Raw genomic sequence first — 45,477 nt, 5'->3', positions numbered from 1 at the left:
TGACTTGCAAAGCAAGGCAGAGTAGATGATGAACAGTACTAGCTGACCACAGGGAGGGGAGTCACCCGACACGAATCACTACGACCGGCTAATCAAGCGAGGCATCAAGACCAATCTTGGTCTTTATCAAAAGGCACCAAACAACCAAAAAGGAGCAATCGAAATGAAAATGAAAGAAACACTCCAATTAGGAAAAACTGAATTTCCGATGCGAGGCAATTTACCAAATCGGGAAGTAGAATGGCAAAAAGATTGGGAAGAACAACAAATCTATCAACGCAGACAAGCATTAAATGAAGGCAAACCGACATTCGTCTTACATGATGGCCCTCCGTATGCAAACGGCAATATCCATATTGGCCACTCTTTGAACAAAATCAGCAAAGACATCATTGTACGTTCAAAATCAATGTCTGGTTTCCGTTCACCTTATGTACCCGGTTGGGATACCCATGGACTGCCGATTGAACAAGTATTGACCAATAAAGGTATCAAGCGGAAAGAAATGAGCTTGGCTGAATACCGTAAAAAATGTGAAGAATATGCATTGACACAAGTAGATACCCAACGAGAAGATTTCAAACGATTAGGTGTTTCTGGTGATTGGGATCATCCATACATTACACTGACGCCGGATTATGAAGCTGCTGAAATTCGCGTGTTTGGTAAAATGGCTGAAAAAGGCTATATCTACAAAGGCTTAAAACCAATTTATTGGTCTCCATCAAGTGAGTCCTCTTTGGCTGAAGCTGAAATTGAATACAAAGATGTCAAATCTGCATCGATTTATGTCGCTTTCCCAGTGGCAGACGGCAAAGAGTTATTAGATACAGACACTTCTTTTGTGATTTGGACAACAACGCCTTGGACGTTACCAGCAAACTTGGGTATTTCTGTCAATCCCCAATTTGCCTATGTGCAGATCTTGGCTGATGGCCGCAAATTTGTAGTAGCAAAAGATTTATTAGATACAGTCAAGGAAGCGATTGGTTGGGAAACAGTTGAAGTCTTGCAAGAATTCTCTGGTGACCAATTAGAAAACATGACGGCGCAACATCCATTTTATGACCGGACTTCTTTGTTGATGCTTGGCGATCATGTGACATTAGATGCGGGTACTGGTTTGGTTCATACAGCGCCTGGACATGGTGAAGATGACTATATCGTCAGCAAGAAATATGGTTTAGATGTATTATCGCCAGTAGATAGTCGGGGGATGTATACCGATGAAGCACCTGGTTTTGAAGGTGTCTTTTATGACAAAGCCAATCCAATGATTACTGCATTGTTAGAAGAAAAAGGGGCATTGCTCAAGTTAGACTTCTTTACCCATAGTTATCCCCATGACTGGCGTACCAAAAAACCAGTGATTTATCGGGCAACACCACAGTGGTTTGCATCCATCGATAAATTCCGTCAAAATATCTTGGACGAAATCGAAAAAGTGGATTGGATCATTCCATGGGGCAAAACCCGGTTATTCAATATGATTCGCGACCGCGGTGATTGGGTGATCTCTCGACAACGTGCTTGGGGTGTGCCACTACCAATCTTTTATGCGGAAAACGGCGAAGCCATCATTACGCCAGAAACGATTGAACATGTAGCCAACTTGTTTGCTGAACATGGATCAACCATTTGGTTCGAAAAAGAAGCAGAAGAATTATTGCCAGCTGGCTTTACCCACCCAGGTTCACCAAATGGCAAGTTTTCTAAAGAAACGGATATCATGGATGTTTGGTTCGATTCTGGTTCTTCCCATGAAGCTGTCTTGCGTCAACGCCCTGAATTGACTTTCCCTGCGGATATGTATTTGGAAGGTTCAGACCAATACCGCGGCTGGTTCAACTCAAGTATCACTACGAGTGTGGCGATCAATGAAGTTGCACCTTATAAAGCTGTTCTCTCACAAGGTTTTACCTTAGATGGTGAAGGCCGCAAAATGAGTAAATCTCTCGGCAACACGATTGCCCCTGAGAAAGTCATCAAGCAAATGGGTGCGGATATTCTGCGTTTGTGGGTCAGCAGTGTAGACTATGAATCAGACGTTCGGGTATCAATGGATATTTTGAATCAAGTATCTGAAGTTTATCGGAAAATTCGTAATACCATGCGTTTCTTATTGGCGAATACAACTGATTTTGACCCAGCCAAAGATACTGTCGCTTTTGAAGACTTACGTTCAGTCGATCAATATATGATGGTTCGCTTGCACCAAACAATCAAAACGATTCGTGAAGAAGGCTATGATAAATACAATTTCTTGCATATCTATCGCACAGTGATCAACTTCTTAACCGTTGATATGTCTTCTTTCTATTTAGATTTTGCTAAAGATGTCGTTTATATCGAAGGTCAAAATGATTTCCAACGTCGCGCGATGCAAACAGTGTTCTACCAAACCGCAGTTGCATTGACTAAGTTGTTGACACCAATCATTCCGCATACAGCAGAAGAAATTTGGTCACACTTGAAAGAAGATGATGACTACGTACAATTGGCTGAACTTCCTGGTTATCAAACATTTGCCAATCAAGATGAATTGTTGGATCAATGGGCGGCCTTCTTAGATTTCCGTGATAACGTATTAAAAGCATTAGAAGAAGCCCGTAATGCCAAACTGATTGGTAAATCTTTTGAAGCGAAAGTGACGATCTACCCAACAGAACCAGTGGCAACATTATTGAAGGCGATCGATTCAGATATCCCTCAATTGTTGATCATCTCACCTGATTTCTTTGAAATTGCAGCAGTAGGTACAGCAGCACCAGCAGAAGCATACGTCTTTGAAGATGTGTCGATCCTCGTTGAAAAAGCAGATGGTGAAGTCTGTGAACGTTGCCGTCAAATGCGCAAAGATGTTGGCAGCCACGAACACTTACCAACGATTTGCGGACATTGTGCAGAAATCGTTGAAGAAAACTATCCAGAAGCTGTTGCTGAAGGATTCGAAAAATAAGCAACTCAATCTTCCATGAAACAGGTAATCATTCCTTTTGATTGCCTGTTTTTTTGCTTTTGGTGACTAAAATAGGTAGAATACCTTACAAACATACTATTGTTTGTGCGATTTTTTTACATATAAATGGTAGTTTTGTCTGGTGTTGTAGCTGAAAACGATTCTCATTTAAAATTTATAAATAACGAAAATAATGTTGTATAATATAAAAACCTTAATCATCATATTATCTATAAAGGTTTTTGATGGATAGATAAATGATAAAATAAAGAAATTGAAAATGTAGTTTGCTTTTATAATTCTACTGAGTAACCGATCGTTTCAAAAATTTAGATCAACTACAAGTAATTAAGTTGGAAAATTCAGAAAATTCAAAGAAAGTGTGATTCGATGAATGAAGGAAAATTAACTATAAACACAACACCGTCAATGTATGATCCTCAATTTGAAAAGGATGCCTGCGGGATGGGGTTTATTGCCCAAAAGGACGGTCTCTATTCTAGAGAATTGATTCAAAATGCTTTGACGATGTTAGAACGAATGAATCATCGGGGCGGTACTGGTGCTGAACCAGATACGGGTGACGGTGCTGGGATTTTGATGGCTATGCCAGATCCTTTCTTCCGAATTGAAGCCCAAGCTGCCAGCATCGAATTGCCAGAAAAAGGACAGTACGCAGTGGGGATGTTGTTTTTGCCTTCTGAAAAAGTACGGGCTTTTCAAGTCCAAGAGGCGATGATCAAAGATATCCAAAGTTGGGGCTTCCAAGTCATTTGGCAACGGGATGTTCCTTATGACTATTACCAATGTGGACCCGGTGCGCAAAAGGTGATGCCGTCCTTTCTGCAACTCTTTATCGAAAAACCAGTAGATGTTGAAGTTGGCCGCCCATTTGAAGATCAGTTGTATCGGTTACGTCGTAAATTAGAGAAGACTTATCCTAGCGATGCTTGTTCGATCTGTAGTCTATCAAGCAAAACGATTGTCTATAAAGGGATGCTCCATGCGTATCAAGTGGGTTTGTTTTTCAAAGATCTGCAACGACCTGAGATGACGTCAAGCATTGCCTTGACCCACTCACGGTTTTCTACCAATACGTTTCCTAGCTGGAATCGTGCACAGCCATTTCGGTTTTTGGCCCATAATGGGGAAATCAATACATTACGTGGGGCAGAAAATTGGATGCATGGTCATCAAATAGAAGTCTATGATGAGGAAAATTCTGATTCAGCCAAGTTAGAGAATTGTATGGAATACTTGTATCGACAAGGCAGGGATATCCCGCAGGCCTTATTGATGATGGTACCAGAAGCGTGGTCGAATGAAGCAGGTTTGTCACCTGAACTCACAGCCTTCAACGAGTACAATGCAAGTTTCATGGCACCTTGGGATGGACCTGCTGCGCTATGTTTTACCGATGGTGATATGGTGGGTGCCGCACTTGATCGAAATGGATTGCGACCCTCACGTTATTCGATCACAAAATCAGGCTTTGTCATCGTTGCCTCTGAGTCAGGTGTAGTTGACTTACCGGCTGCAGAAGTGATCGAAAAGGGTGTCTTAGGCCCAGCCAATATGTTCTTAGTAGATACCGTCCATGGGACAATATTACGCAACCAAGAAATCAAAGAACATTATGCCAAAGCGTATCCGTATCGAGACTGGCTGCAGGATCACTTATTGACACCGAATGATTTGGTTGTTGATCAAGAAGTTGTGGAAGAACAGACAACAGCAGACATGCAGCAACTTTGGAAATTGAATGGTTACACAGATGAAATCATCCGAACCTTGATTATGCCAATGGCTGAAAATGGTGAAGAACCTGTTATCTCAATGGGCTTTGATTCACCACTGGCTATCCTCAGCGAAAAGCCGCAATCATTGTTTACCTACTTCAAACAACAATTTGCGCAAGTCACGAATCCGCCAATCGATGCAATCAGAGAACAACTTGTGATTGGGACCGAATTGTTTCTAGGGCGAGATGGAGATATCGCAAAAGATAGTCAAATCAATTGCAACAAACTGAAAATCAGCAGTCCGGTGTTGACGACAACTGATTATACGAAAATCAAGCATTTGGACCAAGCTGGTCAAAAGACCATGATCCAATCCATCCTCTATCAAGTTGAAAACGATCAAAGCGGAGGGTTGCAAGCGGCGTTAGAAACGCTATTTAAGGAAACAGAAGTCAAAATCGATCAAGGGGCCACGATCATTGTATTAAGTGATCGAGGTGATACACCGGACATGAAACCACAAAAAGGCAAGATGGCGATACCTATCTTATTGGCCGTCTCAGGGCTGCACAATTATTTGGTGAAAAAGGGCAAACGGTCAATGGCTTCAATCATTGTTGACACGGCTGAGGTCTGCGAGGTCCATCATTATGCCATGTTGATTGGCTACGGTGCCAGCGGGATTCATCCATATGGTGCCTACCAAACATTGGTTCATGTAGCGTTGTCAGATAAGGTTGAAAAGTATCGGAAAGCCTGTGAGAAAGGGATCATCAAAATCATGTCGCGGATGGGGATCTCAACGATCGCTGGTTATCATGGTGCCCAGCTCTTTGAAGCGGTAGGTATTTCTGAAACAGTCGTCAGCGACTATTTCACCGGAACAGCGACGAGAATCGGCGGCTTATCTTTGCAACAGATCGAAGAGGAATATCTCAACCGTTATCAAGCAGCTTATGGCAGCAAGCAAACGGATTATCTTGAATCCGGGGGAAGTTTTCAATACAAAGCAGATGGCGAGCATCATTTGTTCAATCCAAAGACAATCTATGGATTTCAAAAAGCGGTTCGCACAGGTGACTACGGTTTATATAAAGCTTATGCAGCCGAGATGGACCAAGATGCACTCGCACATCCCACGACATTGCGTGCGATGTGGACCTTTGAAAAGAACCGCCCGAGCATCCCATTAGCAGAAGTAGAACCCGTAGAAACGATCGTCAAACGATTCAAAGTAGGGGCCATGTCTTATGGGTCTTTAAGTGAAGAAGCCCATCGCTGTATCGCTGAAGGGATGAATGCCATCGGCGCAAAATCAAATAGTGGAGAAGGTGGCGAAAACCGCAATCGGTTCAAGCCAGTAGACGGCATCAATTATAATAGCCGAATCAAACAAGTGGCTTCTGGCCGTTTTGGTGTGAATGCGGAATACTTGATGAGTGCAGATGAATTGCAGATCAAAATGGCGCAAGGGGCCAAACCGGGTGAAGGCGGTCAGTTGCCTGGAAACAAAGTTTTTCCATGGGTGGCAGAGATTCGCGGTTCAACCCCTGGGGTACGATTGATTTCACCACCGCCCCATCATGATATTTATTCAATCGAAGATTTGGCACAGCTGATTTATGATTTGAAGGCCATTAATCCATATGCCCGAATCAATGTCAAATTGGTTTCTAGTACCGGGGTGGGCACGATTGCGACCGGTGTCGTTAAAGCGGGTGCGGATGTCGTTGTGATCTCAGGGTATGATGGCGGAACAGGCGCCTCACCACGGAACTCTATTCGTGATGCCGGTTTACCTTGGGAAATGGGGATTGCTGAGGCACATCAGACGTTAGCCATGAACAATTTACGGCAACGAATGACCTTAGAAACGGATGGCAAATTAATGACCGGCCGCGATATTGCGATCGCTGCATTATTAGGAGCAGAAGAGTATAGTTTTGCTTCCTTGGCATTGGTGGCGATTGGTTGTGTGATGATGCGGGTCTGCAGTTTGAATACCTGTCCTGTGGGTATTGCTACACAAAATCCAGCGTTACGGAAATTCTTTGCCGGAAAACCTGAACACATCATCAATACGATGCACTTTTTGGCGGAAGATTTGCGGGAAACGATGGCGGAACTTGGTTTTCGAACGATTGATGAAATGGTTGGTCACGCAGAAGTATTGGCACCGCGCTTTGTTGCAAAAGGCAAAGCCAAATCGTTAGATTTCTCTAGAATGATTGGCCAATCGATACCAATCGAACGCAAAGTGACAGATCCATTCCTAGAAAAACGCCAATGGCCTGAATTAGATTCCTTTGCACAGGCGGCGATTGAACAAAATGAGCCAATATCAGTCAGCCAATCAATCAACAATGTTCAACGTTCGGTTGGGGCTCGACTAGGTGGTTGGATCGCTGAGCGCTTTGGGAATGATCAGGTAGCACCAGGGTTATTGCGGTATACCTATCAGGGCATTGCAGGTCAAAGTTTTGGCGCATTTGCGACGCAAGGGATTGAGTTGAAATTGATCGGTGAAGCCAATGATTATGTTGCCAAAGGACTAAGTGGTGCCCGATTGATTATCGTACCACCAGAAGATGCTGCCTATGACGTCGAGCATTCACCAATCGTTGGGAATGTTGCTTGCTTTGGTGCCAATAAAGGAGAAGGCTACTTCCGTGGTACAGCCGGTGAGCGCTTTTGTGTCCGTAATAGTGGCGCGAGAGTGGTTGTCGAAGGAGTTGGTGATCATGGCTGTGAATATATGACTGGCGGTGTCGTGGTTATTCTTGGCAAAACAGGACGTAATTTTGGCGCTGGTATGTCAGGTGGGGTCGTGTATGTCTATGATCCAAATCATGAATTTGCCGCAAAGTGCAACATGGAAATGGTCGATTTGTATCAAGTGGATGAAAGCGGCAATGATCAGCAATTGAAGGAAATGATCGAACAGCACTTTGCTTACACAGACTCTTTAAAAGCGGCTGAAATTTTACAAGATTGGCCACGAGCGAAACAAGATTTTGTGAAAGTCTATCCGACCGAGTATCATCATATGGTCGAAGCAACAGATCAATTTGCCGCAGAAGGGTATGTCGGCGACGCCTTAGTAGAAAAGGCCTTTGAATCTGTTGTCGGTACCCAATTAACTATTCCAGGAAAGGCGCGTGATTAAACATGGCAGATCCATTTGGTTTCTTAAAACATGCAAGAGTTGAAAACCCGACACGCCCAGTTTCTGAGCGGATCACTGATTGGGAAGAACTGCAAACGCCCTTGCCAGAAGAGGAAAGACAAGAACAAGCCGCCCGTTGTATGAATTGTGGTATTCCGTTTTGTCACACCGGCTCTTTCTACGGTGGACAACGGACGGTTTCAGGGTGTCCCAATGACAACTTGATTCCTGAATGGAATGATTTGGTCTACCAAGGTCGAACCCAAGCGGCTTTTGAACGCTTGGCAAGAACCAATCCATTGCCGGAAATGACAGGGCGGGTCTGTCCAGCACCTTGTGAAAAGGGATGTACGGAAGCATTGAATGGTTCAGGTGTCACGATTCATGACAATGAACGCTTTATCATCGATACGGCTTTTGAAAATGATTGGGTCAAAACATCTGGGATGCCGCAAGAAGCAACTGGTTTCAAAGTCGCCATCGTTGGCAGCGGGCCTGCGGGCTTATCTGCTGCATGGCGTTTGAATCAATTGGGGCATCAAGTGACTGTTTATGAGCGGAGTGACCGCTTTGGCGGCTTGCTGATGTACGGTATCCCCAATATGAAATTAGATAAAGACGTTGTCCAACGACGTATTGATCTGATGGCAGATATAGGTGTGCGTTTTGTCGGCAACACAGAAATTGGTCGCGATATTTCAGCCGATGAATTGGCTGCACAATATGATCGTGTCATCCTGTCAACTGGGGCAAGTGTCCCGCGAGATTTGAAAGTACCAGGCCGTTCATTGACAGGTGTGCAATTTGCTGTTGATTATTTAACTGAGGCAACCAAAGATGTCTTGAAACATGGCAAAGAAGCGACAAGCAAAAAATTGGCCGGGAAACATGTGGTGGTCATTGGTGGCGGCGATACAGGAAATGATTGTATCGGTACAGCGGTCAGACAAGGCGCAGCATCTGTACGTCAGCTAGAGATCACACCGCAACCACCATTACAGAGAACAGCCAGCAATCCTTGGCCGGAATATCCTCTGACAGCCCGCACAGGCTATGGCCAAGAAGAAGCGGCGGAAGTATTCCAAAGTCAAGTGACCTACCATAGCGTGTCGACAACGGCCTTTATTGGCGCTGAGAGAGGACAACTGATTGCTTTAGAAACAGTAGCCGTAGACGACCGTTTTCAACCGATCGCCGGCAGCAAGGAAGTCATCAAAGCGGATCTGGTTTTACTGGCAATGGGCTTTTTAGGTCCAGAAACAACATTACTAGATGCATTTGGGGTCAATGAAGTGTATGACGATTACACCACCAACAATGAGCGGGTGCTCGTAGCTGGTGATGCCAAACGTGGACCAAGTCTGGTGATTTGGGCGATTCGCGAAGGCCGATTGGCTGCTGAAAAAGTGGACCAAGCATTGCGTACGTTGGTTTATCAATAGTAAAAATGAAAGACGACAACACGGACTACTTTGTGTTGTCGTCTTTCATCTGTTTAAGATTGACTTGATTCTGGATACATTGCCCGCGGCCCACCAATATATTTCGGCCGTGAACCTAGTGCGGTAACATGAGCGCCGCCCAATGTTTGAATACTTGGACGAATCGGGATCTGGACGTGTTTGATATGCATACCGATTGCAGTATCACCGATATCAATGCCGGCTTTGGCAACGATATGCTCGACTTCTACGGGATCATCGAATAATTGGAAGGCCGCAACAGAACAGGCGCCGCCAGCGTGAAGGGCAGGGACGACAGCGACCTCATCTAATTGATAACGCTCTGCTGTGGAACGCTCAACGACTAATGCCCGATTGAGATGTTCACATCCTTGGACTGCTAAACGAATCCCCTTTGGCTTGAGCACAGCTAAGATTGCTTGAACAATCAATTGTCCCGTTTCTTGACTGGAATTTTTGCCAATCAAACCGCCAACGACTTCACTCGTGGAACAACCCAAAACAAAAAGCTCGTTTTCTTTGACATTGGCTGTTGTGATCACTTCATTGACGATTGTTTGTAAATCTTTGTGTAATGTATCTGCTGCTATCATCTTTATTCATCTCTCATTCATCGGGAATTTGTTGGTACGGCGCAGTGCTTGCACCAAAGGTAATGCCACGACACTGCCAAAAATCGTTTGGATCAGATTGCCGGGGATCGAGGCGATGCCGGCACCAAAACCGAAAAGCAGGAAAGTAGCAGCGGCATAGCCAATGATCATAATCAGGCTTCCTAGGCTGACGCCCAAGATAGGCCGATGGGCCAATCGACCGACTAACCAGCCTTGCAGCCCGTGAATCAAAATCGAAAAGACAGCCCACTCTGGATAGCCCGACAGTAAATCGATCAGCCCCCCACTGAGTCCACCTACAAAAGCCCCAGCAGCGGGACCAAATAAAAGGGCAGCGGTATAAATACCGGTCTCACATAGTGTGACGAAGCCCTTGGTTTGCGGAACGGGAATGATAAAGACGAGTGACAACGCGGTAGTCAATGCGGTGAGCATAGCAATCAGTGTGATTTGTTTGACTTTCATTGGCGGACATCCTTTCTATAATAGGCGAGTTGATTGACATTGCCTGCTTGATTTTTTAATGGTATACCATTTTCGATCCCTGCCAAAACGAAGGCTTTGGCTTTGCGGACAGCTTCTTCCAACGGTACTTCTTGTGCCAATAAAGCGGCGATTGCTGCGGATAGGGTACAGCCAGCGCCATTGGTAGTTTGTGCGCTGCTTTTGGGTGCCTCCAAAACGGTATACGTTCCTTGTTGATAAAGTACATCATAGGCTAAATCACCCGCGATTCGACTGCCGCCTTTGATCAATACTTGCCTGGCACCCAAAGCATTGATTTTTTTGGCTGCTCGTTTCATATCCTCCACTGAATCAATGGTCATTTCAGCGAGTTGCTGCGCCTCTTCTAAATTAGGTGTGACCAAAGTGCTGTAAGGGAAGAGGGTAATCAGGCCAGATTGATAGGATTGATTAAATTGGGTATCGCCTTCTTTAAAGGCAAGGACCGGATCTAAAACGACGGGACAATCAACGGTGGTCAAAAAATCTTTTACGATATCTATAGCTGCCACTTGATGGATCAGTCCAATTTTAATGGCAGAAAAATCGACCGCTTTTTTTAATGAGTCAAGTTGTGCATGTATGACAGCCAATGGCAAATCGTGAAACAACAAAGGTTGATCAATGGCAACAACCGATGTTAACAGCACATGACCAAACACATTGAATTCTTCCAATGTTTTGATGTCTGCGGTTGCACCGCCGCCAGCTAAACTGTCTAAACCGGCAATCGTTAATACTTGCTGCATAAAGTTCCTCCCTGATTCATATGTTCCTTCAATTATACAAAATATGTGCAAAATAAAAACGACCAATTGGCTGTTTTTTTGCCCATCCAATTGGTCGTATATTTATTTATCTGATAGTAAATCTCGTTGGCGGTACCATTCATCCGGGCGCCAAATCCACTCAAACCCATCAGTTGCCAATAAATCATAAGCGGCTTGTGGACCCATCGTGCCAGCCGCATAATTGGGAAAATCTGGCGTTTCTTGATCCCAAGCATGACGGATAACATCAACGATGCGCCATGATTGGGCTACTTCATCCCAGTGGGTAAAGTTGGTGCCATCACCATTCAAAGCATCTAGCAGCAGCTTTTCATATGCTTCTGGCGTATTTTCAACGATTTCCGTACTATTGCGGTAATCCAACTTGACTGGAATGGTTTCGAACCCTTGGCCGATTTCTTTGCCATTCAAGGACAATGAGAAACCTTCCGTTGGTTGGATATAAATCGTTAAGACATTCGGTGCCAAACTTTCATTCGTGTTTGATTCATTGAAATCTTGCTTAAAGACATTTACAGGAACTTGTTTGAAGACAATGTTGATACGGGTGCCTTTTTCAGTCAAACGTTTGCCTGTTCGGACATAGAAAGGAACACCAGACCAGCGGAAATTATCGATCATAAATTTACCAGCGACAAAGGTTTCTGTCGCAGATTCTTCTTCGACATTGGCTTCTTCGCGATAGCCGGCAAATGTCTTGTCCTCTAATTGACCTTTGGCGTACTGTCCGCGAACGAAGTGGGTTTTGACCTCTTCTTCGGAATAGATACGGATCGCATTCAAGGCTTTGATTTTTTCGGTCCGCAATTCTTTCTCAGAAAAGGCTACCGGAGGTTCCATTGCCAGCAATGAAAGGATTTGCAAAATATGGTTTTGGACCATATCTTTCAATGCGCCGCTCTTGTCATAATAACCGCCGCGTTCTTCAACACCTAAATTTTCTGCGATATTGATTTGGACATTGTCGATGTAGCGATTGTTCCACATGGAAGCGAAGATATTATTGGCAAAGCGGATCGCTGAAATATTCTGGATCATCTCTTTGCCTAAATAATGGTCGATACGATAAATTTCATCTTCCGCAAAAACGTTGTTGATTTCATCATTTAATTCTTTGGCCGTTTCAAAGTCGCTGCCAAAAGGTTTCTCAATGATCACACGATGGTATCCGTTGGTATCCAGCATGCCTTGAGATTTCAAGTGAGAGACGATCGTACCGAAAAAGTTAGGGGACATCGCCAAGTAAAACAATTGATTGCCGTCTAAGTGGTATTGCTTGTCCAACTTATCGGCTAACTCTTTCAATGCATCGTAGTGGCTAGTATCCGTGACATCGTGGGATTGATAGTAAAAATGCGAAGCGAAAGTTTCAGCTTGCGATTGATCGTCGATCAAATCCTTGATGGTATCCAAAATGACGCCGCGGTAATGGTCGTCTGACCAAGGACGTCTTGCTGTACCGATCACAGCAAAGTCTTCCTTCAAATCACCTTTCTTGTACAACCGAAACAAGGAAGGATATAGTTTGCGTTGGGCCAAATCGCCTGTTCCGCCAAAGATTGTAAAAAGTACCTTTTTTTCCATCATATTCACTCCTTACAGTTTATCGACAAAAATCGTACTAGCCGCTTTGTAGCTGACCGCGATTTCTTTTTTGTCATTTTTGATCGTGATTGGTCCTTCATAAGCCGCTGCATCGATGATTTGATATTCTTCATGAATATTCAGATCAATCGAGACAAGATAATCTAATAATTCCCGCTCATCAAGTACCCGAGCGATGCGAATCTTTGTGCCAACAGGAAAAGTGCTCATCGTATTCTTTTCCCCTTCGTGGATCATTTGCCCTTGTTCCGGGATCATGCCGCCATGGGGACAAAAACGAGGGTTATCTAAGTAGGTTTCTAAGCGTGCCGCGAGGGTCTCAGAGGTCACGTGCTCCAATACTTCCGCATCGTCATGGACTTCATTCCATGAATAATGCAAGTGTTCCACAAGAAACACTTCCCACAAGCGATGTTTGCGGATCAGTGCACTAGCAGATGCTAGACCAGTACTGGTTAACTGAACACCTTGATAAGGAGAGTGTTCGACTAAGCCTTCTTTTAGCAGTTTTGAGATCATTTCACTAACGGAGGCTGCAGAAACAGCTAATCCTGACACGATTTGTTTGTTGTTGATTTTTTTTTGGTCACCACCAAGCTCCAGTATCAGCTTTAAATAATCTTCTCGATTTGGTGTCATCGTATCATTCCTCTCTGATCAAAGACTATCAACATTGATTTTATCAAAAAAAATAGCGGATGACTATCGTAAAAATCGATGCTGATCGAATAATCTATGTAAAAAACGGACGCGCGTCATGCGCCTCCGCTTTTGTCAAAATTATGCCCAGTCGCCATTACGGAAAACAGGTACTCGGGTACCGTCTTCTTTAATGCCGTCAATGGACATTTGATCAGAACCGACCATAAAGTCCACATGGGTTTGACTTCGATTCAAACCAGCAGCTGCCAATTCTTCTTCAGACATATCTGTACCGCCTTGCAAACTAAAGGCGTAGGCAGAGCCCAATGCCAAGTGGTTTGAAGCATTTTCGTCAAATAATGTATTGAAGAAAATGATGCCTGATTGCGAGATAGGGGATGGGTCAGGAACCAATGCCACTTCTCCTAAGCTTTTGGCGCCTTCATCGATCGCCAATAATTTACCCAACACGTCTTGACCTTGTTCCGCAGAAAAATCAACGACTTTGCCTTCTTTAAAGGTGAACTTCATGCCAGAAATGATCGTGCCAGCATAGCTTAATGGTTTGGTACTTGAGATATACCCGTCGATGCGGCGATTATCAGGTGCAGTGAAGACTTCTTCAGTCGGCATATTGGCCATGAACTTTTCGTTGCGGGCATTGTAACTGCCAGCGCCTTCCCATAGGTGGTTTTTTGGCAAACCAATCGTTAAGTCAGTGCCTGGTGCAGTGTAATGCAAAGCTGAAAATTGTTCTTTGTTCAATTCTTCGGCTTTGACTTGTAGTGTTTCATCATGGTTCTTCCAAGCGGCTACTGGATCAGCTTCATAGATACGGGTGGTTTTGAAAATTTGGTCCCATAATTGATCTTGTGCATCTTCTGGAGAAGCGTCTGGGAACACTTTTTGAGCCCAATCAGCACCAGCCGCGGCAACGACTGTCCAGCTGACTTTGTTGGCTTGCGTCGCTTGACGCAAGTTCATCATCGCTTTGCCGGACGCTGCTTGGAATAACGCAACACGGTCTGAATCCACACCAGCGAGGGCATCAGGGTTTGCTGAAACGACGCTGATACGGCTGGCACCTTTTTCGACCCAATCATCGGTTTGGTCAATTTTGTATTGAGGGATGTTTGAAAGTCGATCATCAGCCGCATGCGCTAAAAACTCTTTTTGGACGACATCGTCGGTCCATTGAACGACAACTTCAGCTGCACCTAGTTCATAGGCCTTGGTCGTTAATAAACGGGCCAAAGGGGCCTGATCAACAGCGATTTGGATCACGATCGTATGTCCTGCTTGCACATTTACGCCAACTTCAGTGATCAGTTGCGCGTATTTTTCTAAGTTTTGATTAAAATTTGGTAAAACCATTAAAATTCCTCCATATTTTTCATTTTATAACTTACTATATGATAGCACTTATTTTTTTTATCCACAAACCAAATAGTTGGCAAAAAAACAGGAGAAATCTATGTGGATTCTATGAAACTCTTGCTAAGTAAAATTTAAAAGTTGTTTTGCAAACTTAAAAAAACATGATACAATAAGAAAAAGGTTTTTCTGAAAGCGATGTATAGCAGGATTAAGGAGATTAAAAAATTATGGCAAGAAAGAAAACGATCACTAGAGACCAGATTTTAAAAGCTGCCTATGAAGTTGTCGCAACCGAAGGATTCACCCGCTTTACCGCACGCAATATCGCAGCGAAAATGAAGTGTTCAACCCAACCGATTTATTTAGAATTTAAAAATATGGATGATCTAAAAAGTGCGCTGATCAGTCAAATCTATGACTACTTAGCCACAGAAGTATTTCCTATCGAACGCCGAGGAGATATCATTGTTGACTTGACCTTGAATTATATCGGTTTTGCGAATAAAGAAAAACGCCTATACCGTGCTTTATATTTAGAAGAATACGGTGGAGGAGACTCCATGCAGCAATTTTCATTTGATTTGTTCGTCAAATCTGTGAAAAAAGAGCCTAAGTACAGTGAATTGAGCACTGATGAATTGCAGTCATTGCACACAGGCGTCTGGATCGTGGCAACTGGATTAGCAGCGTTGATGTCTTCTGGAATCATTCATCCGACAGAAGATCAAATCGCCAAATTGATGACCGAAACGGTGGACAACATTCTCAGTCGAGACACACCGATAGATATTACTTATAAATAAAAAAAACACCTCTTTCCATAGGAAAGAGGTGTTTTTGATTACGCTAGAGCCGCTGCAATTTTCTTCGCAAATGCTTCTAAGTGTTGGATATCGTCTTCTTCAGCAGCTAAGTCTACTTTGACACTATCGGCGCCTTTTGTCGCACCGGTCTTGATGAAAGCTGCTTCAAAATCATCTACTGATTGACAAAAATCATCATAGAATGTATCTCCTGATCCGCACACCCCAAAGATTTTGCCGCTTAAGTCTAATTCTTGGAGATCTTCATAGAAATCAACGATTTCATCCGGTAGCTCACCGTCTCCATAAGTATAAGTCGCCACGATACAAATATCGGCATCTTCGAAATCATCAGCATCGACTTGTGTGCATTCATTCATTTCTACTTCTAACGATAAGTCTTCTAATGCTTCAGACACGATATCCGCGATTTCTTCCGTGTTACCGGTCATACTTGCATAGACGATTTTTGCTAAAGTCATTGGCTTTTTTCCTCCAATCTTTCTACAGTTCCCTTGAAAACTCTCTTAGATTATAGCAAAAGCCAACTGAATTGAAAACAAATCTTGAGAAACTCTTTATAATGTTGGCGATTTTTGTCTAAAAACGAATTTCTATGGTAAAATAAGAGGAATTTAATTGAGGGAGACGAGAACATGATCACATTAAAATCTGCCAGAGAAATTGACAGCATGGCTGCTTCAGGCGCTTTGTTGGCAGACGTGCATAAACAATTGCGCGGTTTTATCAAACCAGGAATCACAAGCTGGGATATTGAAGTATTTGTACGCAACTATATTGAAAGCCATGGTGGTATTGCAGCACAAATTGGCTTTGAGGACTATAAATATGCCACTTGCTGCAGCATCAACAACGAAATCTGTCACGGATTTCCCCGCAAAAAACCATTAAAAAATGGCGACTTGATCAAGGTAGATATGTGTATTGACCTGAAAGGAGCCATCTCTGATTCTTGTTGGAGTTATGTTGTCGGCGAGTCAAATCCAGCACTTGATCATTTAATGGCTGTGACGAAAAAAGCACTGTACTTGGGGATCGAACAAGCACAAGTGGGCAATCGCATCGGTGATATCGGTCACGCGATCCAAACCTATGCCGAAAGTGAAGGATATGGCGTTGTCCGTGATTTTGTAGGCCATGGCATTGGACCGACGATCCATGAAAGCCCGATGATTCCGCATTATGGAGAAGCTGGCAAAGGATTGCGTCTAAAAGAAGGGATGGTCATCACGATTGAACCGATGATTAATACCGGTACGTGGAAAATGAAAATGGATCCCAATGGCTGGACAGCCTATACCCTTGATGGCGGATTAAGCTGCCAATACGAGCATAGTTTGGCGATCACAAAAGAGGGTCCGCGTATTTTAACTTCTCAAGGAGAAGAAGGCACCTATTGAAGGCAATGAAGACAACAAAATGATAAAAAGGCAGATGACCGCTGGCGGAGGAAAGACAACATGAAAATCGTAGAAAAAGTCAAAAGCAATCAGAAACTGATGCGCTTTATTGAAACAACACAAGTGCGAATCACTGAATCAGAGATGGGGACGACCTCGGTGGTGGTTGCCTATTATTTACTGTTTTCGCTTTTTCCATTGCTGATTGCGGTCGGGAATTTGCTGCCATTTTTATCGATCGATCCGAATACCGTCCTGCCTTATGTGCAAGAATTGTTTCCTAGGGAAATCTATGACTTCATTGGACCAGCAATCGAGAGTTTGCTGACCAACAGTTCCGGCGGCTTGTTGTCGATCTCGGCTTTGGCCGCTTTGTGGTCTGCTAGTCAAAGTATCAATGCACTGCAGATTGCCATGAATAAAGCCTTTGGTGTCGATCAGCGGTCAAATTTTATTGTTGTTCGGGCAGTATCATTTGTGATTATTTTGTTATTTATGATTGCCATCGTGGGTGTGACCATGGTGTTTGGGCTAGGCAAAATCATTTTAGATCTGCTGCAGCCGATTTTTGAATTTCCTGACAATCTGATCAGCACCTTCCAAACCTTGAAATGGCCTTTGACGATCGTGGCACTCTTGTTCATCATGATGATGATTTATTGGTTGGTACCAAATGCCAAAGTCAAATTGCGATCAACTTTGCCCGGTGCGGTTTTTTCGACGATTGGTTGGATGTTGTTGTCGCAAGTCTTTGGGTTGTATGCCCGTTACTTCACTGCAAAAATCAGTGGGTATCAAATCATTGGAAGTTTCATCGTACTAATGATTTGGCTGAATTTGGCTGCCACCGTGGTTATTTTAGGCGGGATCATCAATGCAGTGGTGGAAGAATATGTCACTGGTCAGGAAATCAGGACGCGAAAAGATCCAGTTGAGCGTATCTCTTCTAAGATAGAAGATACCTTTACAAACAAAGAGAAATAATGGAAAGCGAGTATACAAAATGGATTTTGCCTTTAAATTTGTGGTACGCCTGTTTATCACAATGATCATTTCATTGATCTTGACACCGATTTTTAAGTTGGTTTCCTTTAAAATCGGCGCAGTCGATCGACCAGGAGAACGGCGTATCAATACCAAAACGATGCCGACAGCAGGCGGACTCAGTATATTCTTTGCTTTTTCTTTTGCTTTGTTGTGGGAATTTCGCGAGATGCTGCCTTTTGATTATGTATGGCCGATATTACTAGGCGCAGCGATCGTCGTCTTTACAGGGTTGATGGACGATATTTTCGAATTGAGTCCGTTGCAAAAGATACTAGGACTGACGATAGCAGCGTTAGAAATCTACTTTGTGGCAGGTATCAAAATCAGTACAGTGTCGATTCCATATATCGGGGTCTTCGATTTAGATTGGATGGGCTTACCGATGACGATTCTCTGGATTTTGGCCATCACCAATGCAGTGAATTTGATTGATGGCTTAGACGGATTGGCTAGCGGCGTATCAATCATTAGTTTGACGACAATTGGTATCATCAGTTATTTCTTCTTACCGAATTCGGTGGAGGTCCCTATGGTGATATTCACCTTGATTGCCGCAATCATTGGTTTTTTTCCTTATAATTTCTATCCTGCAACGATTTTCTTAGGGGATACGGGCGCGTTGTTCCTAGGATTTATGATTTCAGTGCTTTCTCTGCAGGGATTAAAGAATGCGACTTTCATTACAGTGGTGACGCCGATGCTGATTTTGGGTGTACCGATCACTGATACAGTTTATGCCATGATTCGCCGTAAGTTTAATAAACAAAAAATTTCTTCAGCGGATAAAATGCATTTGCATCATCGATTGTTGTCCTTAGGTTTTACTCATCGAGGGACTGTGTTGACTATCTATGCATTGGCGTTGGTCTTTTCATTCATTGCGCTTTTGATGAACTATGCCAGCAATACAGCGATCATTTTGCTGATTATCAGTACGGGTTTTGGCATCGAATTGTTTATTGAATTGATTGGTTTGGTGGGAGAAAACCGGCAGCCATTGATGCATGGCTTGAAATTCTTGGGCAATCGGCGTTACCGTCAACAAGTGTTGAACACTCATTCAGATAAACGAATCGAAAGAAAATCAGAAAAAGATCCGGCAGATGATGCGGCGCAGATGAAAGAAGCACGTATGAAACGCAAACATTATCAACCAAAGCACAAAAAATAAAACAAGCAGTTGCTGCTTGTTTTTTTTTTGCAGATTTGACGCAGGGCCTATGTAACGTCTATACTAAAGGTGTCTATCAAAAGGTAAAGGAAAGAAGGAATGAAAAAATGACAAGCGTCAAGCAACTGACTTCAGATACAATGGGTACAATTTATGAACTAACAAATGAGAGCGGTACCATCGTTAGGGTGAGTCCCGAAGGTGCCCGCTTATTAGATTGGGTGATTCCAATCGAAGAAGGGCGTGATATCGTAGCGGGCTATGACTCGATCCAAGGCCATATCGATGCCCGTTATTATGGTGCGACGATCGGTCCTGTTGCGGGACGGATCGCGGGTACGCGCTTTACCATCGATGGCAAAGAATATCAGACAGAAGACAACGATGGCGGCAATACGCTGCATGGTGGATTCAATGGGTTAGATACCGATACGTGGCTTGCTGAAACCTTTGAAGACCAAACAAAAGCGGGTGTGATTTTTACCACCGATCGAAGGGATGGCACGGGTGGTTTTCCAGGCAATGTCCGTTATCAAGTGACGTATACGCTGTCAAATGACAATGCTTTATCCCTCACCTACGATGCGGTGACAGATCAAGCAACATTATTCAATCCAACCAACCACGGCTATTTTAATTTGACCGGTGACACTCAGAAAGCAATCGACACGCATCTTGTTCAGATCAACGCCAATCATGTGGCAGAAACCAATGAAGATGTCACGACGACTGGCGCAAAAACCGCGGTTGCTGGAACCAAGTTCGACTTTACGAAAGAACGTGAGATCGGTGATACTTTACTAGATGATCCATTTTTACTAGATCATGAGCAAGAATGGGATCTGCAAGTCACCAGTCCTGATCAGAAAGTACGGTTAACGGTGACGACTGATCGTCCGGCAGTCGTGATTTATACGACAGGGACTGGAGAAGTCGGTGCCGCAATGAAAACTGGACCAATGGCGAACCATGGTGCAATGGCTATTGAAACACAAGGTGTGCCTGGCACAGAGAAATTTCAGCAGTTCGGCGATATTACGTTGCGCCCAGAGACACCTTTTCACTCAGTGACAACTTATCGTGTTCATTTCTAACTGAAAACTAAAACGAGATGCCTCCTAATTAACGGTGAGGTATCTTTTTTTGACAAATGACGATTACAGTTGTAAACTTTAGTTATCAGATGCATAGAAGTGAGGTGTCAAACAGTGGAAAACATAGAAGAACCAATCAAAATCAGTGATTCAGAATGGGAAGTTATGCGGGTGATCTGGACAATGGGCCAATCGACGGCCAAAGAGATCACCGATTTACTCAGTACAAACAAAAATTGGAAATCGGCAACAGTCAAAACGTTGTTGGGCCGATTGGTCAAAAAAGGTGTACTGGAACCTGAAGCGCAGGGAAAAAAATTTATTTATACGCCGTTGGTTTCAGAAGAAGCAACGGTACGCAGTGCGACGGAGAATTTATTCTCTCATATTTGTGCCAAAAAAATCGGTCAAACCATCAGTGAAATGCTAACAGAAGCGGATCTAACCGTCGAGGATATCCAAATGCTTCAAGAGGCATTGGCTGCGAAACAACCAGTCGCCGACATTGCCTGTAACTGTATTCCAGGTCAGTGTCAATGTAAAGCCCATGTACACCAATGAACGATCAAATCATAGAAATGAGGAATCAAAGATGAAAAAAATCATGACGATCAGCGGAATGAATTGTGCCCATTGTGCAGCCAAAGTAGAAAAAGCGTTGACTGAAGTGCCAGGTGTCAAAAAAGCCAAGGTTGACTTAAAGAAAGCAAAAAGCAAAGTCAAATATGATGAAACGCAAGTGACAGAAGATATGCTCCTGAAAGCTGTATCTGATGCCGGGTATACGGGTGCGCTTGCTCGATAGCATATCACGCAGATGATAGTGGATAAATAGTAAGAAATAGGAGGCTGTATAGGATGGGAAAAGAAACAGAAGACCACGCTATGATGGACCACCATCATATGGATCATGAGCATATGGATCACGGACACATGTCTACACATGACCATCATGAAATGAGTGGTATGGACCACAGTATGCATATGGGCAATTTCAAACAAAAATTTTGGCTTTCGCTTATTTTAGCGATACCGATCATTTTCTTGTCACCAATGATGGGGGTTGATTTGCCTTTTCAATTTACTTTCCCAGGTTCTGACTGGTTGGTTTTGTTGTTAGCAACGATTTTGTTTTTCTATGGCGGAGCTCCTTTTTTGAGTGGCGCCAAAATGGAATTGCAGCAAAAAAAGCCGGCGATGATGACCTTGGTTGCCATGGGGATCAGTGTCGCCTATTTTTATAGTCTGTATGCCTTTGTGGCCAATCATTTCTTGACCGGTGCGCATGTGATGGACTTTTTCTGGGAATTGGCAACATTGATCGTCATCATGTTGTTGGGGCATTGGATCGAAATGAATGCCGTGATGAATGCTGGGAATGCGCTTGAACAGCTAGCAGCACTATTGCCTAAGGAGGTCACACGCAAAACAGCCCAAGGGGAAGAACGTGTGCCCCTGGATCAAGTTGCTGCGGGGGATCAGTTGATTGTTCGTGCGGGTGATAAGGTACCGACGGATGGCACGGTGCTTGAAGGCGAAACCACGATTGATGAATCCGCCGTTACTGGGGAGTCCAAACGGGTCACCAAAAAAAGCGGTCAATCCGTGATTGGCGGCTCTGTCAACGGCAATGGGTCAATCGTGATCGAAGTAACTGGCACTGGAGAGAGCGGCTATTTGGCCAAAGTTATGGCATTGGTACGCAGTGCGCAAGCCGACAAGTCAACATTAGAGGTATTGTCGGATACAGTCGCTAAGTGGTTGTTTTATGTCGCAATGATAGCCGGGATCGGTGCATTTGTGGTTTGGCTCGTTCTCTCAGATTTGCCAACTGCCTTTGACAGAATGGTGACCGTCTTTGTGATTGCATGTCCCCATGCGCTAGGCTTGGCGATTCCATTAGTGATTGCTCGTTCTACATCGATTGCCGCCAAAAACGGTCTCTTACTGCGGAACCGTCAAGTATTAGAAAATGCCCATGAGGTCGACGCATTGATCGTAGACAAAACAGGTACTTTGACACAAGGACAATTCGCAGTCACAGCTGTCGTTTCAACAGGAGCCATGAAAAAAAATGAGGTACTTGCCTCCTTTGCGGGCTTGGAGAAGACTGCCAATCATCCAATTGCCGAAGGGATTTTAGCCAAAGCTGATGCAGAAGGGATCTCGCCAAAAAAAGCTCATGACATCCAATCAAAGGCTGGCATTGGGTTGTCTGGGGTGATCGATCAAGAAACTTGGGAGATCGTCAATCAAAAAGGGTTAGAAAAACTTGATCTGACAGCACCTGAGGACAAAATCAAATCTTTCAAACAACAAGGCAATACCATCAGCTATTTGGTGCATCAGGGTGCACTTGAAGGAATCATCGCGTTAGGCGATCAGATCAAGGATGAATCCAGCGACTTTATTCAAACGTTGCATGAGATGCAGATCACGCCTGTTATGGCAACTGGAGACAACCAAGAAGCGGCTGAGGCTGTCGCAAATTACTTGGGCATCAAAGAAGTCCACGCCGCACTTTTGCCAGAGGACAAAGAACAGCTCGTTAAGTCCTATGTCACACAAGGCAAACGCGTAGTGATGGTTGGCGATGGCATCAATGATGCACCAAGTTTAGCCAGAGCAACAATCGGTATTGCGATTGGTGCAGGCACTGACGTGGCAATCGATTCGGCTGATGTTATTTTGACCAACAGCAATCCCAAAGATATTTTGCATTTCTTATCTTTGGCCAAAGAAACCCGTCGTAAAATGATCCAAAACCTTTGGTGGGGGGCTGGCTATAATATTGTGGCGATTCCATTGGCTGCAGGCGTCTTGGCACCGTGGGGAATCTTGTTGAACCCAGCGGTGGGAGCAATCTTGATGTCACTTAGTACAATTATCGTTGCAATCAATGCCATGACACTCTCAATCAAAAAAGAAACAGAGTGAGTGTTGTCAAGTAGCTAAAATTCAACACAGCTTTCATGTACACTGCCAAAATCTTGTGTAACCTCCATGATACTTTATGCTATAATGAATGCGTTGAGAACAAGGAGGACGTTGATTATGGAACTGAAGAAGTTGGATGTTCCCACTACTTCGATCACCGAAGTAAAAAAATCTCCGATGGATGTATTTAATCAAGCGCGAGAAGCCGGGACAGCCGTCTATGTATTCAATCGTGAAAAAGTGGCGGGGGTCATGTTGACACAAGAACAATACGAGAAATTACTACAAGAATTACACGATCTGCGGGCCAGACCGATGGTAGAAGAAGTCGAAGAGCCGGCAGTCGAAGGTTTGGAAGAATTTCTGCATATCATGCGTCAAGCGTTGATCACTGGCGCCAGCATTTCGGCAAAGAACTTAGATGAGCGGATGGTCGCATTAGGATTTATTACCCGTAAAACGGGTTTTGGCGGCGTCGTTGATATGATCAGCGAGTTGAAAGAAACTGGCAAGATCATGTATCAGTTGAGGAAAAAACAAGAAGGCAAGGCAATCACCGCAGAAGTGATTGGCGAGCAAGACAACCAAACCCAATTGTTTGATAAATTGATCATCAAGAAAATTTTCTTGAAAGAAAAATAAATAGCGATACAGAACACCTGTGCTAGACACTAAAAAAACAACATGCCTCGTGAAAATGAGGCGTGTTGTTTTTTTAGTTGCGCCAGTAAGTTTTTCCGTCTTTTGTCCGTTTCATGAACCCATATTCAATCAAATAGCGTCGGAGGGTGACATAATCGGTGATTGATTGCTTCAATATATCATTAACGGCAGCTTCAGAATAGTTTTTATCGGAAGCAAAGCGCGCTGCAATCACACATAAAATGATCAATTGAATGAAATCGTGCAAAATAAACAACGATACGCGGTGTCGCTTTGATGAAATGCTTGTTGATATTCTTCTAATAGTTAGGTGTGGTCATTAAACATTTGACTCTCCTTCGTTTGTTTATAAATATGCAAATACAAAATATAGTTGAGTGAAGTGTCCTTTTCAGCTTAATTTTACCAAGATTTTATGGTAGGATTAACCACAATAGCGATTCAATTGCTTACACCAAAGGAGTGATCATGCATGGCAGATGTCAGTCAACGTTTTAATAAAGAAGTTTACAACATAGCAGTATCTTTGATCCGTCAATTCGATGAGCGGGTATCCGCGATTCCGGATATTTTGAAGTTAACCCTAGGAGAGCCTGATTTCAATACACCTGAGCACGTCAAACAGTCTGGTATAGCAGCGATTGAACAAAATTTCAGTCATTATTCAGGGATGGCAGGACTTGCCGATGTGCGAGAAGCAGCCAGTTTATTTCTCAAAACCAAATATCAATTAGACTATGATTATCAATCCGAGGTCTTGGTCACGATTGGTGCGACGGAAGCCATTTCTGCTTCGTTATTGGCCACTTTAGAACCCGGGGACAAAGTGATTTTGCCAGCACCGATCTATCCTGGTTATGAACCGGTCATCACATTGGCGCATGCCACACCTATCTACTTAGATACCACTGATAATGATTTCGTTTTGGCACCAGAAGTCTTAGAAGCTGCGCTAATAGAGCATGGGGATCAAGTCAAAGCCGTTATCTTGAATTACCCAAGTAACCCAACTGGTGTGGTTTATACAAAAGAAGAAGTCAAAGCATTAGCAGATGTATTGAAAAAATATCCTGTTTTTGTGATCAGTGACGAGATTTACTCGGAATTGACTTATGATGAACCCCATGTGTCGATTGCCACGTATTTACGTGAGCAGACAATCGTGATCAATGGCTTATCAAAATCCCATGCCATGACGGGGTGGCGGGTCGGCTTTATCTTTGCCCCAGCAATATTGACTGCCGAAATTATCAAGGTCCATCAATATCTAGTCACCGCCGCATCAACGATTTCCCAAAAAGCAGCTGTTCGGGCATTGGTTGAAGGCATCAATGATGCAGAAGTCATGAAAGCTGATTACCGTGCCCGCCGCGATTACTTATTTGAACAAATGACCGGCCTAGGTTTTGATATCGCTAAACCTTCAGGCGCCTTTTACCTCTTTGCCAAAATCCCTGCCGGCTTTATCCAAGACTCGATGGCATTTTGTGTCGACTTGGCAGAAAAGAATCAACTGGCGATTATTCCAGGTATTGCCTTTGGTCCAGAAGCAGAAGGCTATGTCCGACTGAGTTATGCAGCCAGCATGGAGAATCTAGTGGAAGCGATGAACCGTCTAACAGCGTACGTCACTGATCATCAGTAAGAAGAGCAGATGCTCTTCTTTTTTTTCATTTAGTTGACAGTCAACAGACACCAACAACGCGCTGTTCTTTACAAAAGATTTACACAACACGCATGATTCTTTACATGAAATCTATCAAGGGTTTACATCGACTTGTTACACTTAGCCTATAACGAAAGGAGATTTATCGAATGAAAAAATTGGGACTTTTATTTTTTGCAACAGGATTATTATTAGCAGGCTGTGGCAGCAGCGGTGGCAGCACCGACAGCAGTCAAGCTGCCAGCGGATCGGCTTCTTCCGGTAGCGCTGCAACAGAAAATGTAGAAATTTTAGCAGTAGGATCAACTGCATTGCAGCCTTTGGTTGAGGCAGCCAGTGAAAGTTATTCATCTGAAAATCCCAACTATACCATTACAGTTCAAGGCGGAGGCAGTGGTACTGGATTGAGCCAAGTTGAAGCTGGCGCTGTAACTATCGGTAATTCTGACGTCTTTGCAGAAGAAAAAGACGGTGTCGATGCCAGCAAATTGGTTGACCACAAGGTCGCTGTTGTAGGGATGGCGCCAGTCGTCAATAAAGAAGTCGGTGTAACGGAGATTACTAAACAAAACTTGATTGATATCTTTACCGGCAAAGTGACCAACTGGTCAGAATTAGGCGGAGCGGATCAAGAAATCGCTGTGATCAATCGGGCGTCAGGCAGTGGAACCCGTGCAACATTTGAAAAATGGGGTCTGGATGGTGCTGAAACGATCCAAACACAAGAACAAGATTCTTCTGGTACAGTACGCAAAATCGTTGCTGAAACACCAGGTGCGATCAGCTATCTTGCATTGTCTTATCTAGATGACACGATCCAATCATTGGCATTAGACGGTGTGGAAGCAACTGCTGAAAACATTGCAGACAATCAATGGCCAATCTGGTCTTATGAACATATGTACACCAATGGCGAACCAGATGCCAATGTCCAAGCATTCTTAGATTATATCTTGACGGATGATGTCCAACAAGGTGCGGTCAAAGAACTAGGCTACTTGCCAATCACTGAAATGAAAGTCGAACGCAGTGTTGATGGCGATGTAACCAACGTCGAATAAATATAGCGCCCCCAGCGCATCTTCTCCCAAGAGAAGGTGCGCTTTTTATGCATTTGTCGACTGTTCCTCTATCGCAGTTAAGCAAGCATCAGGTATGCTTAGAAGGAGCGACAGGATGACATATAGGCATATCGAGATCTTTACGATCAGTCAATACAACAAAAACAAAGAGAAAAAAGGCTATTTTCCTCAATCAGGTGTAGTCATCAATGTTTTTTTCGAACCAAATTTTTCTACACAGCATGTTGCGGTGGGGTTTAACAAAGTATTTGGTATAGCCCAGGTATAATGATTCAAAAAAAGCCTATAAATGGCTTTTTTTTGTGTTTTTTTTCATTTTTTTCTGTAGAATAGTAGTAACGGTATTTGAAAGGGGAAACACATGAGTAGAGGTAAAATGAATCGTACAAAAATCGGGGTAATGGCTTTAGCGGTATTCTTTTTAGGTGCTGTTGGTACATATGCTGAAACAACACAAACAAGCAGTGAGACGTCAAGCAGTCAAACGGCAACAGCGGTCATCACTAGTACACAGGAAACAGAATCTGCACCAAGCAGCGACAGCTCCAGCAGTAGCAGTACCGCAACAGCTGAAACCAGCACGTCAGCAAGTGTTTCAAGCAGTTCAAAAACAGGTGCCTCATCTAGCGATACAACGGAAGTATCTTCTTCAAGCGAAACACAAGAAACAGAAGAGACGGAAGAGCAAGTCTATTATGATTTCAGTCTAGGATTAGATCCGACCTATCGCAATCGTTCCGATATCAAGGTCAGTCTAGCACGCACGGCACGTGTGGCGGCGACAGTTCCGTATATCGAAGCCGGTGATCCCACAACGCCTAGTCAAGATTTTATCGATATTTCTTCTCATAATGGGTTGATCAGTGTCGACCAATTCAAGATCATCAAAAGTTACGGTGTATCTGCAGTCGTTGTCAAATTGACTGAGTCCACGTCCTATCAAAATCCATTGGCCGCTTCACAGATTGCCAACGCCAAAGCAGCAGGGTTGATCGTACATGCTTATCATTACAGTTGGTACACCACTGAAAGTGGCGCCAAAGCCGAAGCAGATTATTTTGTTGATTATGCCAAAAAACTGAATTTGCCAACATCGATACTTATGGTCAATGACTATGAAGATTCCAGTATCAAGAACAAGGCCGATCACACAGCATTGGCAAAAGTTTTTGAAAACCGGATAAAAGCGAAAGGTTATACCAATACTCATCATTACATCGGTATCTCGTGGATCACAGAGAAAGTGATTGACCCAGATGCTTTAGGCAAGAATAAAGTCTGGATTGCACAGTATCCCTATGAACCTGTGGCACAAAAACATACAGAATATAGTGCATGGCAATGGACTTATAATGTGACGTTTCCAGGTATATCCGGCACCTTTGATATGAATTCTGATTATAATAATTACTTTACCAGTCAAGGTCAAGGCGGTGCCATTACAGATGGGCGTTATGCAACCATCACCAAAGACAATTATACAATCTGGCAAAATTTTTCTTGGACCAAAAAAGCCGATTCAAAAGCCTATCTAGGGCAAACTTTGCAGATCAAAGTCCGCTATGAGCACGTGAATGGCAGTACCTATTATTCATTGTATGACAATCAAGGGAAATGGGTCGGGTACATCAATGCCGGCGGCACCAAAGTCGCAAGTGGCCCTCAGGGGAATTGGCAAGCAAAGACTGCCTATGTGAAGTTCAAACAACAAGATACGATCTATCGTGATTTCAGTTTCAACAAAACCACCAAAGTCACAGCCGCCATGCTAAAAAATACCTACAAAGTCACCGGGACATACCGTCATTTCAACGGGACTGTTTATGATTCAGTTTATGACATGCAGGGCACTTGGATTGGGTATATCCCAACGAGCAAACTCACTATTCAGGGAAATCAAGGGCCAGCTGTCAGTGATGGTCGTTACGTGACGATCAAAAGCAGTAATTATTCGATCTGGCAAAATTTCTCATGGAAATCAAAGGCATCTAGCAAGGATTATCTCAATCAAACATTTCAAGTGAAAGTGCGCTATGAGCATTTGAATGGCAGTGTCTATTATTCATTGTATGACAACAAAGGCAAGTGGTATGGCTATATCAATGCTACTGGTACAAAAACTGCAAATAATGCTGGTGGTGCCGCAATCTCTAGCAACAAATCAGTCAAAATCACCAGCAAAAACTATTCGATCTGGCAAAATTTTTCTTGGAAAGAAAAAAATAAAAGCAACAATCTATATGGCCAAACCTTCCAAGTCAAAGTCTATTACCATCATTTCAACGGCAGTACCTACTATTCACTATATGACAGTAAGGGAACATGGTACGGGTATATCAATGCCAACGGAACGAAAGAAGTCAAATAAGCCTTTTGATCTTATGCGTTGCTAACCAATACAAAAACCACGAAGCACACAATCTATGTCTGCTTCGTGGTTTTTCCATTTGCTATGGGTAAGGACAGCGTAAAGGTTGTCCCAATGTTGGGGAAGCTGTCTACGGCAATTGAGCCACCCAAAATCGTTGTATAATCTTTGACGATCGCCAATCCTAAACCAGTGCCGCCAGAATTGCGGGCGCGAGCCTTGTCAACACGGTAGAAGCGTTCAAAAATGCGTTCCTGATCTTCTTCCGCGATCCCGATACCTTGATCAGCCACTTGTAAGACCAACTGACCCTCAGCTATATCATAAGACAGCGTGATCGTACCGCCTTGTTTGGCATATGTAACGGCATTTTCAATCAAATTTTTGAGGATGGGCTGCAACAATTCCAATTTGCTTGTGATAATCAATGGCGCTGGACCATGAATAGCGAATACCAGTTGTTTTTGCTCCGCAAGAGAATAGTATCTTTGACAAATACTTGCTACGAGTTCTGCAATATCGATGGACTGCTCTTCATAAGCAAAAGAGTCGCTGTTTTTGGAGAGTTGGATAATTTCTTGAATCAGATTTTTTAAACGATGGGCATCCTTTTGAATGATCTCCAGAAAAGATTGCAACGTTTCAGGATCTTCTTTGGCGCCATCAAGTAACGTTTCTGTAAACCCAATCAAAGAGGTGACAGGTGTTTTCAATTCATGAGAGACATTGCCGACAAAATCTTTCTGCATTTTTTCCAGTTGTCGAATCCTTGTCAGATCATAGGCTAAGCCAATCAGTTGGTTTTCTTGGAATGAACGCAGCGTGACATCCAATACACGTGGACGATCATGACTGATAGTCGTTTCAGCATGCAAAATAGGTGCATGTTCTGTAAACTGATAAATCAATTGGATCAACTGGGTATCATGGATCACTTCGGTAAATGGTACCGGCAAGGGTGGCAGCGTGTTGATGCCTAATTGATCTTGCATGGTTGGGTTCAGCAGAAGTAAACGATCCTCCGCATCAATGATGAAGACACCAATCATCAATTCACCTAATAAATCATATAGTTGGGCCTCCGAAGCGGCATAGGCGCGATAGGTTTGGCTCATCTGTTCGCTTAGTTGATTGATCATCTGATACAATTCATCGTGTTCAGGTGTTTCTTGCATGATAATGGCTTGCTGATCTGGGGAAGAAATCATTTTTTTGAGCACAGGTAATATTGTTTGGACTGGCCGATTCCTTTGGCGCAATGTGTGGAAAATCAGCATACTGACAAACATGCAAAAGAGAACATAGACCAGCAAAATCGATTGTTCGATCGACTGACTTTTGGCAAAAAAGGCCGCTGTCGGTTCAGCGATCCGCAGAATTTGCGTAAGTGCACCGTCTTCTTTGATGGCTACCGCAACGTAGAGCAATTCTTCATGCAGCGTATCACTTTCTCTGAGGGATTGGCCGACAGTGCTGCCTCGCAAAATCGCTTTGACTTCTGGCCGATCCGAGCGGTTTTCATGCAAAGTGTGATCATAGGTATCATAAATAATGACACCTTGCGCATCCATGAGCGTCATCCGGCTGTTGCTGTCTTGGACGTAGGCATCCGCAAACTGCTGCAACGTATCTGTTTGGGTTTGTGAGAGATTTAGAAAAATCGAGGCTTTTTCTTCTAAAAAATCAGCCTGTTGTGCGATGACTTGTTGGCGATAAAAACTACTCAGTAATTGCCAGCAAAGCACAAAAATAACCAGTAAGATCGTGGCCCAGATGCCATAGCTGAAGCGTTTTTTCATCATTCCGGCTCCTGAAATTTATAACCGAAGCCGCGGACGGTGACCAAATACTTTGGTTGTTTCGGATCTGTTTCGATTTTTTCCCGCAGATGGCTGATATGGACATCGACGATCCGGCTCTGCCCATCAAAGTCAAAATTCCAAATCCGACTAAGTAAAGTATCGCGATCGATAACGCGGCCTTTGCGTTTCATAAAGTACACCAAGAGTTCAAATTCCTTCGGCGTCAAAAAGATTTTCTTTCCAGCGACAGACACTTGGTAATTGGTGAGGTCTGCTTGGATTTGCCCAACATGGAGCATTTCGGCAGGTTGATCTTCCTCACGGACACCTCTTGGTTCCAACCTGCGGGAGATTGCTTTGATTCGTGCCACAACTTCCCTTGGACTAAATGGTTTCGTCAAATAGTCATCGGCGCCAATTTCTAACCCTAAGATCCGATCGATAGGATCATCTTTGGCAGTCAATACCAAAATCGGTGTGTCAACTTTTTCCTGTCGCAATTTTTTGGTGATTTCGATGCCATCCATCGAGGGCAGCATCACATCCAAAATAATAAAATCAAATGGCTCCGCAACCGCCAATTCAAAGGCTTCTTTGCCATCGGCTGCCGCAACCACCCGGTAGCCTTCTTTTTCTAGATTAAACGTTAAAAGTGTGACGATCGATGGTTCATCATCCACAACGAGAATTTTTTTCATACGAGCTCCTTTTGTTTCTCATCAGAAACGAATCATTTTCAATAAACAAGACCTATTTTAGCACGAATAGAGAATTGGTACTATTGTATCGGTCAAATAAATGCTATAATAGAGGACGATTTCATAGAAAGCTGAGGGGTTTGTATGATTGGAATCAGTGCTTGTCTGGGCGGTGCGTTATGTCGCTATGACGGGAAAAGTCAATCTGTGTCTCAGTTGATGACACTGGTACAAGAAGGACGCGCGATCATGGTCTGTCCCGAAGTCTTAGGCGGCTTGCCGATTCCTCGAGATCCGGCTGAAATCATAGGCGGGGACGGTGTCACTGTCTGGCAAGGAGCTGCGCGCGTGATGACTGTTTCAGGACAAGATGTCACCCAGCAATTCAAAGAAGGCGCAATTGTAGCCTATCAGAAGCTGCAAGCACTTGGTATCAATCAGCTGATATTGAAAGAAAAAAGCCCATCCTGCGGCAGTCAGATGATTTATGATGGTCAGTTTTCTGGTATCAAAAAAGCCGGCGTAGGTGTTGCTAGTGCTTATTTTCGACAACAAGGCATGCAAGTGATGTCAGACGTCGAGTGGCTTGAAAGCCTGGAGGAAGCAAATGGAAATTGAAAAAACCAATCGAATGAATGCATTGTTTGAATTTTATTCCACATTGCTGACAGAAAAACAAATGAATTACATGGAATTGTATTACGGAGATGATTTTTCACTAGGCGAAATCGCTGAAGAATACGAAATCAGCCGTCAAGCTGTCTATGATAATATCAAGCGGACGGAACGCATCTTAGAAGATTATGAAAAAAAGTTGCATTTGTTTTCTAATTACATTATGCGAGAAGCGTTGCTTGAGCAACTGACTGACTATACACAAACCCATTATCCAAAAGATGAAACATTGCAAGGGTTTATCCAACAGTTCCAAGAAATTGAAGAATAAAGGAATGAATAAAAATGGCATTTGAAAGTTTAACAGATCGCCTCCAGCAGGCAATGAGCAAATTGCGCCGCAAAGGCAAAGTGACTGAAGCTGACGTAAAAGAAATGATGCGTGAAATTCGTTTGGCTTTACTAGAAGCCGACGTAAATTTACAAGTCGTCAAAGAATTTACCAAGAATGTCCGTGAACGGGCAATCGGTGTTGAGGTATTAGACAGTCTTTCCCCAGCTCAACAAATCGTCAAAATCGTGGATGAAGAACTGACCAAAACGTTGGGTTCAGAAACAGTCGGTATCGAAAAATCACCGAAAATCCCGACAATCATCATGATGGCAGGATTACAAGGTGCAGGTAAAACGACCTTTGCTGGTAAATTAGCCAATCATTTGATGAAGACCGAAAATGCTCGCCCGTTGATGATCGCAGGGGATATCTATCGACCAGCGGCGATCGACCAATTGAAAGTATTGGGTCAACAACTGAATGTACCTGTGTTTGATATGGGTACGGATGTGAGCCCTGTAGAGATCGTCCGTCAAGGGTTGGCAGTGGCGCAAGAAAAGAAAAATGATTACGTCCTAATCGATACAGCTGGACGTCTGCACATCGATACGCAGCTGATGGACGAATTGAAGCAAATCAAAGACTTGGCACAGCCAAATGAGATTCTGCTGGTGGTCGATGCGATGACAGGGCAAGATGCGGTCAACGTTGCGGAAAGCTTCAATCAACAATTAGGCATCACTGGTGTCGTGATCACCAAATTAGATGGCGATACCCGTGGTGGGGCTGCACTGTCTATTCGTCAAGTCACTGGGGCACCAATCAAATTTACCGGTACTGGCGAGAAATTGACTGACCTTGAAGTCTTCCATCCAGATCGGATGTCTAGTCGTATCTTGGGTATGGGGGATATGCTGACCCTGATTGAAAAAGCCCAACAAGATTATGATGAGAAAAAAGCCGAAGAGCTGGCACAAAAGATGAAGGAAAATTCCTTCGATTTCAACGACTTCGTTGAGCAAATCGACCAAGTGATGGGCATGGGACCAATCGAAGACTTGTTGAAAATGATTCCAGGTATGAGTCAAATGCCGGGAATTGAAAATGTCAAAGTCGATCCCAAACAAATTGCCCGCCAAAAAGCCATGGTCTATTCAATGACCCCAGCGGAACGGGAAAACCCAGATTTATTGAATCCAAGCCGTCGCCGCCGGATCGCGGCAGGTTCAGGTAATAGTGTGGTTGAAGTCAATCGAATGATCAAACAGTTCAAAGAATCCCGCAAAATGATGCAGCAAATGAGCAAAGGCAATATGAACATTCCAGGAATGGACCAAATGTTCGGCGGCGGTGTCAAAGGGAAACTAGGCAAAATGGCAATGAACCGCATGGTCAAAAAACAAAAGAAGAAGAAAAAGAAACGGAAATAAATCAAGAGACGATCAGGCAGCCTATGATACATAACTTAGGCTGTCTTTTGTGTATCATGAAATAGGCATGCAAATCATTCGTACTTTCTCCTCGTTGGTGCTACTATTTAAGTATAGAAAAGAAGAGAGGAGCATTGACGATGACAAACAAAGATCGTGTAGAAGGTAAAGTAACCGAAACAAAAGGCAAACTTACGGGGGATGACTCCGAAGAATTGAAAGGCAAAGCCCAAAACAACTACGGCAAAGCCAAAGACAAAGTAGAGGATTTCGCTGACGATGTTTCTCGTAAAGTGAATCACTTCTTCGATAAGAAAGACGACAAAAGAGATTGATCCATAAAGCAACCCCCGCTCATGTTCTGTGAGCGGGGGTTTTTAGTGTAATAACAACATGTTTTCTCACGTCATCGATCGTCATCAAACAAGCTTCTTTTATAGATAAAATTTAGTCGTTCCCGTAAAGGGGGTGTCTGCAAGATGTGCGAAAACCGAGAAGCCATGTCCTTCATAAAATGATTTTGCTTGATAATCTTGTGTGTTCACGGTCATATACAAACAATTTTGTTCGTGGGCAATTTCTTCAAGTCTCTCGATTAAACGTGAGCCAATCTTTTTCCCTCTAAATTCTTTGGCTACACCTAACATGGATAAATGAAGGGTATTGCCAAACAAAGATGCGGTCAAGCCACCCAGCCATTGTTCATTTTCTATTGCACAAATAGAAAATGTATCTTTTATGGGAGGCGAAGCAGTGAGTTCAGCAGACTGTTGGTGTAAAATCGTAGCAATTGCTTCTTCATTTTCAATTGAATCTGTATACACAAGCACCATGGACGGTTCCTCCTTACGTGTAAGAGTATGAAGCAGTCATTCTCACTTTAGCGTAAAATCGATCACAACTGGATTATGATCGGAATACTCAAATGCGCCATCGTGAACGGCCACTTGTTCGACAGTTATATTGTCGGACACCATAAATCCGTCTAAGACACTGACATAAGACACACCAGGTTCATAGGGAATATCTAATTTACGCGTCGTGGGAATTGATTCTTCAGCAATCTGGCCTTTAGGGATGCTAAAGCCTTCAGGTAAAGTCGATTCCGGGAAAGGTTGGTCCCAACTATGGCGGTCAGCTGTCGTCTTGAAAATCCTCGGACTATTGGCCAGCATATCATGGTTAAAATCGCCGCCAACCAATACATAGTTTCCTGCCTGATAGGCAGCAGTCATCACGTCATACAATTTATTGATCTGCGCTTCTTGCACAGCGGGATCATCCGTATAGGCGGATAAGTGAACGTTGATCGCAATCAATTCTTTGCCATTTGATACGGGGAGATGACTCACAGAAAAGGCCCGGTCTAAATCAAAAAATTTATTGAAATTGGTTTCGATCGGCAATGAATAACGGGTGGCTTGTGTGATCTCACTCTGGGCAAGGGTCACGAGTCCAGAAGTCGCTTTGCCGATTGGTTCTAAGAATGGATAGAATAAATAAGCAGACTGATAGTTTTTTGCATAGACACTGCTGTTGTCAGCAAATTGTTGTTGCAAAAAGGCTACTTCATCCACATGGCGAGAACGATCCCCATCTTGATCGACTTCTTGGAAAAAAGAAATCGTTGGATCAATTGATTCAGTGGTAGCAGCCACACCTGCCATATTTGATTCAACAGTTGCTTGGTCTTTGGCGCGGGCGCTTTTTCCACCATCCATAAAGAAAGTGTAATCGGCGGTATAGGCACCATAGCCAATATTGAAAGTCATCCCACGATAAGATTGGTTCGTGGACAAGGTTTCCTGATTATTGACGTCAGGCGTTAATTCTTGATTATCAGCGATGCGATGATAGCTTAGGAACAAATAAGCGATGTAGCATAGCAATGCCACCAGAATGACTCCAACGACAACACCAATATAAAGCATTATTTTTTTCATTGTCCCCCTCCTTGTTCATATCATACAAAAAAGCCGACAGAAAAACCAGTTTTACTGACAGCGTAAAACTGGTTTCTAGGAGTAACATTCAATCACGCCAGCTTGTTGCGGCGCTTGTGCCACCAATTCATGAGTTCTTTCGGATAAACCATTAGTAAGCTGATGATTATGCAAACAAACAACAGGAGAATTGCTCTAATGATCAATCCTTGATAACTCTCGTTTGAATCATCGTATAGATGTACATTATATAAATCATGAGGGAAATAGGAAATCATCAATAAATACAACCAAGTGCCTATGGACATCAACCAATACGTTGGGGCTCGAAAGGCAGGAACTGTTACATAATCACCCTCGTTGTCTAATGAGAGACGGAGAAATATTTTTTCAGATAAAATCAGCATCAATAGAATGAAGAACCCATAAAGCAAATAGATCCATATTGGGTATGAAACGCCCTCCGGCCAAGCGACCCAAAGATTAAAAGGAGTATAATAATCGGTCGCTCCATTTGAAACAAGCAAACTAAATAGCATACGGCAGCTGCTGTAAAAATAATTACCCTGAGCCGCTAAGAAAAGAATAAAGATGATGGATAATGGGGCTGCGACTAAATTACCCAACAAGATACCACAAAGCAATCCCGTGGCGAAAACCAATAGGTTAGTAACTAGTGTACTGATTCCTGACAAAAGTAGCTTGGAAAGTGGAATGAGAAAATAATGGGAATCAATCATCATTATTCTGAGTAAGAAGTTTCCAACAATTCCTACAGTCAATGCACCAATGATTGGCACAAGAACAAAAACTATCTTTTTACGAAATATTTCTTTTCGTTGGAATGGTAATGACAACAGAAAACGTGTGAAATTCGTGCGATAGTCTACAAAGAATGTAAGGAATCCAAAAACAAATAACAGGGGTAAAACAAATATCGATAATGAAAAATTAAAATCATTATAGTAATAGGTCTCTGTGTCATCGCGTGTTTTGCCAATAGTCAATACGTCTTGCCGATAGTCATCCATAGATTCGTAAGGAATTTCTTTCTCTCCGTCATAGCTTTTCACATAGTAGGAGGGATGATTGGTATAATCATAGACAAATTCATCTGAATGAAGGTAGTTGTATTGAGTATGCCAGTCTTTTTGGCTTTGCCAGCCGGCACCGAGATAGATAGCCATCAAGATGAAACAAACACCAATCAGTGCTTTACCATAACGCGCTTTAAATATAGACATCAACATAGGGTCACCTTTATCCTTTCATCAATGTTTCGCGGCTTAAGTTCGCCTCGAACAGGTCTTCTAGTGTCAACGGCAGTTCTTCACACAATAGTGGATCCAAACGGCGGATCGCTTCAGCCAATTCTTGATCATAGTGCTCAAATAATGCGACGAGCACGCGACCTTGCCGCTGGACCAACTTCGCATGTTGCTTGATCAGTGGTGGGACTTGTTTGCTGCGAAAGACCAGTTGGATCTTGCGGGCATTTTCCCGGAGGCTTTCCAAACGATAATCTGCTTCGATCGTCTTGCCTTTGATCAATAATGCTCGGTCAATGATCGTTTCCAATTCATTCAAATTGTGAGAAGCAATCAATGCCGTTCGTTGGCTTTCACCAAGATTTTCCAACAAAAGACCGACTACTTTTTTGCGTACGATCACGTCAAGACCATCGAAAGGTTCATCTAACAACAAAAAGGTTGCATTGGAAGCAATCGCCAAAATCATTTTATACAACCCTTGCATCCCTTTGGACATGCGGCGGTAAGAATGATTGAGGGGCAAACCATGAAGCTGCATCGTTTCCAAGTATAGATCTTGGTCAAAACGGGGATATGCCTGCCGATACAATTGATTGATTTTCCTTAATGAATAGGCGTTTAAAAAATTTTCTTTTTCATCAATATAAAAAATTTCTTCTTTGAATTGAGGGTGGAGATCTATGCGCTGATCTTCTATTGATATCTCACCATCATCTAACAAGTAATGTCCTGCAATCGTTCGAAACAACGTTGTTTTTCCTGAGCCATTACGGCCAATCAATCCGACAATCTCGCCACGACTTAAAGAAAAATTGACATCTTCTATGATCGGTTGCTGGTCAATGATTTTGGTCACGTGTTCAATCTTCATTGTGTTCCCCCCAGTTCTTCTTCAAAAATGGTTAACCACTCGGTGATTTCATGCATACTGAGCTGTAAATGTCTGGCTTCGATGACGAACTCTTTTAACCGTTCTTTGAGCTGCTGGATCCGTAATTCGTCTCTAGGCAAGCTGTCCGTTTCTTGAACAAAGGTGCCTTTGCCTTTGATCGTCACGAGCACTTGTTCTGTTTCCAGCACTTTATACGCTTTACTGACAGTGTTTGGATTCATCAACAGCGTTTTGGCCATCTCTCGTACGGAAGGAATTTGATCACCTGCCAATAAGATGCCGTTAACGATATCTTCTTTGATGCTTAATACCAACTGTTCATAATAAGGCTTGCTGCTGGTCTTGTTGATACTGACCATCGATACCAGCTCCTTTCGTTTATGTGTACTAGTATACGCAGTACACTAGTAGAAGTAAAGTCATTTATGGTAAAATAGCAAAAAAAGGAGCTGATTTTGTCATGACACGATGTGAATGGGCAACGAGTAATGCGGCGATGCAAGTTTACCACGATACTGTGTGGGGAAAGCCCGAATATGATGACCGCCAATTGTTTCGCAAATTGGTCTTGGATATGAATCAGGCAGGTTTAAGCTGGCAAACGATTTTAAATAAAATGGACAATTTCGATCAAGCCTATGATGCCTTTGATATTCAGACAGTTGCAGCATACAATGACGCAAGAGTTGAAGCCTTGCTGTTAGATGCAGGGATCATCCGCAATCGACGAAAGATAGAAGCGGCCATCACGAATGCCAATGCAGTACTGGCCATTCAAAAGGAATGTGGCAGCTTTTCGGCATTCCTCTGGGGATATGTCAATCATCAGCCGATCATCAACCAGTTTGAAATAGGGAAAGACGTACCGACCCATTCAGCAATTTCTGATCAATTAGCGAAAGATTTGAAAAAAAGAGGGTTCAAGTTTGTAGGTACCACCACGATCTATGCCTTTATGGAAGCGGTGGGTATGGTCAATGATCATCTGGTCAGTTGTATTTGCCGTCAAGAGGGAACGGATAAATGAGCCTCGTAATAGATAAAAGAAGGGATGAATAGCATGGGCAAAGTTGTTTTTTATGGTGCAGTGAGTATGGATGGCTATTTAGCTGATCAAGCGGATGGATTGACGTGGTTGTTTGAGACTGATACAGGATTAGAAACCACCTATGAAGCTTTCTTTGAGACGATCGATACAACGCTCATGGGGCGTAAAACGTATCAGGAAGCCAAAAAGTTGTTGTCTGGTGCGTTGCTCTATCCAGAAAAAGAGAATTATGTCTGTTCTACTTCTTTAACAGAACCATTGCCAGATGCCAACATTGTAGAAGGAGATCCAGTGACGTTCTTACAAACCCACAAAGAAAAAAACATCTGGGTTGTCGGAGGCGGGCAGCTGCTTAAACCGATTCTTGAAGCAGATCTGATCGATGAATGGTTTATCCAGATAGCGCCAGTGCTCTTAGGCAAAGGAAAACGACTGTTCCAAGAAGGCACGTATTTTTCTCGGTTACAGTTGATAGAAACCACCCAGATGGGGCAATTGTTGGAGTTGCATTACAAACGCTCAATCCAACAATAAGGCAAATGAAAAAAGGTGCAGCTCATGCTGCACCTTTTTGATTGGACTCTAGTTGAAACGATTGAAGAATTCAATGTATTTATCTGTGATTGTTTGGAAAAAGTTGACGGTATCGGCTTTGATTTCATTGTTTTCATCAATCAAGTTTGTGATGCCGCCAATGTAGGCTTCAGGTTGTTGCAAAGTTGGCATATCCAAAAAGACAAGTGATTGACGTAAATGATGGTTGGCACCAAAGCCAGCGATTGCACCAGGTGAAACACTTACGACCAATGCAGGTTTGCCGCCCCAGCTGCTAGCTCCATATGGACGTGAACCAACGTCTAATGCATTTTTCAAGACGGCTGGTACAGAACGATTGTATTCAGGTGTGAAGAAGAAGACACCATCAACCCCTTGAACGTCTTGACGGAAACTTGCCCATTCTGCCGGTACTTGACCGTCGACGTCTAAATCTTCATTGTAGAAAGGCAGTTGACCAATCTCAAGAAAAACCGCTTCGAAGCCTTCTGGCAACAAATCTGCGAATTTTTTTGCTACGATTTTGTTAAAAGACCCTTCACGCAAACTACCTACGATAAAACCAATTTTTTTTGTCATCTAAAATTCCTCCTTATATTGTTTACTCTTTGAGCTTACCAAAAGTAAGTAATAAACGCAAATAAAATGAATCGGCGTATAACGAACCTGCTCTACAATTAATGATACGCGTGATTTTGGATTCTGGCAAAAGATATCCATAGCTAGGAAAAGAGAAAAAACAAAAAAATTTTAACTGTAAAGAAAAAACTCTTTACACCACCTCGAAAACCTGTTAAACTAGCTCTTGTGATTAAATCAATGGAGGTGTAATTAATGGCAGTTAAAATTCGTTTAAAACGCATGGGTTCTAAAAAGAAACCTTTTTACCGTATTGTTGTAGCAGATTCACGTTCTCCTCGTGACGGACGTTTCATCGAAACAGTGGGTACTTACAATCCTTTACAAGACCCAGCTCTAGTAACAATCAAAGAAGACTTAGTTCTTGATTGGTTATCTAAAGGTGCACAACCTTCTGATACAGTTCGTAACATCCTTTCTAAAGAAGGCGTTATGAAAAAACACCACGAAGCAAAATACGCAAAGAAATAAGGTGACTTCGGATGAAAGATTTGCAAGAATTAGTCTTAATGATCGTTTCACCATTGGTTACCAAGCCTGATGAGATCCACCTTGAAGTGGTCGAGTCAGAAGATTTCTTAGAATATAACCTTACCGTGGCGCCTGATGATATTGGTCGAATCATCGGTAAACAAGGACGTGTCGCGAAAGCGATCCGCACAATCGTTTACAGCGTTCGCACCAACGGACCCAAGAAAGTCCGATTGAATATCATTGATGGTAAATAAGTAAGTAGTGAAAGCATCCTTTTATAAAGGATGCTTTTTTGCTGTGAATCACTATGATTGACTTGCGCAGCAAGGCATGCAAGTCCTTCTTAACGGTTTTCATTTAGAAGTGACTGTAGGCGTAACAAAGTGTAGACGAATAGATGATGAACAGCACTAGCTGACCGTAGAGGAATGAGTGAGCGTTATTTCTCATTCTCGAGATGTATGACAAAAGGGATGTTTTTTGCGATAATAGATCTGAAGGAGGTGGGGCAATTGTCACAAATCATTGCATGGATCGTGGTCTTGCTAATCGTGGTCTTCATATACAAAGTCGGCTCATTTCTATGGCGGACATTGGGTATTTTATTATTGCTCTTTCTACTATGGGTCTATCGTGTGGAAATCATGATACAACTAAACCAATGGACCCAAAATTTTCGCTGGGGTGATTTATCTACATGGGGCAATCAATTGGTTCAGTGGCTCAAAGATATGGCATCATCGATCCAACAGTGGATCAACAATCTTTGATTTAGATGAGAAAAAATGACAGACGGTGTGCGTTGTTTGTCATTTTTTTTGCGTAAGCGTATGCTTGATTCAAGGGGGAATTATTGTGAAAAAAGAAGTTGGATTATTGATGACCTTATTGACTGTTGGTGCGTTGGCAGCATGCAGCAGTGGCGATACAGACGAAACGCAGGCAAGCACATCCACTAGTGAACAAATAAGTACCCAAACCAGTGAAAGTATGACGATGAGCAATACAAGCACTGAAATGACCTCATCCACATCAGATATGGACAACGAAAACGAAGCATCATCTGGAATGGACGTAGCCAATGTCTTTGATCAATTGGCTGAAGCGTTTCCTAACCTCACTTTACCGACCAAAGTACCAGTAGGAGAAGGGAAAATCGTCAATGCGGCGACCGATGGCGATGACAGTGACTTGTCGATTCTCTACTATGGATTGGATCAGCAATTGGCTGTCAATGACAAAGCGCTGAACAATGAAACAGCTATGGCTGGCTACAAGACCAAAGTGTATGACTCCGCTGAAGATGCGGCAGCCGCAGTCAATGTCACCGCGGATGAAGGTGGTCAAGAGGTTGACTTAGGTCATGGAATCACTGGTCACAGTCAAGGGGCAGCAGGATCCACTTATCTTAGCTGGCAAGAAGGCAATTGGTCATTGACCGTTAGAGGAGTCAATCAAGAGGAACAAGATCCTACAAGCCAAGCCAAAGAAGTAGTCGAGTATCTTGAAGAGAATATGCTGCCTGTTCCAGATGTTGGCCAAATCACCATAGATATGGGCCAAGACGACTATCTGGCCACCACCGTTGTTTGGCAAGATGACGAGCGCGTGTATACAGTAGAACATCAAGAAGCCATTTCAGCATTAGAAATGGCTGTCTCGATGAATCAATAACGGCATTGCATCGATTATAATAAACCTAAGTATGTTGGACGAGCCTTTCTTCAATAATCAATTGAATAGAGGCTCGTCTATATTTATTGGCGAAAAAGCTACGACTGGCTTTGCAGGTAGAATTCGCGCATGCCCTATGCTAAAATAGGGAAGAAATCAGAAGAAATGAGGAACGAACGTGACTGAATATTTAAATGTAGGCAAAATCGTCAATACCCATGGCATTCGTGGAGAAGTCCGTGTGATCTCTCAAACCGATTTTCCAGAACAACGTTACCGCAAAGGCAAACAATTGACCTTATTCCGTGAAAATCAACCAGCTTTGGACTTAACCGTTTCAGGTCATCGCAAGCACAAAAACTTTGACTTGCTGACCTTTGAAGGCTATCCAAATATCAATGATGTTGAGCCTTTTCGCAACGGCATCCTGAAAGTATCCAAGGAAGATTTAGCACAACTTGAAGAAAATGAATTTTATTATCATGACATTATTGGCTTAACCGTCTTAGAAGGTGAGCAGGTGATCGGCAAAGTCAAAGAAATTCTGTCACCAGGCGCCAATGACGTTTGGGTCATCCAACGCAAAGGCAAAAAAGACGCTTTGATTCCGTATATCGAATCAGTGGTCAAAGAAATCGACCTTGCCAGCGGACAAGTTCAGGTAGAGATTCCAGAAGGGTTGTTAGATGATGCGGATTGATGTATTGACGTTATTTCCCCGCATGTTTGATGGTCCTCTAGGGGAATCGATCATTGGGAAAGCCCGCGAAAAAAATCTATTAGAGATCAATGTAAACAACTTCCGTGATTTTTCAGACAACAAGCATCAAACGGTAGATGATTATCCTTATGGCGGTGGGGCAGGCATGCTGCTGAAAGTCCAGCCGGTCTATGATAATCTAAAAGCGATTGAAGCAGAAACACCAAATACCAAAAAACGGATCATTTTGTTGGATCCAGCCGGCAAACCATTCAACCAAAAAATGGCCGAAGCATTTGCCGAAGAAGAACATTTGGTTTTTATTTGCGGGCATTATGAAGGCTATGATGAACGGATTCGCAGCTTGGTGACAGATGAAGTTTCATTGGGGGATTATGTGCTGACTGGCGGCGAATTAGGCGCGATGGTCATGATCGATGCTACCGTGCGTCTATTGCCAGAAGTCTTGGGCAACAATGTTTCAGCCCAAACTGATTCTCATTCAACAGGATTATTGGAACATCCCCAATATACCCGTCCGGCAGTCTTTGCTGACATGGAGGTACCAGCTGTTTTGATGAATGGCAACCATAAGTTGATTGAAGAGTGGCAGCTGAAAGAATCGTTGCGACGCACCTATTTGCGACGACCAGATATGTTAGCTGACTATCCATTGACCCCTGAAATGGAAAAGCTGTTGGCACAGATCAAAGCTGAAAAGTGATCGATTGAATGAATACATCCATGACAAGAAAATCTTCTTTACAGCAGGACAGGTTCTGTGGTAAGATATTTCAGTGAGTGTAAACTCAACTATTACGATGTTCCGCTGGAGCTTACGGCTTTATGAATGTTTGGGAATAAGGAGAATGATAAATATGAATCCATTGATTCAAGAACTAACTCAAGAACAATTACGTAGTGATATTCCAGCTTTCCGTCCTGGTGACACTGTTCGCGTACATGCGAAAGTTGTCGAAGGAACACGGGAACGTATCCAGTTATTCGAAGGTGTTGTCATCAAACGCCGCGGTGCTGGTATCAGCGAAACGTATACAGTACGTAAAGTATCAAATGGTGTCGGTGTTGAACGTACCTTCCCATTGCACACACCTCGTGTTGCACAAATCGAAGTTGTTCGTTACGGTAAAGTACGTCGTGCAAAATTGTACTACTTACGTGCATTACACGGAAAAGCAGCGCGTATCAAAGAAATTCGTCGTTAATCTTTTATTATCGAATGAAGCAAAAGCCCTTGATTTCAAGGGCTTTTTTCTTTTCCTTCACATGTAAAGGAAAAATATAGTTTTCTGAAATCAAGACGCTTAGTACATTACATGTTAAAATAATTGCGTACATCAATAACCAACAGCAAAAATGTAAGGGGTGCCAAATGAACCTAGAAGAAATCAAAGAACGTATGCACAATGGATCAATCTATTACGAAAATGCAGCGATCGGCAAAGAACAAAAGAAATACAATGAATTGCTTTACGATTTTAACCAAGTCAGACCTTCAGATGAGGAAGCAAAACAAGAGATCTTAACCCAATTATTAGGGGCACTAGGAAAAAATGTTTATATTGAAGCGCCTCTGCGGGCCAATTGGGGTGCCAATACGTATATTGGTGATCGTTTTTATGCCAATTTCAATCTGACTTTAGTCGATGATACCCGAATCGAGATTGGGGATGATGTGATGATTGGTCCAAATGTGACACTTACTGCAGGAACGCATCCGTTAGATCCCGCCTTACGCTTGAGAAAAGCCCAAAATAATCTGCCAGTTGTGATTGAAGACAATGTCTGGATCGGTGCTGGTTCAATTGTCTTACCAGGTGTGACGATCGGCAAAAATACAGTGATTGGTGCCGGAAGTCTCGTGACCAAGGATATACCTGCCAATTGTGTGGCCTTCGGTTCGCCTTGCGTTGTGACCAAACAGCTGTAATTGAGTGACTCTTTTGGTTTGAATGCGTCATAGGTGGTATAATGAAACCGCACACAATAATTTGTGGGAAATAGGGAGAGAAAAGATGGCGCAAAAAATGGTCTTTGTCAATTTAACGGTCACTGATGTCAAACGTGCAACAGCTTTTTATGAAGCGTTAGGTTTTGTAAAAAATGATGAATTTTCCAATGAGACCAGTAGTGGGATGATGTGGAGCGAGTCAATTTGGGTCATGCTCTTGTCACATGATTTTTATCGTCAATTTTTGAAGGGCAGAGACATTGCAGATACCCAAAGCAGCAGTGGCGCATTGACAGCATTTAGTTTCGATACCCC

The 45,477-nt window shown here is 43.1% G+C and carries 46 protein-coding genes and 1 pseudogene (1 of these 47 running past the window's edge); 31 read left to right on the top strand and 16 right to left on the bottom strand.

Going from position 1 to position 45,477, the window contains the following annotated elements; translation table 11 throughout:
- The first annotated feature begins 163 nt into the window (after window positions 1-163).
- From ileS to A5886_RS11765, 3 genes are all read left to right on the top strand, one after another.
- A complete protein-coding gene (gene ileS / locus A5886_RS11775; protein ID WP_086275310.1) occupies window positions 164-2,959 on the top strand; it encodes an isoleucine--tRNA ligase in 2,796 nt (931 codons plus the stop codon).
- Between the two features lie 390 nt (window positions 2,960-3,349).
- On the top strand, window positions 3,350-7,867 hold the full coding sequence (gltB, locus tag A5886_RS11770) for a glutamate synthase large subunit (RefSeq protein ID WP_086275309.1): 4,518 nt from the start codon (window positions 3,350-3,352) through the stop codon (window positions 7,865-7,867).
- A 2-nt stretch (window positions 7,868-7,869) separates the two neighbouring features.
- Window positions 7,870-9,309 carry a glutamate synthase subunit beta gene (locus A5886_RS11765; protein WP_086275308.1) on the top strand — a complete coding sequence of 480 codons (1,440 nt, stop codon included), beginning with the start codon at window positions 7,870-7,872 and terminating at the stop codon, window positions 9,307-9,309.
- Window positions 9,310-9,362: 53 nt separating this feature from the next.
- Here the strand turns inward: A5886_RS11765 and A5886_RS11760 are convergent, their stop codons facing one another.
- The 6 genes from A5886_RS11760 to A5886_RS11735 form a co-directional block, all read right to left on the bottom strand.
- Window positions 9,363-9,923 carry a TIGR01440 family protein gene (locus A5886_RS11760; protein WP_086275307.1) on the bottom strand — a complete coding sequence of 187 codons (561 nt, stop codon included), beginning with the start codon at window positions 9,921-9,923 and terminating at the stop codon, window positions 9,363-9,365.
- Window positions 9,924-9,929: 6 nt separating this feature from the next.
- Window positions 9,930-10,409: an ECF transporter S component gene (locus A5886_RS11755; protein WP_086275306.1), complete on the bottom strand. Its 480-nt coding sequence runs from the start codon at window positions 10,407-10,409 to the stop codon at window positions 9,930-9,932.
- Complete coding sequence (locus A5886_RS11750; protein ID WP_086275305.1) at window positions 10,406-11,197, bottom strand: hydroxymethylpyrimidine/phosphomethylpyrimidine kinase; 792 nt, start codon at window positions 11,195-11,197, stop codon at window positions 10,406-10,408. The genes A5886_RS11755 and A5886_RS11750 overlap by 4 nt, the downstream gene beginning before the upstream one ends.
- A 102-nt stretch (window positions 11,198-11,299) precedes the next feature.
- Entirely contained in the window at window positions 11,300-12,826 is a 1,527-nt protein-coding gene (gene zwf / locus A5886_RS11745) for a glucose-6-phosphate dehydrogenase (protein ID WP_086275304.1), read from the bottom strand.
- A gap of 9 nt (window positions 12,827-12,835) precedes the next feature.
- Entirely contained in the window at window positions 12,836-13,483 is a 648-nt protein-coding gene (gene efaR, locus A5886_RS11740; protein WP_086275303.1) for a transcriptional regulator EfaR, read from the bottom strand.
- A 141-nt stretch (window positions 13,484-13,624) separates the two neighbouring features.
- Complete coding sequence (locus A5886_RS11735; protein ID WP_086275302.1) at window positions 13,625-14,860, bottom strand: aminopeptidase; 1,236 nt, start codon at window positions 14,858-14,860, stop codon at window positions 13,625-13,627.
- 230 nt (window positions 14,861-15,090) lie between these two features.
- On the opposite strand from A5886_RS11735, the gene A5886_RS11730 reads away from it, so the two are divergent.
- The gene (locus A5886_RS11730; RefSeq protein WP_086275301.1) at window positions 15,091-15,666 is read left to right on the top strand and encodes a TetR/AcrR family transcriptional regulator; all 576 of its coding nucleotides are present in this window, start codon (window positions 15,091-15,093) and stop codon (window positions 15,664-15,666) included.
- Between the two features lie 38 nt (window positions 15,667-15,704).
- On the opposite strand, the gene A5886_RS11725 is transcribed toward A5886_RS11730, so the two are convergent.
- Window positions 15,705-16,148, bottom strand: a complete 444-nt coding sequence (locus A5886_RS11725; RefSeq protein WP_086275300.1) for a flavodoxin — start codon at window positions 16,146-16,148, stop codon at window positions 15,705-15,707.
- 174 nt (window positions 16,149-16,322) lie between these two features.
- Between A5886_RS11725 and map the strand changes: the two genes are divergently transcribed.
- The 8 genes from map (at window position 16,323) to A5886_RS11685 (ending at window position 23,978) form a co-directional block, all read left to right on the top strand.
- The gene (map, locus tag A5886_RS11720; protein WP_086275299.1) at window positions 16,323-17,087 is read left to right on the top strand and encodes a type I methionyl aminopeptidase; all 765 of its coding nucleotides are present in this window, start codon (window positions 16,323-16,325) and stop codon (window positions 17,085-17,087) included.
- A 60-nt stretch (window positions 17,088-17,147) separates the two neighbouring features.
- The gene (locus A5886_RS11715; protein ID WP_086275298.1) at window positions 17,148-18,071 is read left to right on the top strand and encodes a YihY/virulence factor BrkB family protein; all 924 of its coding nucleotides are present in this window, start codon (window positions 17,148-17,150) and stop codon (window positions 18,069-18,071) included.
- A gap of 19 nt (window positions 18,072-18,090) precedes the next feature.
- A complete protein-coding gene (locus A5886_RS11710; RefSeq protein ID WP_086275297.1) occupies window positions 18,091-19,305 on the top strand; it encodes a glycosyltransferase family 4 protein in 1,215 nt (404 codons plus the stop codon).
- Window positions 19,306-19,412: 107 nt separating this feature from the next.
- A complete protein-coding gene (locus A5886_RS11705; protein ID WP_086275296.1) occupies window positions 19,413-20,399 on the top strand; it encodes an aldose epimerase family protein in 987 nt (328 codons plus the stop codon).
- Window positions 20,400-20,513: 114 nt separating this feature from the next.
- The gene (locus A5886_RS11700) at window positions 20,514-20,960 is read left to right on the top strand and encodes a CopY/TcrY family copper transport repressor (protein ID WP_086275295.1); all 447 of its coding nucleotides are present in this window, start codon (window positions 20,514-20,516) and stop codon (window positions 20,958-20,960) included.
- Between the two features lie 31 nt (window positions 20,961-20,991).
- Complete coding sequence (gene copZ / locus A5886_RS11695; protein WP_086275294.1) at window positions 20,992-21,204, top strand: copper chaperone CopZ; 213 nt, start codon at window positions 20,992-20,994, stop codon at window positions 21,202-21,204.
- 53 nt (window positions 21,205-21,257) lie between these two features.
- Entirely contained in the window at window positions 21,258-23,336 is a 2,079-nt protein-coding gene (locus A5886_RS11690; protein WP_086275293.1) for a heavy metal translocating P-type ATPase, read from the top strand.
- Between the two features lie 117 nt (window positions 23,337-23,453).
- On the top strand, window positions 23,454-23,978 hold the full coding sequence (locus tag A5886_RS11685) for a prevent-host-death protein (protein WP_086275292.1): 525 nt from the start codon (window positions 23,454-23,456) through the stop codon (window positions 23,976-23,978).
- A gap of 73 nt (window positions 23,979-24,051) precedes the next feature.
- Here A5886_RS11685 and A5886_RS11680 read toward each other — a convergent pair.
- Window positions 24,052-24,219, bottom strand: a pseudogene (locus tag A5886_RS11680) (DUF2087 domain-containing protein); the annotation flags it as partial.
- 252 nt (window positions 24,220-24,471) lie between these two features.
- On the opposite strand from A5886_RS11680, the gene A5886_RS11675 reads away from it, so the two are divergent.
- The 4 genes from A5886_RS11675 to A5886_RS11665 all read left to right on the top strand — a co-directional run bounded on the left by A5886_RS11675 (window position 24,472) and on the right by A5886_RS11665 (window position 29,115).
- Window positions 24,472-25,644, top strand: coding sequence for a pyridoxal phosphate-dependent aminotransferase (locus tag A5886_RS11675; protein ID WP_086275291.1), 1,173 nt, complete (start codon window positions 24,472-24,474; stop codon window positions 25,642-25,644).
- Between the two features lie 170 nt (window positions 25,645-25,814).
- Window positions 25,815-26,726: a phosphate ABC transporter substrate-binding protein PstS family protein gene (locus A5886_RS11670; protein ID WP_086275290.1), complete on the top strand. Its 912-nt coding sequence runs from the start codon at window positions 25,815-25,817 to the stop codon at window positions 26,724-26,726.
- Window positions 26,727-26,841: 115 nt separating this feature from the next.
- Window positions 26,842-27,015 carry a hypothetical protein gene (locus A5886_RS15895; RefSeq protein WP_179190031.1) on the top strand — a complete coding sequence of 58 codons (174 nt, stop codon included), beginning with the start codon at window positions 26,842-26,844 and terminating at the stop codon, window positions 27,013-27,015.
- A 93-nt stretch (window positions 27,016-27,108) separates the two neighbouring features.
- The gene (locus A5886_RS11665) at window positions 27,109-29,115 is read left to right on the top strand and encodes a GH25 family lysozyme (protein WP_256926212.1); all 2,007 of its coding nucleotides are present in this window, start codon (window positions 27,109-27,111) and stop codon (window positions 29,113-29,115) included.
- Between the two features lie 53 nt (window positions 29,116-29,168).
- Here the strand turns inward: A5886_RS11665 and A5886_RS11660 are convergent, their stop codons facing one another.
- Together A5886_RS11660 and A5886_RS11655 are read right to left on the bottom strand one after the other, a co-directional pair.
- A complete protein-coding gene (locus A5886_RS11660; protein ID WP_086275289.1) occupies window positions 29,169-30,914 on the bottom strand; it encodes a sensor histidine kinase in 1,746 nt (581 codons plus the stop codon).
- The gene (locus A5886_RS11655) at window positions 30,914-31,615 is read right to left on the bottom strand and encodes a response regulator transcription factor (protein WP_086275288.1); all 702 of its coding nucleotides are present in this window, start codon (window positions 31,613-31,615) and stop codon (window positions 30,914-30,916) included. Before A5886_RS11655 ends, A5886_RS11660 begins: the two co-directional genes overlap by 1 nt.
- A gap of 144 nt (window positions 31,616-31,759) precedes the next feature.
- Here A5886_RS11655 and A5886_RS11650 point away from each other — a divergent pair, with 144 nt between their 5' ends.
- The 4 genes from A5886_RS11650 (at window position 31,760) to A5886_RS11635 (ending at window position 34,329) form a co-directional block, all read left to right on the top strand.
- A complete protein-coding gene (locus tag A5886_RS11650; protein ID WP_086275287.1) occupies window positions 31,760-32,233 on the top strand; it encodes a 2-thiouracil desulfurase family protein in 474 nt (157 codons plus the stop codon).
- Complete coding sequence (locus tag A5886_RS11645; protein ID WP_086275286.1) at window positions 32,223-32,561, top strand: putative DNA-binding protein; 339 nt, start codon at window positions 32,223-32,225, stop codon at window positions 32,559-32,561. Before A5886_RS11650 ends, A5886_RS11645 begins: the two co-directional genes overlap by 11 nt.
- Window positions 32,562-32,575: 14 nt before the next feature.
- The gene (gene ffh, locus A5886_RS11640; RefSeq protein ID WP_086275285.1) at window positions 32,576-33,994 is read left to right on the top strand and encodes a signal recognition particle protein; all 1,419 of its coding nucleotides are present in this window, start codon (window positions 32,576-32,578) and stop codon (window positions 33,992-33,994) included.
- Window positions 33,995-34,134: 140 nt separating this feature from the next.
- Window positions 34,135-34,329, top strand: coding sequence for a CsbD family protein (locus tag A5886_RS11635; protein ID WP_086275284.1), 195 nt, complete (start codon window positions 34,135-34,137; stop codon window positions 34,327-34,329).
- Window positions 34,330-34,428: 99 nt separating this feature from the next.
- On the opposite strand, the gene A5886_RS11630 is transcribed toward A5886_RS11635, so the two are convergent.
- The 5 genes from A5886_RS11630 to A5886_RS11610 all read right to left on the bottom strand — a co-directional run bounded on the left by A5886_RS11630 (window position 34,429) and on the right by A5886_RS11610 (window position 38,459).
- Complete coding sequence (locus tag A5886_RS11630; RefSeq protein WP_086275283.1) at window positions 34,429-34,827, bottom strand: GNAT family N-acetyltransferase; 399 nt, start codon at window positions 34,825-34,827, stop codon at window positions 34,429-34,431.
- Window positions 34,828-34,869: 42 nt separating this feature from the next.
- The gene (locus A5886_RS11625) at window positions 34,870-35,937 is read right to left on the bottom strand and encodes an endonuclease/exonuclease/phosphatase family protein (RefSeq protein WP_086275282.1); all 1,068 of its coding nucleotides are present in this window, start codon (window positions 35,935-35,937) and stop codon (window positions 34,870-34,872) included.
- Window positions 35,938-36,029: 92 nt separating this feature from the next.
- Window positions 36,030-37,181, bottom strand: a complete 1,152-nt coding sequence (locus A5886_RS11620; protein ID WP_086275281.1) for a hypothetical protein — start codon at window positions 37,179-37,181, stop codon at window positions 36,030-36,032.
- 16 nt (window positions 37,182-37,197) lie between these two features.
- Entirely contained in the window at window positions 37,198-38,079 is an 882-nt protein-coding gene (locus A5886_RS11615; protein ID WP_086275280.1) for an ATP-binding cassette domain-containing protein, read from the bottom strand.
- A complete protein-coding gene (locus A5886_RS11610) occupies window positions 38,076-38,459 on the bottom strand; it encodes a GntR family transcriptional regulator (protein WP_086275279.1) in 384 nt (127 codons plus the stop codon). Before A5886_RS11610 ends, A5886_RS11615 begins: the two co-directional genes overlap by 4 nt.
- Window positions 38,460-38,560: 101 nt before the next feature.
- On the opposite strand from A5886_RS11610, the gene A5886_RS11605 reads away from it, so the two are divergent.
- Both A5886_RS11605 and A5886_RS11600 read left to right on the top strand, forming a co-directional pair.
- Complete coding sequence (locus tag A5886_RS11605; protein ID WP_086275278.1) at window positions 38,561-39,127, top strand: DNA-3-methyladenine glycosylase I; 567 nt, start codon at window positions 38,561-38,563, stop codon at window positions 39,125-39,127.
- A gap of 33 nt (window positions 39,128-39,160) precedes the next feature.
- Window positions 39,161-39,682, top strand: coding sequence for a dihydrofolate reductase family protein (locus A5886_RS11600; protein ID WP_086275277.1), 522 nt, complete (start codon window positions 39,161-39,163; stop codon window positions 39,680-39,682).
- 48 nt (window positions 39,683-39,730) lie between these two features.
- Here the strand turns inward: A5886_RS11600 and A5886_RS11595 are convergent, their stop codons facing one another.
- Complete coding sequence (locus A5886_RS11595) at window positions 39,731-40,282, bottom strand: NADPH-dependent FMN reductase (protein WP_086275276.1); 552 nt, start codon at window positions 40,280-40,282, stop codon at window positions 39,731-39,733.
- Between the two features lie 255 nt (window positions 40,283-40,537).
- Here A5886_RS11595 and rpsP point away from each other — a divergent pair, with 255 nt between their 5' ends.
- From rpsP to A5886_RS11550, 9 genes are all read left to right on the top strand, one after another.
- On the top strand, window positions 40,538-40,813 hold the full coding sequence (gene rpsP, locus A5886_RS11590; protein WP_054115388.1) for a 30S ribosomal protein S16: 276 nt from the start codon (window positions 40,538-40,540) through the stop codon (window positions 40,811-40,813).
- 11 nt (window positions 40,814-40,824) lie between these two features.
- Entirely contained in the window at window positions 40,825-41,070 is a 246-nt protein-coding gene (locus tag A5886_RS11585) for a KH domain-containing protein (RefSeq protein ID WP_086275275.1), read from the top strand.
- A 258-nt stretch (window positions 41,071-41,328) separates the two neighbouring features.
- Complete coding sequence (locus tag A5886_RS11580) at window positions 41,329-41,586, top strand: hypothetical protein (RefSeq protein WP_086275274.1); 258 nt, start codon at window positions 41,329-41,331, stop codon at window positions 41,584-41,586.
- A gap of 85 nt (window positions 41,587-41,671) precedes the next feature.
- On the top strand, window positions 41,672-42,490 hold the full coding sequence (locus A5886_RS11575; RefSeq protein WP_086275273.1) for a hypothetical protein: 819 nt from the start codon (window positions 41,672-41,674) through the stop codon (window positions 42,488-42,490).
- Between the two features lie 178 nt (window positions 42,491-42,668).
- Window positions 42,669-43,190: a ribosome maturation factor RimM gene (gene rimM, locus A5886_RS11570; protein WP_086275272.1), complete on the top strand. Its 522-nt coding sequence runs from the start codon at window positions 42,669-42,671 to the stop codon at window positions 43,188-43,190.
- Window positions 43,180-43,914: a tRNA (guanosine(37)-N1)-methyltransferase TrmD gene (gene trmD / locus A5886_RS11565; RefSeq protein WP_086276048.1), complete on the top strand. Its 735-nt coding sequence runs from the start codon at window positions 43,180-43,182 to the stop codon at window positions 43,912-43,914. The genes rimM and trmD overlap by 11 nt, the downstream gene beginning before the upstream one ends.
- A gap of 154 nt (window positions 43,915-44,068) precedes the next feature.
- On the top strand, window positions 44,069-44,416 hold the full coding sequence (gene rplS, locus A5886_RS11560) for a 50S ribosomal protein L19 (RefSeq protein ID WP_054115382.1): 348 nt from the start codon (window positions 44,069-44,071) through the stop codon (window positions 44,414-44,416).
- 167 nt (window positions 44,417-44,583) lie between these two features.
- Window positions 44,584-45,141: a sugar O-acetyltransferase gene (locus A5886_RS11555; protein ID WP_086275271.1), complete on the top strand. Its 558-nt coding sequence runs from the start codon at window positions 44,584-44,586 to the stop codon at window positions 45,139-45,141.
- A gap of 85 nt (window positions 45,142-45,226) precedes the next feature.
- Window positions 45,227-45,477, top strand: the 5' portion of a protein-coding gene (locus tag A5886_RS11550) for a VOC family protein (RefSeq protein ID WP_086275270.1). It continues 154 nt past the right edge of the window; 251 of the gene's 405 nt are visible here — the first part of the coding sequence; its start codon is at window positions 45,227-45,229; the stop codon falls past the right edge of the window.

It is taken from the genome of Candidatus Enterococcus testudinis, from assembly GCF_002140915.1.
GTDB classification, from domain to species: Bacteria; Bacillota; Bacilli; order Lactobacillales; family Enterococcaceae; genus Enterococcus_D; species Enterococcus_D testudinis.
The sequence above is the reverse complement of the archived record's forward strand: the minus strand, read 5'-3'. Positions and strand labels throughout refer to the sequence as shown.

Excerpts from the sequence above, each read along its gene's own strand:
- ileS (WP_086275310.1), top strand. The coding sequence starts at position 164 with ATGAAAATGAAAGAAACACTCCAATTAGGAAAAACTGAATTTCCGATG.
- A5886_RS15895 (WP_179190031.1), top strand. The coding sequence starts at position 26,842 with ATGACATATAGGCATATCGAGATCTTTACGATCAGTCAATACAACAAA.
- A5886_RS11660 (WP_086275289.1), bottom strand. The coding sequence starts at position 30,914 with ATGAAAAAACGCTTCAGCTATGGCATCTGGGCCACGATCTTACTGGTT.
- A5886_RS11625 (WP_086275282.1), bottom strand. The coding sequence starts at position 35,937 with ATGAAAAAAATAATGCTTTATATTGGTGTTGTCGTTGGAGTCATTCTG.
- A5886_RS11635 (WP_086275284.1), top strand. The coding sequence starts at position 34,135 with ATGACAAACAAAGATCGTGTAGAAGGTAAAGTAACCGAAACAAAAGGC.
- A5886_RS11645 (WP_086275286.1), top strand. The coding sequence starts at position 32,223 with ATGGAAATTGAAAAAACCAATCGAATGAATGCATTGTTTGAATTTTAT.
- A5886_RS11755 (WP_086275306.1), bottom strand. The coding sequence starts at position 10,409 with ATGAAAGTCAAACAAATCACACTGATTGCTATGCTCACCGCATTGACT.
- A5886_RS11630 (WP_086275283.1), bottom strand. The coding sequence starts at position 34,827 with ATGGTGCTTGTGTATACAGATTCAATTGAAAATGAAGAAGCAATTGCT.
- rpsP (WP_054115388.1), top strand. The coding sequence starts at position 40,538 with ATGGCAGTTAAAATTCGTTTAAAACGCATGGGTTCTAAAAAGAAACCT.
- A5886_RS11685 (WP_086275292.1), top strand. The coding sequence starts at position 23,454 with ATGGAACTGAAGAAGTTGGATGTTCCCACTACTTCGATCACCGAAGTA.
- A5886_RS11595 (WP_086275276.1), bottom strand. The coding sequence starts at position 40,282 with ATGACAAAAAAAATTGGTTTTATCGTAGGTAGTTTGCGTGAAGGGTCT.
- A5886_RS11605 (WP_086275278.1), top strand. The coding sequence starts at position 38,561 with ATGACACGATGTGAATGGGCAACGAGTAATGCGGCGATGCAAGTTTAC.
- trmD (WP_086276048.1), top strand. The coding sequence starts at position 43,180 with ATGCGGATTGATGTATTGACGTTATTTCCCCGCATGTTTGATGGTCCT.
- A5886_RS11620 (WP_086275281.1), bottom strand. The coding sequence starts at position 37,181 with ATGTCTATATTTAAAGCGCGTTATGGTAAAGCACTGATTGGTGTTTGT.
- A5886_RS11670 (WP_086275290.1), top strand. The coding sequence starts at position 25,815 with ATGAAAAAATTGGGACTTTTATTTTTTGCAACAGGATTATTATTAGCA.
- A5886_RS11610 (WP_086275279.1), bottom strand. The coding sequence starts at position 38,459 with ATGGTCAGTATCAACAAGACCAGCAGCAAGCCTTATTATGAACAGTTG.
- A5886_RS11750 (WP_086275305.1), bottom strand. The coding sequence starts at position 11,197 with ATGCAGCAAGTATTAACGATTGCCGGTTTAGACAGTTTAGCTGGCGGC.
- A5886_RS11585 (WP_086275275.1), top strand. The coding sequence starts at position 40,825 with ATGAAAGATTTGCAAGAATTAGTCTTAATGATCGTTTCACCATTGGTT.
- A5886_RS11555 (WP_086275271.1), top strand. The coding sequence starts at position 44,584 with ATGAACCTAGAAGAAATCAAAGAACGTATGCACAATGGATCAATCTAT.
- A5886_RS11730 (WP_086275301.1), top strand. The coding sequence starts at position 15,091 with ATGGCAAGAAAGAAAACGATCACTAGAGACCAGATTTTAAAAGCTGCC.
- A5886_RS11675 (WP_086275291.1), top strand. The coding sequence starts at position 24,472 with ATGGCAGATGTCAGTCAACGTTTTAATAAAGAAGTTTACAACATAGCA.
- A5886_RS11600 (WP_086275277.1), top strand. The coding sequence starts at position 39,161 with ATGGGCAAAGTTGTTTTTTATGGTGCAGTGAGTATGGATGGCTATTTA.
- copZ (WP_086275294.1), top strand. The coding sequence starts at position 20,992 with ATGAAAAAAATCATGACGATCAGCGGAATGAATTGTGCCCATTGTGCA.
- A5886_RS11655 (WP_086275288.1), bottom strand. The coding sequence starts at position 31,615 with ATGAAAAAAATTCTCGTTGTGGATGATGAACCATCGATCGTCACACTT.
- rplS (WP_054115382.1), top strand. The coding sequence starts at position 44,069 with ATGAATCCATTGATTCAAGAACTAACTCAAGAACAATTACGTAGTGAT.
- A5886_RS11690 (WP_086275293.1), top strand. The coding sequence starts at position 21,258 with ATGGGAAAAGAAACAGAAGACCACGCTATGATGGACCACCATCATATG.
- A5886_RS11760 (WP_086275307.1), bottom strand. The coding sequence starts at position 9,923 with ATGATAGCAGCAGATACATTACACAAAGATTTACAAACAATCGTCAAT.
- A5886_RS11665 (WP_256926212.1), top strand. The coding sequence starts at position 27,109 with ATGAGTAGAGGTAAAATGAATCGTACAAAAATCGGGGTAATGGCTTTA.
- A5886_RS11715 (WP_086275298.1), top strand. The coding sequence starts at position 17,148 with ATGAAAATCGTAGAAAAAGTCAAAAGCAATCAGAAACTGATGCGCTTT.
- gltB (WP_086275309.1), top strand. The coding sequence starts at position 3,350 with ATGAATGAAGGAAAATTAACTATAAACACAACACCGTCAATGTATGAT.
- map (WP_086275299.1), top strand. The coding sequence starts at position 16,323 with ATGATCACATTAAAATCTGCCAGAGAAATTGACAGCATGGCTGCTTCA.
- A5886_RS11615 (WP_086275280.1), bottom strand. The coding sequence starts at position 38,079 with ATGAAGATTGAACACGTGACCAAAATCATTGACCAGCAACCGATCATA.
- A5886_RS11705 (WP_086275296.1), top strand. The coding sequence starts at position 19,413 with ATGACAAGCGTCAAGCAACTGACTTCAGATACAATGGGTACAATTTAT.
- A5886_RS11765 (WP_086275308.1), top strand. The coding sequence starts at position 7,870 with ATGGCAGATCCATTTGGTTTCTTAAAACATGCAAGAGTTGAAAACCCG.
- zwf (WP_086275304.1), bottom strand. The coding sequence starts at position 12,826 with ATGATGGAAAAAAAGGTACTTTTTACAATCTTTGGCGGAACAGGCGAT.
- ffh (WP_086275285.1), top strand. The coding sequence starts at position 32,576 with ATGGCATTTGAAAGTTTAACAGATCGCCTCCAGCAGGCAATGAGCAAA.
- A5886_RS11725 (WP_086275300.1), bottom strand. The coding sequence starts at position 16,148 with ATGACTTTAGCAAAAATCGTCTATGCAAGTATGACCGGTAACACGGAA.
- A5886_RS11735 (WP_086275302.1), bottom strand. The coding sequence starts at position 14,860 with ATGGTTTTACCAAATTTTAATCAAAACTTAGAAAAATACGCGCAACTG.
- A5886_RS11710 (WP_086275297.1), top strand. The coding sequence starts at position 18,091 with ATGGATTTTGCCTTTAAATTTGTGGTACGCCTGTTTATCACAATGATC.
- A5886_RS11650 (WP_086275287.1), top strand. The coding sequence starts at position 31,760 with ATGATTGGAATCAGTGCTTGTCTGGGCGGTGCGTTATGTCGCTATGAC.
- efaR (WP_086275303.1), bottom strand. The coding sequence starts at position 13,483 with ATGACACCAAATCGAGAAGATTATTTAAAGCTGATACTGGAGCTTGGT.